The sequence below is a fragment of the Metabacillus sp. Hm71 genome (genome assembly GCF_051842955.2).
In the GTDB taxonomy this organism is placed as follows: Bacteria; Bacillota; Bacilli; order Bacillales; family Bacillaceae; genus Metabacillus.
This window is the reverse complement of sequence record NZ_CM200278.1, coordinates 4,552,352-4,610,022: the sequence shown is the minus strand read 5'-3', so window position 1 is coordinate 4,610,022 and position 57,671 is coordinate 4,552,352. Positions and strand designations below refer to the sequence as shown.

At 39.0% G+C, this 57,671-nt stretch carries 52 protein-coding genes and 1 riboswitch (1 of these 53 cut by a window edge); of the genes, 43 read left to right on the top strand and 9 right to left on the bottom strand.

All coding sequences use genetic code 11. The features are described from left to right. From iolB to ACSVDH_RS22720, 11 genes are all read left to right on the top strand, one after another. On the top strand, nt 1-372 hold the final stretch of the coding sequence (gene iolB, locus ACSVDH_RS22770; protein ID WP_439251744.1) for a 5-deoxy-glucuronate isomerase. 444 nt of this gene lie to the left of the window's left edge; 372 of the gene's 816 nt are visible here — the last part of the coding sequence; its start codon lies beyond the left edge, outside the window; its stop codon occupies nt 370-372. A gap of 179 nt (nt 373-551) precedes the next feature. Further along, entirely contained in the window at nt 552-1,547 is a 996-nt protein-coding gene (gene iolC, locus ACSVDH_RS22765) for a 5-dehydro-2-deoxygluconokinase (RefSeq protein ID WP_299090554.1), read from the top strand. A 12-nt stretch (nt 1,548-1,559) separates the two neighbouring features. Continuing rightward, a complete protein-coding gene (gene iolD, locus ACSVDH_RS22760; RefSeq protein ID WP_299090557.1) occupies nt 1,560-3,473 on the top strand; it encodes a 3D-(3,5/4)-trihydroxycyclohexane-1,2-dione acylhydrolase (decyclizing) in 1,914 nt (637 codons plus the stop codon). 16 nt (nt 3,474-3,489) lie between these two features. Further along, on the top strand, nt 3,490-4,401 hold the full coding sequence (gene iolE / locus ACSVDH_RS22755) for a myo-inosose-2 dehydratase (RefSeq protein WP_439251746.1): 912 nt from the start codon (nt 3,490-3,492) through the stop codon (nt 4,399-4,401). Nucleotides 4,402-4,449: 48 nt separating this feature from the next. Beyond that, a complete protein-coding gene (iolG, locus tag ACSVDH_RS22750; protein WP_439251747.1) occupies nt 4,450-5,493 on the top strand; it encodes a bifunctional inositol 2-dehydrogenase/D-chiro-inositol 1-dehydrogenase in 1,044 nt (347 codons plus the stop codon). Nucleotides 5,494-5,563: 70 nt separating this feature from the next. Then, on the top strand, nt 5,564-6,442 hold the full coding sequence (gene fba / locus ACSVDH_RS22745; RefSeq protein ID WP_439251748.1) for a class II fructose-1,6-bisphosphate aldolase: 879 nt from the start codon (nt 5,564-5,566) through the stop codon (nt 6,440-6,442). Between the two features lie 261 nt (nt 6,443-6,703). Continuing rightward, a complete protein-coding gene (locus ACSVDH_RS22740) occupies nt 6,704-7,708 on the top strand; it encodes a LacI family DNA-binding transcriptional regulator (protein ID WP_439251749.1) in 1,005 nt (334 codons plus the stop codon). A 184-nt stretch (nt 7,709-7,892) separates the two neighbouring features. After that, complete coding sequence (locus tag ACSVDH_RS22735) at nt 7,893-8,915, top strand: LacI family DNA-binding transcriptional regulator (protein ID WP_439251750.1); 1,023 nt, start codon at nt 7,893-7,895, stop codon at nt 8,913-8,915. Nucleotides 8,916-9,327: 412 nt separating this feature from the next. Beyond that, nucleotides 9,328-10,788, top strand: coding sequence for a CoA-acylating methylmalonate-semialdehyde dehydrogenase (locus ACSVDH_RS22730; protein ID WP_439251751.1), 1,461 nt, complete (start codon nt 9,328-9,330; stop codon nt 10,786-10,788). 392 nt (nt 10,789-11,180) lie between these two features. Next, a complete protein-coding gene (locus ACSVDH_RS22725; protein WP_439251752.1) occupies nt 11,181-12,371 on the top strand; it encodes an MFS transporter in 1,191 nt (396 codons plus the stop codon). A 69-nt stretch (nt 12,372-12,440) separates the two neighbouring features. After that, the gene (locus ACSVDH_RS22720) at nt 12,441-13,322 is read left to right on the top strand and encodes a sugar phosphate isomerase/epimerase family protein (RefSeq protein ID WP_439251753.1); all 882 of its coding nucleotides are present in this window, start codon (nt 12,441-12,443) and stop codon (nt 13,320-13,322) included. Between the two features lie 65 nt (nt 13,323-13,387). Here ACSVDH_RS22720 and ACSVDH_RS22715 read toward each other — a convergent pair whose 3' ends face one another. The 3 genes from ACSVDH_RS22715 to desA all read right to left on the bottom strand — a co-directional run bounded on the left by ACSVDH_RS22715 (nt 13,388) and on the right by desA (nt 16,201). Then, on the bottom strand, nt 13,388-13,987 hold the full coding sequence (locus ACSVDH_RS22715; protein ID WP_299090580.1) for a response regulator transcription factor: 600 nt from the start codon (nt 13,985-13,987) through the stop codon (nt 13,388-13,390). After that, nucleotides 13,984-15,117, bottom strand: coding sequence for a sensor histidine kinase (locus tag ACSVDH_RS22710; RefSeq protein WP_299090583.1), 1,134 nt, complete (start codon nt 15,115-15,117; stop codon nt 13,984-13,986). Before ACSVDH_RS22710 ends, ACSVDH_RS22715 begins: the two co-directional genes overlap by 4 nt. Nucleotides 15,118-15,202: 85 nt before the next feature. After that, entirely contained in the window at nt 15,203-16,201 is a 999-nt protein-coding gene (gene desA, locus ACSVDH_RS22705; protein WP_439251754.1) for a Delta(5) desaturase DesA, read from the bottom strand. Nucleotides 16,202-16,469: 268 nt separating this feature from the next. Here desA and ACSVDH_RS22700 point away from each other — a divergent pair, with 268 nt between their 5' ends. The 13 genes from ACSVDH_RS22700 to ACSVDH_RS22640 all read left to right on the top strand — a co-directional run bounded on the left by ACSVDH_RS22700 (nt 16,470) and on the right by ACSVDH_RS22640 (nt 33,521). Next, nucleotides 16,470-17,510: an autoinducer 2 ABC transporter substrate-binding protein gene (locus ACSVDH_RS22700; RefSeq protein ID WP_439251755.1), complete on the top strand. Its 1,041-nt coding sequence runs from the start codon at nt 16,470-16,472 to the stop codon at nt 17,508-17,510. Then, entirely contained in the window at nt 17,500-19,305 is a 1,806-nt protein-coding gene (locus tag ACSVDH_RS22695; protein ID WP_439251756.1) for a cache domain-containing sensor histidine kinase, read from the top strand. The genes ACSVDH_RS22700 and ACSVDH_RS22695 overlap by 11 nt, the downstream gene beginning before the upstream one ends. Beyond that, a complete protein-coding gene (locus ACSVDH_RS22690; protein ID WP_439251757.1) occupies nt 19,305-20,924 on the top strand; it encodes an AraC family transcriptional regulator in 1,620 nt (539 codons plus the stop codon). The genes ACSVDH_RS22695 and ACSVDH_RS22690 overlap by 1 nt, the downstream gene beginning before the upstream one ends. 460 nt (nt 20,925-21,384) lie before the next feature. Continuing rightward, nucleotides 21,385-21,699, top strand: a complete 315-nt coding sequence (gene rhaM / locus ACSVDH_RS22685) for an L-rhamnose mutarotase (RefSeq protein WP_439251758.1) — start codon at nt 21,385-21,387, stop codon at nt 21,697-21,699. Nucleotides 21,700-21,733: 34 nt separating this feature from the next. Continuing rightward, nucleotides 21,734-22,999 (top strand): MFS transporter, encoded by a 1,266-nt coding sequence (locus ACSVDH_RS22680; RefSeq protein WP_439251759.1) that lies wholly within the window; start codon nt 21,734-21,736, stop codon nt 22,997-22,999. Between the two features lie 377 nt (nt 23,000-23,376). Continuing rightward, nucleotides 23,377-24,162 (top strand): 6-carboxyhexanoate--CoA ligase, encoded by a 786-nt coding sequence (gene bioW, locus ACSVDH_RS22675; RefSeq protein ID WP_299090600.1) that lies wholly within the window; start codon nt 23,377-23,379, stop codon nt 24,160-24,162. Continuing rightward, nucleotides 24,143-25,489 carry an adenosylmethionine--8-amino-7-oxononanoate transaminase gene (bioA, locus tag ACSVDH_RS22670; protein WP_439251761.1) on the top strand — a complete coding sequence of 449 codons (1,347 nt, stop codon included), beginning with the start codon at nt 24,143-24,145 and terminating at the stop codon, nt 25,487-25,489. Before bioW ends, bioA begins: the two co-directional genes overlap by 20 nt. Further along, the gene (gene bioF, locus ACSVDH_RS22665; RefSeq protein WP_439251762.1) at nt 25,479-26,615 is read left to right on the top strand and encodes an 8-amino-7-oxononanoate synthase; all 1,137 of its coding nucleotides are present in this window, start codon (nt 25,479-25,481) and stop codon (nt 26,613-26,615) included. Before bioA ends, bioF begins: the two co-directional genes overlap by 11 nt. Beyond that, the gene (gene bioD / locus ACSVDH_RS22660; protein WP_439251763.1) at nt 26,612-27,328 is read left to right on the top strand and encodes a dethiobiotin synthase; all 717 of its coding nucleotides are present in this window, start codon (nt 26,612-26,614) and stop codon (nt 27,326-27,328) included. The genes bioF and bioD overlap by 4 nt, the downstream gene beginning before the upstream one ends. Before the next feature lie 31 nt (nt 27,329-27,359). Next, nucleotides 27,360-28,562, top strand: coding sequence for a cytochrome P450 (locus ACSVDH_RS22655; RefSeq protein ID WP_439251764.1), 1,203 nt, complete (start codon nt 27,360-27,362; stop codon nt 28,560-28,562). Between the two features lie 130 nt (nt 28,563-28,692). Beyond that, the gene (locus ACSVDH_RS22650; protein WP_439251765.1) at nt 28,693-29,457 is read left to right on the top strand and encodes an NAD-dependent epimerase/dehydratase family protein; all 765 of its coding nucleotides are present in this window, start codon (nt 28,693-28,695) and stop codon (nt 29,455-29,457) included. Nucleotides 29,458-29,596: 139 nt separating this feature from the next. Next, nucleotides 29,597-31,393, top strand: coding sequence for an ABC transporter ATP-binding protein (locus ACSVDH_RS22645; RefSeq protein ID WP_439251766.1), 1,797 nt, complete (start codon nt 29,597-29,599; stop codon nt 31,391-31,393). Further along, nucleotides 31,356-33,521, top strand: a complete 2,166-nt coding sequence (locus ACSVDH_RS22640; RefSeq protein WP_439251767.1) for an ABC transporter ATP-binding protein — start codon at nt 31,356-31,358, stop codon at nt 33,519-33,521. Before ACSVDH_RS22645 ends, ACSVDH_RS22640 begins: the two co-directional genes overlap by 38 nt. Nucleotides 33,522-33,635: 114 nt before the next feature. Here the strand turns inward: ACSVDH_RS22640 and ACSVDH_RS22635 are convergent, their stop codons facing one another. Beyond that, nucleotides 33,636-34,502, bottom strand: a complete 867-nt coding sequence (locus ACSVDH_RS22635) for an AraC family transcriptional regulator (protein ID WP_439251768.1) — start codon at nt 34,500-34,502, stop codon at nt 33,636-33,638. 277 nt (nt 34,503-34,779) lie between these two features. Between ACSVDH_RS22635 and pelA the strand changes: the two genes are divergently transcribed. Further along, nucleotides 34,780-38,130 (top strand): pectate lyase, encoded by a 3,351-nt coding sequence (gene pelA, locus ACSVDH_RS22630; protein WP_439251769.1) that lies wholly within the window; start codon nt 34,780-34,782, stop codon nt 38,128-38,130. Nucleotides 38,131-38,232: 102 nt separating this feature from the next. Here pelA and ACSVDH_RS22625 read toward each other — a convergent pair whose 3' ends face one another. Further along, a complete protein-coding gene (locus ACSVDH_RS22625; protein WP_439251770.1) occupies nt 38,233-39,024 on the bottom strand; it encodes an alpha/beta hydrolase in 792 nt (263 codons plus the stop codon). A 195-nt stretch (nt 39,025-39,219) separates the two neighbouring features. Here ACSVDH_RS22625 and ACSVDH_RS22620 point away from each other — a divergent pair, with 195 nt between their 5' ends. The 16 genes from ACSVDH_RS22620 to ACSVDH_RS22545 all read left to right on the top strand — a co-directional run bounded on the left by ACSVDH_RS22620 (nt 39,220) and on the right by ACSVDH_RS22545 (nt 53,892). Continuing rightward, a complete protein-coding gene (locus tag ACSVDH_RS22620) occupies nt 39,220-39,537 on the top strand; it encodes a cupin domain-containing protein (RefSeq protein WP_439251771.1) in 318 nt (105 codons plus the stop codon). Nucleotides 39,538-39,900: 363 nt separating this feature from the next. Further along, nucleotides 39,901-40,947 (top strand): efflux RND transporter periplasmic adaptor subunit, encoded by a 1,047-nt coding sequence (locus tag ACSVDH_RS22615; protein ID WP_439251772.1) that lies wholly within the window; start codon nt 39,901-39,903, stop codon nt 40,945-40,947. Further along, entirely contained in the window at nt 40,944-41,645 is a 702-nt protein-coding gene (locus tag ACSVDH_RS22610) for an ABC transporter ATP-binding protein (protein WP_439251773.1), read from the top strand. The genes ACSVDH_RS22615 and ACSVDH_RS22610 overlap by 4 nt, the downstream gene beginning before the upstream one ends. After that, complete coding sequence (locus ACSVDH_RS22605; RefSeq protein WP_439251774.1) at nt 41,642-42,817, top strand: ABC transporter permease; 1,176 nt, start codon at nt 41,642-41,644, stop codon at nt 42,815-42,817. Before ACSVDH_RS22610 ends, ACSVDH_RS22605 begins: the two co-directional genes overlap by 4 nt. Nucleotides 42,818-42,912: 95 nt before the next feature. Beyond that, entirely contained in the window at nt 42,913-43,593 is a 681-nt protein-coding gene (locus tag ACSVDH_RS22600; RefSeq protein WP_439251775.1) for a response regulator transcription factor, read from the top strand. Then, nucleotides 43,541-45,037: a sensor histidine kinase gene (locus tag ACSVDH_RS22595; RefSeq protein WP_439251776.1), complete on the top strand. Its 1,497-nt coding sequence runs from the start codon at nt 43,541-43,543 to the stop codon at nt 45,035-45,037. Before ACSVDH_RS22600 ends, ACSVDH_RS22595 begins: the two co-directional genes overlap by 53 nt. A 275-nt stretch (nt 45,038-45,312) precedes the next feature. After that, nucleotides 45,313-46,254: a 5-dehydro-4-deoxyglucarate dehydratase gene (gene kdgD, locus ACSVDH_RS22590; protein ID WP_439251777.1), complete on the top strand. Its 942-nt coding sequence runs from the start codon at nt 45,313-45,315 to the stop codon at nt 46,252-46,254. 198 nt (nt 46,255-46,452) lie between these two features. Beyond that, complete coding sequence (locus tag ACSVDH_RS22585; RefSeq protein WP_439251778.1) at nt 46,453-47,460, top strand: tripartite tricarboxylate transporter substrate binding protein; 1,008 nt, start codon at nt 46,453-46,455, stop codon at nt 47,458-47,460. Nucleotides 47,461-47,560: 100 nt separating this feature from the next. Further along, nucleotides 47,561-48,010 (top strand): tripartite tricarboxylate transporter TctB family protein, encoded by a 450-nt coding sequence (locus ACSVDH_RS22580; protein WP_439251779.1) that lies wholly within the window; start codon nt 47,561-47,563, stop codon nt 48,008-48,010. 12 nt (nt 48,011-48,022) lie between these two features. Next, nucleotides 48,023-49,528, top strand: a complete 1,506-nt coding sequence (locus tag ACSVDH_RS22575; RefSeq protein WP_439251780.1) for a tripartite tricarboxylate transporter permease — start codon at nt 48,023-48,025, stop codon at nt 49,526-49,528. A gap of 77 nt (nt 49,529-49,605) precedes the next feature. After that, nucleotides 49,606-49,706: riboswitch (yybP-ykoY riboswitch) on the top strand. A 271-nt stretch (nt 49,707-49,977) separates the two neighbouring features. After that, the gene (locus ACSVDH_RS22570; RefSeq protein ID WP_299090675.1) at nt 49,978-50,682 is read left to right on the top strand and encodes a TerC family protein; all 705 of its coding nucleotides are present in this window, start codon (nt 49,978-49,980) and stop codon (nt 50,680-50,682) included. Between the two features lie 246 nt (nt 50,683-50,928). Then, complete coding sequence (locus ACSVDH_RS22565; RefSeq protein ID WP_439251781.1) at nt 50,929-51,348, top strand: BlaI/MecI/CopY family transcriptional regulator; 420 nt, start codon at nt 50,929-50,931, stop codon at nt 51,346-51,348. Continuing rightward, nucleotides 51,348-52,196 carry a M56 family metallopeptidase gene (locus ACSVDH_RS22560; protein WP_439251782.1) on the top strand — a complete coding sequence of 283 codons (849 nt, stop codon included), beginning with the start codon at nt 51,348-51,350 and terminating at the stop codon, nt 52,194-52,196. Before ACSVDH_RS22565 ends, ACSVDH_RS22560 begins: the two co-directional genes overlap by 1 nt. Nucleotides 52,197-52,371: 175 nt before the next feature. Further along, nucleotides 52,372-52,758 carry a DoxX family protein gene (locus ACSVDH_RS22555; RefSeq protein WP_439251783.1) on the top strand — a complete coding sequence of 129 codons (387 nt, stop codon included), beginning with the start codon at nt 52,372-52,374 and terminating at the stop codon, nt 52,756-52,758. A 33-nt stretch (nt 52,759-52,791) separates the two neighbouring features. Beyond that, nucleotides 52,792-53,475 carry a DsbA family protein gene (locus ACSVDH_RS22550; RefSeq protein WP_439251784.1) on the top strand — a complete coding sequence of 228 codons (684 nt, stop codon included), beginning with the start codon at nt 52,792-52,794 and terminating at the stop codon, nt 53,473-53,475. A gap of 9 nt (nt 53,476-53,484) precedes the next feature. Then, nucleotides 53,485-53,892 (top strand): disulfide oxidoreductase, encoded by a 408-nt coding sequence (locus ACSVDH_RS22545; protein ID WP_299090657.1) that lies wholly within the window; start codon nt 53,485-53,487, stop codon nt 53,890-53,892. Between the two features lie 158 nt (nt 53,893-54,050). Here ACSVDH_RS22545 and ACSVDH_RS22540 read toward each other — a convergent pair whose 3' ends face one another. The 3 genes from ACSVDH_RS22540 to ACSVDH_RS22530 form a co-directional block, all read right to left on the bottom strand. Continuing rightward, a complete protein-coding gene (locus ACSVDH_RS22540) occupies nt 54,051-54,140 on the bottom strand; it encodes a YjcZ family sporulation protein (RefSeq protein WP_299090660.1) in 90 nt (29 codons plus the stop codon). 309 nt (nt 54,141-54,449) lie between these two features. Then, complete coding sequence (locus ACSVDH_RS22535) at nt 54,450-54,635, bottom strand: hypothetical protein (RefSeq protein ID WP_299090663.1); 186 nt, start codon at nt 54,633-54,635, stop codon at nt 54,450-54,452. A gap of 241 nt (nt 54,636-54,876) precedes the next feature. Further along, a complete protein-coding gene (locus ACSVDH_RS22530) occupies nt 54,877-56,046 on the bottom strand; it encodes a glucose-1-phosphate adenylyltransferase (RefSeq protein ID WP_518618352.1) in 1,170 nt (389 codons plus the stop codon). Nucleotides 56,047-56,636: 590 nt separating this feature from the next. Here ACSVDH_RS22530 and ACSVDH_RS22525 point away from each other — a divergent pair. Together ACSVDH_RS22525 and ACSVDH_RS22520 are read left to right on the top strand one after the other, a co-directional pair. Beyond that, entirely contained in the window at nt 56,637-56,840 is a 204-nt protein-coding gene (locus tag ACSVDH_RS22525) for a methionine aminopeptidase (protein ID WP_439251786.1), read from the top strand. A gap of 117 nt (nt 56,841-56,957) precedes the next feature. Beyond that, nucleotides 56,958-57,260 (top strand): hypothetical protein, encoded by a 303-nt coding sequence (locus ACSVDH_RS22520; protein ID WP_439251787.1) that lies wholly within the window; start codon nt 56,958-56,960, stop codon nt 57,258-57,260. A gap of 53 nt (nt 57,261-57,313) precedes the next feature. On the opposite strand, the gene ACSVDH_RS22515 is transcribed toward ACSVDH_RS22520, so the two are convergent. Continuing rightward, nucleotides 57,314-57,640 carry an MGMT family protein gene (locus tag ACSVDH_RS22515; RefSeq protein ID WP_439251788.1) on the bottom strand — a complete coding sequence of 109 codons (327 nt, stop codon included), beginning with the start codon at nt 57,638-57,640 and terminating at the stop codon, nt 57,314-57,316. Between the last annotated feature and the right edge of the window lie 31 nt (nt 57,641-57,671).

Genomic DNA, 57,671 nt, shown 5'->3' with positions numbered 1-57,671 from the left:
CCAGATTCCGATCCTTCGGCAAATAGTTTACTAGTTGTTGAGGTTTATACCGAAAGCGGAAATTGGTCCAGCTATCCTCCGCATAAGCATGATCAAGATAACTTACCAGAGGAGTCATTTTTAGAAGAAACGTACTACCATGAAATGAATCCTCAGCAGGGCTTTGTCTTCCAGCGTGTATACACAGATGATCGCTCACTGGATGAGACAATGGCTGTTGAGAGCGGTGACATGGTAATCGTACCTGCGGGTTATCATCCAGTAGGTGTTCCTGAAGGATACACATCCTATTATTTAAATGTAATGGCTGGACCGAAACGGATTTGGAAGTTCTACAACGATCCTGATCATGAATGGATTTTAAAACGATAAGCTGAATTAAAGCTCATTGATGATTTTGACGCTTGTAATTGATGAAGTGAAATGCGCGAGACTCCTGCGGGAACAATGGGATATTGAAGTTCCCGCAGGCGCAAAGCGCTAAGGGGACCACCAGAGAAAATCAGCAGTTTAATAGAGCAAAATAATAAAAAAAGGAGCTGTGAGTAAAGATGAATATTCATTTTCATGATGATAAAGAATTCGATATTATTGCAATTGGTCGCGCTTGCATTGATTTAAATGCAGTGGAATATAACCGCCCGATGGAAGAAACCATGACGTTTTCAAAGTATGTTGGAGGCTCACCGGCAAATATTGCAATCGGAAGCTCCAAGCTGGGCTTAAAAGCTGGGTTCATCGGTAAAATTTCCGATGATCAGCACGGACGTTTTATTGAAAAGTATATGAGGGATGCTGGAATTGATACATCTAATATGGTTGTCGATACAGAGGGCCATAAAACAGGTTTAGCTTTTACAGAGATTAAAAGTCCGGAAGAATGCAGCATTCTCATGTATCGTCAGGATGTGGCAGATCTTTATTTAACTCCTTCTGAAGTAAATGAGGATTATATTAAAAGATCAAAGGTTCTGCTCGTATCAGGTACGGCATTATCAAAAAGTCCGTCTCGTGAAGCAGTGCTAAAAGCCGTTAATCTTGCGAAGAAAAATGATGTAAAAGTTATTTTTGAACTAGATTATCGCCCATATTCCTGGGAAACTCCTGAAGAAACAGCTGTTTATTATTCATTAGTAGCAGAGCTGTCAAATGTCGTCATTGGAACACGTGAAGAATTTGATGCCTTGGAAAACAGACAGACAGAAGGGAAAAACGAGGATACAGTCAACTATCTGTTTAAGCATTCTCCAGAGCTTATCGTCATTAAGCATGGTGTTGAAGGCTCATATGCTTATGCAAAATCAGGTGAAATTTTTAGAGGTTTGGCATACAAGACAAAGGTTCTCAAAACATTTGGTGCCGGTGATTCCTATGCTTCTGCTTTCTTATTTGCTTTAATCACAGGCAAAGACATTGAATCAGCATTGAAATATGGCAGCGCATCGGCATCAATTGTTGTAAGCAAGCATAGCTCATCTGAAGCGATGCCTACAGTGGAAGAGATTGAAGAATTAATAGCGAAAAACGAAACAATTTCAATTTCATAGAGGTGAAGAGGGATGGAAACAATTCGATTAACTACAGCACAAGCTTTGTTCAAGTTTTTAAATCAACAGTATGTTCATATAGATGGTGAGGAATTTCCGTTTGTTGAGGGTATTTTTACCATCTTTGGCCATGGAAATGTATTAGCGATTGGGCAGGCGCTTGAACAAGACCCAGGACATTTGAAAATCATTTCAGGGAAAAATGAACAAGGTATGGCACACGCAGCGATTGCGTATAGCAAACAAATGCTCCGCAAAAAAATATATGCAGTTTCAACTTCAAGCGGACCAGGTTCAGCCAACCTGGTAACGGCTGCCGGTACAGCTCTTGCGAATAATATTCCGGTTTTGTTTCTGCCGGCAGATACTTATGCGACACGCCAGCCTGATCCGGTCTTGCAGCAGATTGAACAAGAATACAGCACGGCTGTCACAACCAATGATGCATTAAAGCCTGTTTCAAGATATTGGGATCGCATTACTCGTCCGGAGCAATTAATGTCAAGTTTAATTCGGGCGTTTGAAGTGATGACAGACCCGGCGAAAGCAGGTCCGGCAACCATTTGTATCTCACAGGATGTTGAAGGGGAAGCCTTTGATTATGATGTGAAGTTCTTTGAAAAACGCGTTCATTATATTGACCGCAAGCTGCCATCGCAACGTGAGCTCGCAGGAGCTGCCGAGTTAATTAAGGCTAGTAAGAAGCCTGTCATTGTTGTTGGCGGCGGAGTAAAATATTCAGAAGCGCGTGAAGCGGTAATGGAATTTTCCGGGAAGTATAATATTCCTTTAGTTGAAACCCAAGCAGGCAAATCAGCAATAGAATCATCATTCGAAAATAACCTAGGCGGGCTTGGAATTACAGGAACATTAGCGGCAAATAAAGCGGCACAGCAAGCGGATTTGATTATTGGTGTTGGTACGAGATTTACCGATTTTGCTACATCATCTAAAACACTATTTAACTTTGAAACAACGAAGTTTTTAAATATCAATGTCAGCCGTATGCAAGCCTATAAATTGGATGCATTCCCGGTTGTCGCAGATGCCAGAACAGCATTTGAGGCACTTACGCCAATGCTGGAGGGATATAAGAGCGAGTTTGGCAATACGATTACTGAATTAAAAGAAGAATGGTTGATTGAACGTGACCGCCTAAGCAAAGTTACATTTAATCGAGAGAATTTTGATCCTGAAATTAAGAATCATTTTTCACAAGAAGTGTTGAACGAGTATGCAGATGCTTTACAAACAGAACTTCCGCAAACGACTGCACTCCTGGCGATTAATGACACGATTGATCCTGACAGCATCATTATTTGTGCAGCTGGCTCTCTTCCAGGAGACTTGCAGCGTTTATGGCACTCAGAAGTTCCGAACACCTATCATCTAGAGTATGGATACTCATGTATGGGTTATGAAGTTTCCGGTACATTAGGCTTGAAGCTGGCAGATCCTTCAAAAGAGGTGTACTCAATCGTCGGTGATGGAAGCTTCCTCATGCTCCATTCTGAATTTATTACAGCTATTCAGAACAATAAAAAAATAAATGTGCTCTTATTCGATAATTCAGGTTTTGGCTGTATTAATAATCTCCAAATGGACTCCGGAAATGGAAGTTTCCATTGTGAATTCAGAACAGCAGATAACCAAATTATGAATATTGATTACGCAAAAGTGGCTGAAGGCTATGGTGCTAAAGCGTATCGGGCAAATACAGTTGAAGAATTAAAAGCAGCCTTAGAGGATGCGAAGAAACAGGATCGATCTACTCTAATTGAGATGAAAGTGCTTCCGAAAACAATGACTGATGGTTATGATGGCAGCTGGTGGAACTTAGGATTCCCTGAAGTATCTGATCAAGAACTTGCTCAAAAAACTTTTGAGCTTAAGCAGGAAAAATTACGAAATGCAAAGCAATATTAATAAAGGGTGATTGAGAATGAGTAATCAAAAGATTCGTTGGGGCATTGCCCCAATCGGCTGGCGAAATGATGATCTGCCTGAGATCGGCAAGGATAATACGTTGTCACATCTATTGAGTGATATTGTTGTCGCTGGCTTCCAAGGGACAGAGGTTGGCGGTTTCTTCCCTGAGGCAGAGGTGTTAAATAAAGAGCTTAAGCTGCGCAACTTAAAAATTGCAGGCCAGTGGTTCAGCAGTTTCCTGATCCGCGATGGACTTAAAGAAACTTCAAAGGCTTTTCATCAGCATTGTGCATATTTGCAGGAAGTGAATGCAGACGTTGCCGTTGTATCAGAACAAACATACAGCATACAAGGAACAGATAAAAATGTCTTTACTGAAAAACCTTTTTTTACTGACAAGGAATGGAACCAATTATGCCAAGGCTTAAACGAACTTGGAAAAATTGCTGAACAATATAACTTATCATTAGTTTTTCATCATCATATGGGCACAGGTGTTCAAACATTAGAAGAAATTGACCGCCTCATGGAGAATACCGATCCAAACCATGTTCACCTTCTATATGATACAGGTCATATTTATGTTTCTGATGGCGACTATATGAGGCTATTAACAAAGCATATCAATCGCATCAAACACGTCCATTTTAAAGATGTTAGAGATCAACAGCTGGCTCAATGCAGGGAAAAGGGCGAATCATTTTTACAATCCTTTTTAAATGGCATGTTTACTGTACCTGGTGACGGATGCATTGATTTTACTGATGTCTACCAAATGCTCCTTGATCATGATTATAAAGGCTGGATTGTCATTGAAGCAGAGCAGGATCCAGCAATTGCTCATCCATTGGAATATGCTTTAATAGCAAGAAAATACATTGATGAAACATTACTTACTTTAAAAAAGACAGAAATCGTAGGATAATCATCCAAAAGAAAAAGTTATAGCGATTAAATCTAGGGAGGAATGGACATGACCATTCGATTTGGGGTAATCGGTACTGGCGCCATTGGCAGAGAACATATTAAGCGCATTGAAAATAAATTATCGGGCGGAAAAATTGTTGCTGTTACAGATGTTAACAAAGAGTCCGCAATCAATGCTGTACAAAGCTTTGAACTAGATGCAGTCGTTTATCCAGATGATAAAGCACTTATTTCTGCTGACGATGTTGATGCTGTGCTTGTAACAAGCTGGGGCCCTGCACATGAAGCGAGTGTACTTGCCGCGATTGAAGCTGGAAAATATGTGTTTGTTGAAAAACCATTGGCAACAACAGCTGAAGGCTGCATGAGAATTGTCGAAGCTGAAATGAAGCATGGCAAGCGCTTAGTGCAAGTAGGCTTTATGCGCAGATATGATAGCGGTTATGTTCAATTAAAAGAAGCAATTGACAACCAATTCATTGGTGAACCGCTAATGATCCGCTGTGCCCACCGAAATCGTGAGGTTCCTGCAACATACACAACCGATATGGCGATTCATGATACGTTAATTCATGAAATTGATGTTTTACATTGGCTGGTAAATGATGATTATAAAACGGTGCAAGTGACCTATCCGAAAAAGTCAAAGCATGCCCATGAGAATCTGAGAGATCCGCAAATTGTTACCTTAGAAACTAAGGGCGGCATTGTGATAACAGCTGAAATATTTGTTAATTGCAAATACGGCTATGATATTCAATGTGAAGTAATCGGTGATGAAGGTATTGTCAGCCTTCCGGAGTTCCAAAGTATTTCGTTCCGAAAAAATGCAACCTTTGGCACTAATGTATTATTGGATTGGAAGGATCGTTTTATTGATGCATATGACAAGGAATTACAGCATTTTATGGATTCCATTCATAAAACAGGTGAACCAAATGGGCCGACTTCTTGGGACGGATATATTGCCGCAGTAACAGCAGATGCTGCGATTAAAGCACAGCATTCAGGTGAGAAAGAAGCCATTTCATTAATGGATAAACCGGATTTTTACAAGCAACCGGCAGACAAAATCAATGTTAATGCCTAAAGGTATACGAGGTTGAACTAGCTTCTAATTAAATCATTCTATAAATCGATAAAAAGAGGTGATCTAGAAAGTGTCATTAGTATCTATGAAGGAAATGCTTCTGAAAGCGAAAGAAGGCAGCTATGCTGTAGGGCAATTTAACCTAAATAGCCTGCAGTGGGCACAGGCCATCTTACAAGCAGCAGAAGAAGAACAAGCACCTGTAATAGTAGCTGCATCTGACAGGCTTGTTGATTATCTTGGCGGTTTTAATACGATCGCTGCCATGGTGAACGCACTTATGGAAGAAATGTCCATTACCGTTCCGGTGGCATTGCATCTCGACCATGGCATGAGTGTTGAAAGATGCATGCAGGCAATCGATGCCGGGTTTACTTCAGTTATGATTGATGGATCCCATCATCCAATCGAAGAAAATATCGCCATGACGAAACAGGTTGCTGACTATGCACGTTTAAATAAAGTATCAGTAGAAGCAGAGGTAGGAACAGTTGGGGGTATGGAAGATGGATTGATTGGCGGAGTAAAGTACGCTGATCCTAATGAATGCTTGCGAATCGTGAAGGAAGCAGGAATTGATGCCTTAGCTGCTGCTCTTGGCTCCGTCCATGGGCCATACCAGGGTGAACCAAAACTAGGCTTCGAAGAAATGAAACAGATTTCAGAACTAACAGGCATCCCGCTTGTCCTGCATGGTGGCTCGGGAATTCCTGAATATCAAATCAAGAAAGCCATTGAATTAGGCCATGCTAAGATTAATGTTAATACGGAATGCTTACAAGCGTGGACCAAGGCTGTTCGGGAAAAGCTAAATAGTGATCCTGATCTTTATGACCATCGGGCCATCACAACACCTGGGAAAGAAGCGATTGTTGCAACAGTAAAAGGAAAAATGAGAGAGTTTGGCTCTAGTAATATGGCCAAACAATTTAGCGCAAGTATGAATTAAGATGAAGAGGGCTGTCTCAAAAGGATCTGCTACACATATGTGTTTGGCGGAGCAATCTTTATATATGAGACAGCCCTTCTTATTGTTTAAAAATGAAAAATCCAAATCCTCACCTTTTCATGATAAAATAAGTTAATATGCTACAAGTGTATCTAGTAAATAAAAAAGGTTATGATAGAAAGAAAACGATATAGATTATTTGTATGTGAAATTTTTTAATTCCACTAAATCGTTTTCAGTGAGGGTGAGTGATAAGAAGTTATGAAAATGAGTGATGTGGCGAAATTAGCAAATGTATCGCCTGCCACCGTATCCCGGGTGCTTAGTAATCCGGACCTTGTTAGCAAAGAAACACGCGAGAAGGTAATGAAGGTCATCAATGAGGTGAATTACAAGCCTCATATTGTGGCAAGACAATTTCGTACAAAGGAAACCAAAATCATTCTCGTTGTTGTCCCAGATATTACGAGCGCTTTCTTTTCAAAGGTTTTACGCGGGATTGAACATGTAGCTATTAATCATGGATACCAAGTTATTTTAGGCGATACTGAAAATGATGTTGAAAGGGAAAAAGAATACATCAATTTATTGCTGCAAAAGCAAGCAGATGGAATGGTGCTCTTAACAGCGCGCTTAAATAAAGCTAACCTAGAAGAGATTGCCGATCATTTTCCAATGGTGCTTGCTTGTGAATACATGGATGATTTAAATGTTCCGACTGTATCGATTGATAATATAAGCAGTGCAAGAAAGGCAACCGAACATTTAATCAAGCTCGGTCATACGAAAATTGCTCATATTACGGGTCCGATTAATGTCATTCTGAGCCGTGACCGGATGAGAGGATATCAGCAGGCATTACTGAGCCATGATATAGAGGTAGACCAAGCCTACATTCAAGAAGGTGATTTTACCTATGAATCCGGCTACCATCAGACGATGAAATTACTGGCGTTTGAAACCCCGCCAACAGCGATTTTTGCCTTTAATGATGAGATGGCGATGGGAGCAATTAAAGCTGCAAAGGATAGCGGTCTAAAGCTGCCTGAGGATTTATCCATTGTAGGATTTGATAATATCAAAATGTCCTCTGTCATTGAACCTAATTTAACGACGATCGACCAGCCAAAATATGAAATTGGTAAAAAAGCGATGGAACTATTGCTGCATTTAATTAATGGGGAAGCGATCAAACAGAAAAAGTTTGTGATGAAGGATGAACTAATTGTTAGAGACTCAGCAACACCATTAAAAGAACAAACATAGGGCCATGAGGTGTTGAAGCAGGAAATGCTTCTTCTGCCTTTGGCTTTTATTTTAGGCATTTAATCAAAGTATTCGTTTACAAAAATTAGTCGGTCATATAAAATAAAAGCAGGATTTGAAATCGATTACAATGACAATATGTCTACTTTAAGAACTAAACTAAAGGTGAAAGAGGTGATTAGGGATGAAAATGAGCGATGTGGCAAAACTAGCAAAGGTATCGCCTGCCACCGTATCGCGGGTGCTTAGCAATCCTGAGCTTGTCAGCAAAGAAACACGCGAAAAGGTGATGAATGTCATTAATCAAGTAAATTACAAGCCTCATATTGTGGCAAGGCAATTCCGCACAAAGGAAACGAAAATCATTCTTGTGGTCGTTCCAGATATCACAAGCCCGTTCTTTTCAAAGGTTCTGCGTGGGATTGAACATGTTGCTGTCAGTCATGGTTATCAGGTTATTTTAGGGGATACCGAAAATGATATTGAAAGGGAGAAGGAATATATTAATCTATTGCAGCAGAAGCAGGCAGATGGGATGGTTCTATTAACTGCCCGGCTTAATAAAACAGAAATGGAAGAGATTGCTGACCATTTTCCTATCGTGCTTGCCTGTGAATACATGGATGGCTTAAATATTCCAACCGTATCGATTGATAATATTAGCAGTGCAAGAAAGGCGACCGAACATCTAATCAATCTGGGACATACGAAAATTGCCCATATTTCCGGACCTCTTCATAATATATTAAGCAGGGACCGGATAAAAGGATACAAGCAGGCGTTGTTAAGCCATGATCTAGAGGTAGAATCAGCCTATATACAAGAAGGTAATTCGACCTTTGAATCCGGCTATCATCAAATGATGAAATTACTGGCGTTTGAAGTCCCGCCAACAGCTGTTTTTGCCTTTAATGATGAAACGGCGATGGGGGCGATAAGGGCTGCAAAGGACAGCGGATTATCTGTTCCAGAGGATCTTGCAGTGGTAGGATTTGATAATATAAAAATGTCGATAATCCATGAACCAAATTTAACAACGATTAATCAGCCTAAATATAAGATTGGTATGAAAGCAATGGAGCTGTTGTTAGGTTTGATCAATGGAGAAAAGTTGACTAAGAAAAAAATTGTATTAAAGGATGAATTGATTATCAGAGAGTCCTGCAATCCTAAGCTGAAGGCTGGAAAGACTTTGGAATTAATTTAACGGTATTAATGGGGCTGTTTTTAAAAGATGTAATTGAAATCGATTTCTAATTAATTTGATTAATATATGGGGAAAAAAGAAAAATGATGTAAGTGGAAAATGAAGCGGCAATTTATTTGCCTTTCAGCTTATCTCTTGAGAAATAGGGGATTTTACAATGTTTTTTATAAAAATGAATGATAAAAAAAAGAAAAAAATCATAGAAAAAGCGTTTACAAAAAGAATAGAATCATATAAAATGAGTCTTGTAAGGTAAGAAATAATTCCTTTTCACTGAAATCGATTACATTAAAAGCTAATGATTTTTGCAAAAAAGAAAGACCTTCAGTCTTTTACATGAGGGTGTGAATGATAACGCTGCCTTAATTTTAAATAGAATGGCAGATAAAAAAAGTTAGGAGGAGTCTTTATTATGACAAATACTGTGACTGTACAAAACCTTAAAAATTTTATCGGTGGTAGCTGGGTTGAATCAAACTCAGGAAAAACAGAGATCGTTCCAAATCCGGCAACAGGTGAAACAATCGCACATGTGCCCCTTTCAAGTCGAGAAGATGTAGATCAAGCGGTTAAAGTAGCAGCTGAAGCATTTAAATCTTGGAGCAAAACAGCTGTACCGCGCAGAGCCCGCATCCTTTTTAAATATCAGCAATTACTAGTTGAGAACTGGGAGGAGTTAGCACGCCTGGTTACAATCGAAAATGGAAAAAGCTATAACGAAGCATATGGTGAGGTTCAACGAGGAATTGAATGTGTTGAATTTGCCGCAGGTGCTCCAACATTAATGATGGGAAAACAGCTTCCAGATATCGCAACAAATATTGAATCTGGCATGTACCGCTATCCAATCGGTGTCGTTGGCGGAATCACTCCATTTAACTTCCCGATGATGGTGCCATGCTGGATGTTCCCATTAGCGATTGCTTGCGGAAATACATTTGTGTTAAAGCCATCTGAGCGCACGCCATTACTGGCAAATCGCCTGGCAGAATTATTTAAAGAAGCTGGATTGCCTGACGGCGTATTGAATATCGTACACGGAGCACATGATGTTGTAAATGGATTGCTTGAGCATCCAGGAGTAAAAGCAATTTCATTTGTTGGTTCACAGCCGGTTGCTGAATATGTTTATAAAACAGCTTCCAATCATGGTAAGCGTGTTCAAGCTTTAGCAGGAGCAAAAAACCATTCAATTGTTATGCCAGATGCAGACTTAGATGGTGCAGTTAATCAAATTATTAACGCAGCGTATGGTTCTGCCGGAGAAAGATGTATGGCGGCAGCAGTCGTTGTAGCAGTTGGTGAAGTAGCCGATGAATTAATGGAAAAACTAGTTGATGCTGCGAACAATATCACCATTGGAAATGGAATGGATGAAGGTGTATTCCTAGGGCCGGTTATTCGTGATTCTCATAAAGCGAAAACGGAAAAATACATTGAAATTGGACAAGAAGAAGGGGCTGTATTAGTTCGTGATGGACGTAAAGATGCAGCAGCATCTGGAAATGGATATTTTGTCGGTCCGACTATTTTTGATCATGTAAAAACGGAGATGACGATTTGGAAGGAAGAAATCTTTGCGCCGGTCTTGTCAGTTGTTCGAGTAAACACGTTAGATGAAGCGATTGCTCTTACGAATGAATCAGATTTTGCAAATGGAGCATGTATTTATACGAAAGATGGCAGCAATGTTCGCAAGTTCCGTGAAGACATTGATGCGGGTATGCTTGGAGTGAATTTAGGAGTTCCTGCACCAATGGCCTTCTTCCCATTCTCTGGCTGGAAGAAATCCTTCTATGGTGACCTTCATGCAAACGGACCAGATGGTGTAGAGTTTTATACTCGCAAAAAAATGGTAACAGCACGCTGGTAATGTTTAAAGGAGGCTGTTTCAGCCAGCCTCCTTTCTATCAAAAAAGCACGAAAGCATTTGTACCTAGTTGCAGTGTCTAGCTCCTAGATTGAGCAAGTCGCTTGCGCTTTTGTTAACAGCTTAGGTAATTATAAAATTCTTGAACTGTGGGTAAGCACTGCGACATCCAGCTCCGAAGCACAGGATGTGCAAGTGCAGTCAGTGCGATAGGACGTCGCGTTTTTGACTGCTAGCGCCTATCGCCTATCAAACTTCAGATCATCTCCTTACGATAAGTCAACATCGGTTCGGTTCGCTTACCGTGTTTCCTTTATCTCAGTCGATGCTCCTCAAGTTTGTACGGCGATGACCAAGTCGCTTGCGCTTTTGTTCATAGACGGAGTGATAATGGAGTGATTAATTCCGTTAGAAATAAGGGTATATTTTTATTTGTTTCGTTTGCATTATGGTTCTCGCATTTTATTTATCTGCCAATCCTGACGCCTCATATCGAGTTAATGGGTGGTAAATACACATTTATCGGCATTGTGCTAGGCAGTTATGGACTCATGCAATTTCTTTTTAGGCTTCCTATTGGGATTTGCTCAGATCTTTTTAGACTAAGAAGACCATTTATTGTGATGGGAATGTTGATCAGTACCGCCAGTTGCTTTGCATATGTATTAACAGATAGCCTGGGCTGGGTCCTAATCGCACGTTCACTTGCCGGTATTGCAGCAGCAACTTGGGTTGTTTTTACTGTCTTATATTCTAGTTATTTTGTTGATCACGAAGTTCATCGCGCGATGAGCAGCATTTCCTTTGCTGTGGTCTTAGCTCAACTTTTAGGTATGGGTGTAAGCGGGATCATCGTTAATGAATGGGGCTGGCAAGCTCCGTTCTGGATAGGTGGATTTACTAGTCTTCTAGCTGCCATCCTTTCTTTTTTCATCTATGAGAGAAAAGAAGAGAAAGCGCGAGTGCCGGTTAAAGTGATCGACCTTACGTCAGTGATAAAAGAACCGTTGCTGTTAAAAGTGTCGTTTTTATCTATTTTAGCTCACGGTATTATTTTTACTACGACATTTGGCTTTATTCCTACTTATGCCTTGAAAATGGGTTTTACCGCAAGTGAGATTAGTTTGCTCGTTTTTATATTTATGATCCCGCATGCGCTTGCAACACTTTTTATAGGGAAGCTAATTGTTCCACTTTTAGGTAAATGGAAGACTTTAAATATTGCTTTTTTTGCATCAGCATTGTTTACGCTTCTAACACCTCTTATTGAAGCAAAAGGGTTGTTAATGATGATTCAAGCTTTGAATGGATTTTCGCTCGGAATCGTTTTCCCTCTGCTGTTAGGTTTGGCGATTGAAACGATATCACATGAAAAACGAGCAACAGCGATGGGTGTCTATCAAGCTTTATATGCAATTGGCATGTTTTCAGGACCTTTTGTAGCAGGTATTTTAAATGCGAAATTTGGTATTGCAGCAGGGTTTTACTTTATCGGTGTAGTCGGGTTGATTGCCAGCATTTTAATTACGACTTGGAGCAGAAAAGAAACAATTACAGTTAAAAAGCATTCTGAAATATGTACTTGAAATAAATAGTTGTTCTAGTTGCAACACATATTGGCTAACGCCAAACAGCTAATAAAGGAGATGATTACATTGCGTTTAGCATATGATCCGTCACATTATCGTGATAATACAAATTTAAAAGATACGATTGATGCAGTCGCCAGATTAGGGTATGAATATGTAGAGTTATCACCTCGTAAAGATTTTATTTGGTTTTATGAATATCCAAAGGTTGATAAGCAGCTGATAAAAGATTTAAAAAGATATTGTTTAGATGCCGGCGTTAAAATCTCTTCTGTCCTTCCTGTTCAACAATGGTCTTCACCTATAGAAGAAGAACGTCAAGCTGCAGTAAGAAATTGGAAGCGTTGTATTGAAATCACTTCTGAATTAGGTGTTGATTTAATGAACAGCGAATTTGCCGGAGATAAAAGCCGTCCGGTTGATAGTGAAGCTGCTTTTGTTAAATCAATGGAAGAGCTCATGCCGCTATTTGAAAAAGAGGGGATTAAACTTAATTTACAATCCCATCCTAACGATTTTATTGAGTTAAATACAGAAGCCATTCGAATGATTCGTGCTCTTGATAAGGATTGGATTAAGTTAGTCTATTCTGTTGCACATGCTTTCTTTTATGATGATGGTGTTGGCGATGTAGAGAAACACTTGGAAGAAGCCGGAGATTTACTTGCTCATGTTTTAATTGCAGACACTCTTAATCATAAAGCAGCATTTGGATTGCGATATATTGTGAATCCTCCTAATGCTAATGTAACGATTCACCAGCATTTGAACCCTGGAGAAGGGGAAGTTAACTTTGAGGCACTATATCGGAAATTAAGAGAAATGAAATTTGATGGAATTGTAACAAATTCAGTATTCGCTTATCCTGATAAACCAGAATGGTCAAACGAAATAACGCTGAAATCCATTAAAGAGGGTTTAAATTTTAAAGAGGGATTAAATATATAATAGGTAGGACGTGCGCTGAAACTTAAAATAGGACTGTCCCCTTGGGGGACAGTCCTATTTTGCGCTTATTTAAACCATCCTTTTTCCTTAGACTGTGTAATCGCCTCAATTCGGTTTTTCACATCAAGCTTTTCTAAGATGGTAGAGATATAGTTCCGGACCGTACCGGTTTTAATGCTAAGCTGATCGGCAATTTCCTTTGTGTTCATGCCGTCGGCCACGAGCTCTAAAACCTCTCTTTCGCGTTCGGTTAGAGGGTTTTGTTCACTGTAAATGTCATCCATTAGCTCAGGTGCATAAATGCGTCTGCCTGAGATGATGCTGCGAATGGAGCTGGCAAGCTCCTCACTCGGGCTGTCCTTTAATAAATAGCCGCTTACACCGGCTTTTAACGCTCTCTGAAAATAACCTGATCGGGAGAATGTCGTTAGGATGATTACTTTGCAGTCCTCGCCTTTAAGCTTCTCAGCGGCTTCGAGTCCGGTCATTCCAGGCATTTCAATATCCATAATACAGACATCAGGCTTGTGCTTTTTCACAAGTGCAAGGGCTTCTTCACCATTGCTTGCTTTTCCGACCACTTCCATGTCTTCTTCTAAATTTAAAAGAGAACCAAGGGCACCTAAAAGCATTTGCTGGTCCTCAGCAATGACAATTCGAATCATATGAGCTCCTCCTCTGCCTGTTTTACGACATTAGGTACTTTTATCAGCAAAGCTGTTCCTTCCTGGGAAATAATATTTAAGCTGCCATTAACAAATTCAAGGCGTTCTTTCATTCCGGCAAGTCCATTTCCCTTTGTAAACTTATCATTAGCTATAAAGCCGATTCCGTCATCCTTCACGGTGATTTCAATCTCGTTTGCGGTTTGTTTGACGGAGATAAAGCATGTAGAAGCACCGCTATGTCTTACCACATTGGTAACGGCCTCTTTCAAGCACATACTAAGAATGTTCTCAGTTAATAAAGGAACATCTTTTAACACGAGGTTATCGTTACTCACTAAATCGATTTCAGCTGCTTTAAGGATTTGTTTAACATGGAGCATTTCCTCTTTTAAACGGATCCCGCGCATTTCCGAAACAAGCTTTCTCACTTCATTCAATGCTGTTCGTGCCGTCTGCTGTACGTCCTTCATTTCATTGCGGGCTTGTTCGGGATCTTTATAAATTAATTTTCTCGCTAAATCACTTTTTAATCCGATCATGGATAGCTTTTGTCCTAATATATCATGAAGATCACGAGCAATCCTTTGCCGTTCCTCAAGCTTCACAAGCTCAGAAATTTTCTTGTTGGCATCTTCTAATTTTTCTTGCAGCTGTCCCCGCTCTTTCCGATTATATATACTAAATGGCAAAAAGATGACACTAAGACAGCTAATGATCACAAATGGTAAATGCTTTAACAGCAAATCCTCATGCAAGACGATACTGAAGTTTATGGAAGCAGCTGTGCTGACCAAATGAATGATATATAAAGTCAAAAATGAAAGCCGATTCTTTATATTCCCAATAAAATAGGCAATATAAAATGAAAAATAAAAATAGTTGAAAAGATAGGTTGACGTAAATGATATGCCGATAAGGACGCATGTCAACACAGTAACATGCCATCCTTTTGCTAAAAAAGCATATCTGAAGGTGATAAAAAATAAAATCGTAAGGATAATCCCAACAATGATCTCAATCGTAGATGAGGATTGAAAGATAAAGTAAAACGGTAATATACTTAAAAACGCCCAAATATATGGGGAAATTCCATTGCTTTTTTGAAAGATCGCAAACCTTTTTTTCATCTTGAACCCACTTTAATCATTGATAATTGTATTATTATTTTATCACACTGATTCTAAGAAATCTTCTTACCTGAAAATGACATGATCATTTGGAGATTTGCGATAAATAATTAAACCCTACGAACCTTTTGTTTTTCGCATCCCATAATCTGAATTTAAGTGATTTTAAGCTTGTCGCTAATGTAATTGTCGGGACGTTTTGTAATGGCTCTGCCGTTTTGTGTGCCTCTTCAAGCATATAATTAGGCACTCTTGGGCTTAAATGATGAACATGGTGGTAGCCGATATTACCTGTCAGCCATTGCAGCAGCTTCGGAAGCTTGTAGTATGAGCTTCCTTCAACGGCTGCTAACACGTATTCCCATTCTTCATTTTCTTCAAAATACGAATCTTCAAATGTATGCTGCACATAAAAAAGCCAGATGCCTAGAGACCCTGAAATAAGAAAGATTGGCCCTTGGATTAAAAGAAATGCCTCAACACCCAATGTCCAACAAAGAATTCCCGCTAAGGCTGCGATAGAAAGGTTGGTAATATAAGTGTTCAGCCGTTCCTTCTTTCTTGCCCCTTTTTTATTAAAGCGATTCATGATCAAAAAAACATAGATTGGACCTAACCCAAACATAACGATAGGATTTCGATATAGGCGGTAGACAATTTTACGCCATAACGGTGCAGCCAAATATTCATCAACAGTCAGCACCCAAATATCGCCTGTCCCGCGTTTATCTAAATTTCCGCTTGTTGCATGATGGATCGAGTGATCATGCTGCCATTGACTATAAGGAAACAGTGTTAATATACCTGTAATTGTCCCAACAATTTTATTGGCTGTCCGATTTTTAAAAAAAGAGTAATGACAGCAGTCATGGAAGATGATAAAAACCCTTACAAGAAACCCTGCCGCAATAACAGTTAAGCCTAATGTAAGAAAATAAGAAATGCTTAGGCTTTGATAAGCAAGAATCCACAAAATAAGAAACGGTCCCAATGTATTAATAAGCTGTATCACACTAGCTTTTGTATTTGATTTTTCAAAAGGAGCAACTTGCTTCCGCAAATTTTTTTGTAATTGTTTGGTCATTTTTTTAGTTCCCTTCAGCAATTGTTACCTTAATTATAGAGGGCATGGCATGGTTTTTGCAGACATAGTTGTCATGTGCAAAGTATGACAAATGTCATATTGGAAAAGGTGGTTATTGGAAACTTTGTTGATATATAGAAAATGAAGTGAATTGGAGCTTTAAACATTGCCTATAGTAAAGAAAAAACACTAATTGAAGACACTTACGATTTTATTGATATAATAAAAATGATTGAATGTTTACTTTTATGTATTAGGAGAGAAGCAAATGTTTTTTCGAGTATTATCTTGTATGATTCTATTGTTATTTGTAAGCGGGTGCAATTTTATACCGAAAACAACACAGTACGAGGTTATATACAACGGTGAAAAAGAACAGCAGCAAGAGCCAGCAAATCAACGCCATAAAACATACACGATTGCCGTTATTCCAAAGGTTAGCGGGATTCCTTATTTTAATGCAGTAGAAGAAGGGGTTTATGAAGCTGGAAAGGATTTAGGTGTTAACGTGTTTTATTCTGGTTCTTTAATTGCAGATTGGAAACAGCAAGAAGCCATTATCGAAGGATATATCGAGCAAAAGGTAGACCTAATCGCTGTTTCTGCAAATGATCCCGAAAAGCTTGGTCCTGTTTTAAAGCGAGCTAGGAACCAGGGGATCAGAGTAATTACATGGGATTCAGATGCGAATAACCAGTATCGCGAGCTGTTTATCAATATGGTGGATCCGGAAATATTAGGGCGCCATATTATGGATGCGTTATCATCAAGAGTCAATGAGCGGGGCAGCTATGCTATTATCACCGGGTCTAAGGAGGCCGCGAATTTAAATGAGTGGATCTATTGGATGAATGTTCAACAGCAAGAAAACTACCCGAACATGAAGCTCGTAGATATTGTTGAATCAAATGATGACCCGAAGCAAGCCTATAAGGCGGCAACAGAATTATTAAAACAACATCCGGAATTAACAGGTATTATTGGAAGCTCATCTGTTGGCCCTCCTGCAGCAGCTCAAGCTGTTAAAGACATTAACAAATCAGGTGAGATTACAGTGGTGGGCTTATCCACACCAAATTTAATGAGAGAATATATAAAGGACGGTTCTGCGCAGGTTGTCACCCTGTGGAGTCCAAAGAAGCTCGGCTATTTAACAGTTAGTATTGCCAAGGAGTTATTAGAAGGGAACGAAATTAGTGATAATCAATATATTTCGAATATAGGCAATGTCAGAGTAAAAGAGGATACCGTCATCATGGGGCAGCCGATTGATTTTACGAAGGAGAATCTTGATCAATATGATTTCTAACATGATTGAGGCAGTTCGTTTAAAAAACTTCAAGCTGAAAACGAAATTAATCATTACCTATATTCTTCTTACGGTGATTCCGATGGCTGTCTTAGGCTATATCACTTACTATCAAAATACAAAAGCAATCGAAGAAGAGGTAGGAGAATATGTTCCAAGGCTTTTAAATCAAGCAAATAGAAACATTGAAAATGAAATCAATGAGCTGGGAAATTTACCGAATCTGATTTATAACTCAAGTGATGTCATGGCTGTTTTACGTGCCAGCCCATATGAGGACCGATCCTCTTTGCTCCAGGACCAATTTACGGTTGAAAGCTTTCTGTCCCGGGCCTATCTTGGGAGCAATAACGCAAATATTTTAGGTGCTTTTTTATTATCAAATAATGGTTCCTTTATTAGCACTCGGGTAGCATATGAAGGCTTTGATTTTACGAAAAATCCTCTGCCGTATGGAGAGGCCCATGATTTAGGAGGGGATACAAAGGTACTGCTGCCAAACCAGGTCAACTTGACGTTTGAGGGAAATCCGCCATATATGCTGTTAGTAAAAGAAATTATCGACCTTGATAACAGGGAAACGCTCGGAACCATGTTTTTGGCTGTTAAGCTGACGTTTATTGAAGAAATCCTTCAAGATTTAGATGAAGAAGACAAAGCCCTGATGTGGGTAATGGATGATCAAGGGCAGATTATCTACCATCCGGATCAAACGAAAATGGGCACATATTTTGAAGAACTAAATCAATATCCTCTTTTAAACGGGAGTTTCCGTACAAACACAGCAAATGAGAGAACCTTGATTAGTATTAATCAATCATCAAAACAACAATGGATATTGGTTCATAGTATCCCGATTAACTATTTAACAGAACGAACAGATGTCGTAAGAAATGCAGCGATTATTATTTTCCTCATCCTTGTTGTGATTACGACCTTGATTTCAATTATTGTTGCATGGAGTGTGACAAAACCAATAAACGTACTTGGGAAGAAGATGAAGGATGTTGAAAAAGGAAATCTCCATATTAAGATCCCGATCCACTCAAGGGATGAGGTTGGAGTGCTGGCTTCAAGCTTTCAATCAATGATAACAAAGCTAAGAGACCAAATCAAAAAAAATGACAATATTGAAATCAGGCAAAAAGAGGCTGAATTATATGCGCTTCAATCGCAAATCAACCCTCATTTCATGTACAACACATTGGAAACGATTGGAGCATCAATAGAGGATGGCGAATCCGATTTAGTCGTTGATATGGTGGCTATTTTAGGAAGGATGCTGCGTTTTTCCCTTAGTAATAAGGATAAGATTGTGCCGATTTCTCAAGAGGTCCTTCATATTGAAGATTATTTGACCCTGCAAAAATTTCGTTTTGAAGAAAGGATTTCATTCAGCATTCACAAGGATCAGGAACAGGATTTATACTTAACTCCTAAGTTTATCCTGCAGCCAATTGTCGAGAACTCGATTAAATATGGCATGCAAAAAAGAAAGGCACTTAACTTAGAAATAGAAGTTAACAAAGATGAAACCGATCATGCAATGGTGTTCGTGATTCGTGACAATGGTCCGGGAATTAAGGAAGAAGATCTATCGAAATTAAAGGATCTTTTGAATAAAGACCCAATGATTAACCGTGATTCAGGATTTGGATTAACAAATGTTCATGCGAGAATTGTGATGATGTATGGCAGTAACTATGGATTAACAATCACTAGCAAGGAGGAGCAAGGAACAGAAGTCATAATCAAAATACCGTTGTTAGTTAAAAAGGAAAATGGTGATGGATAATGCCTTTAATTCGAACAGTTATTGTGGATGATGAAAGCCGCATTCGCCGAAGATTGGAACGCCTTGTTCAATCCTGTGGCGAGGAATGGGAAGTCATTGCGACATTCTCAGATGGCAAGGAAGCCTTAGACGAAATGACAAATGAATCAATCGATTTTGATCTCCTGATAACTGATGTGCAGATGCCTGAAATGGATGGGTTGACTCTTGTAAACCAGTTAAAAAGAACACATTCGTTTACTGCAGTTATTATTAGTGGATATGATGATTTTTCGTATTTGCAAACGGCTATGCGCGAAGGAGCTGTTAATTATATTTTAAAACCAATCGATAAAATTCAGTTTGCTGAACAAATGGAGGAAGTCAAACAAAAGATTTATCGTAAGCGAGAAGAGGAACGACAGTGGAGTGAAGTGCAGGAAAAAGCATCACAGTTGACTTATACAAAGCAAATTCAGTTTTTAAGTGAAGTAACCTGGAATGATGAGCTTGACCTATCTCTTATCGATTGGACCGAGCAATTTCCTAAAGGGACCTATAAATTAGCTCATATTAGTGTTGATCAGTATTCTTCTATCTTTAAGGCAAAGGATGAAGCGGAAAATTGGGATCGTGAATTAGAAGCGATTTTTACACAGTCCATTCAATGTTATACCCACTGGTGGTGGAGGAGCGGCAAGTTTCAGTATTGGCTTTTGCTGCTTGATAAGGAGGTAACCGATTCAGCCTTTGATAAGAAAACGAGCGATGCATTCACTGAAGCTAAAGGCAAGGTAGGACGGACAACTCCCTTTACGGTTTCGATTGCAATAAGTGATAAATTTAATGATATGACCTTATTAACAACGATAAAGGATCAGCTCTTATCGTTTTTACAATATCGGATCATTGAAGGCGGAAATAAAGTCTTTCATAATGAGTTGGTAAAACAATTGTCTGTTCAACAATCAAAAACCATAACAGCGTCTGTATATAAACATGTCCAACAAATCATTTCTGCCCTAGAAGGAAAAAGCGAAGCAGAAACCAAGAAGGCCTTACAAGGATTTTTTCAGGAAATTGGAACAATAAAATCACCAGCATTAATCGAGGATGCTGTCCATTATTTATGCTTGCAGATTGTAAACCGTTGGCTTGAGTTTGCCGGATTTGGCGAGACACCTGATCTTTTGCCAGGAGCTCTTCAGCTGACAAAGCGTGCAGCAAATTTTCATCAGCTAGGTGACAGCATCAAGCTTTGGGTGCTGCAGATAAAAAAGAAAATTGACGAAAGAAAGAACGAAGACTCAGATCCAATACAGCGCGCTAAAGACTGGATCCAGCAAAACCTTGGTGAAAACATTACGATAAAAAAGATCGCTGAGCATGTATATATGAGCCCAACTTATTTCAGCAACTTTTTTAAGGCACAAACAGGTGAAACCATTTTAGATTATGTAACAAAATGCCGCCTCGAAAAGGCAAAAGATCTTTTAGCAACGACAGAGCTGAAAGTTTATGATATTTCAGCACAGCTAGGTTATCAGGATACGAAATATTTTAGCCGCCTGTTTAAACAATGGTACGGACTGTCACCTTCCCAATATCGTGAACTGCATTTTAAAATGAGAGAGCAATAGGGAATGACTGTCATTTTAAAGGGCCTGTCCCCTAAACAAACATCAATATAGGGAGTTTCTAACTATTAGAGATCCTATATTTTGTTTTTGGGGGACTGGCCCTTTTGTTTCACTTTAAGAAAGAAAATTTGTACTTAGTTATTGCGTCTAGCTCCAGGCGCATTGGATCTAAGGTTTAGCAAATCGGAATGGAAGGTAAAGAACACCTTCTATTCCGATTCGCCGAATGCTTAGCGCCTTGCACTTTTCTTATGAACAATTGAAATCCCTTCCAAACATCTTAATATTCTCCCCCCAACCTTAGTTTTGTCTCCTACCAACTATAATGAAAGTTTTATATAGTAAGAGTAATCAAAAGAAAGCGTAATCAGCAATCGCTTTCCATTTAATGAAAGTGCTTTTCTTATTGGTAAATGGAAATGGCTGATTGGTGAGGAATAGTGGAATTGGAGGTATTAATATGATTAGAAAAGCAAGCATCATGTATGTATATAAGGATCAATATGAAGAATACAAACGGCGCCATGATGAAATTTGGCCTGAAATGGAAAAGGAATTAAAAGCACATGGTGCGCATAATTATTCAATCTTTTTAGATCATGAAACAGGACAGCTATTTGCCTATTTAGAGGTGGAAGATGAAGAGAAATGGGGCAAGATGGCTGATACGGAAATTTGCAAAAAATGGTGGGCCTACATGGACCCGTTAATGGAAACAAATCCAGATAACAGTCCCGTGTCAAAAGAGTTAAAGAATGTGTTTTATTTAGCTTAAAAAATTGATTTTTATAGTGAAAGGAGAAACTTCTATGGCTGGTAAAAAAGGAATGAAGTCTACGATAACGGTAGCGATGTCGAACTACTTAGAAGCAGGTTCTATCGTGGCAGGTGCCGGCGGACTAACGCTTTGGATGGAATATTTAAATTTGGATGATTTTAAACTAGGGTTGCTAGGTGCATTAAGTGCAAACGGATTTGGCGCCGCAATCGGGGCATTAATTGGCGGTATTTTAGTTGATAAATTCGGACGGAAATTAATTTATAAATATGATCTTCTTGTCTATATGCTTGGTGTCTTGTTGATTACGTTCTCATTCAATTTTCCGATGCTATTAATCGGTTATATTATTACAGGAATTGCTGTTGGCGCTGCCATTCCAGCTGCGTGGACGTATATTGCCGAAGAAGCACCTGACAATGAACGGGCTGCACGGGTTGGATTTGGACAATTAGCATGGTCAATCGGTCCGGCTGTTTCCTTGTTATTATCTGTAGCATTAGCGCCGTTAGGTCTTCTTGGAAGCCGGATTATCTTTGCTCAATTGTTTGTAATCGCTTTAATAACATGGATGTTACAACAGCAGATCAATGAATCAACAATTTGGGAAGAAGAGAAACAAAAAGAAGCCAAAATGAAAGCTTCTGGACAAAAAGCAGAAAATCCAATTAAAGAATTGTTTACAATTAAAGCAAATCGTCAAGCAATCACATTATTGCTCGGAATCTATGTGTTTTGGAATTTAGTTGCTGGTGTGATGGGCTATTTCATGCCATATATTTATGAGACAGTCGGCGGACTTTCAGCAGCACAAGCAAACCTGCTGCAAGCATTTTTATGGGTATTAACTGTTGCTTCCACTTATTTTGTGTTTATTAAATTAGGTGATAAGGTAAGCCGCAAGGCATTATATACGGTTGGTGCTGCCATGGGAATTATCGCTTGGGCGGTTCTTTCATTAGGCAGCATGGGATATTCGGAGCTCTTCATCTTCGTCATTTTGTGGGGAGTTGCAGCAGGCTTCGGTGCACAAGCTTTCTACGGGTTATGGGCAAGTGAATTATTCCATACGAAATACCGTGCCAAAGCACAAGGCTTTTTATTCTGTATCGCTCGTATTGCGGTAGGACTAATTTCATTAGCCGTTCCAACCATGATTTCACTGCTGGGCTTTAAGATTTCCGGATTAATTATGATTGGATTCCTCGTTATCGCTGCAGTAATAGGATTTGTCATGGCGCCGGAAACGAGAGGAAAGTCATTAAAACAAATTGAACAGGAACGTTATAGTGCATAGCATGATAAATAAAAGAGATGATCGTTCTTTAATGGGCGATCATCTTTTTTGTACGTTAAGAGGGAGTATAAATTTGCTGCGCAGGAGAAAATTCGACGTAGTGGCAAATTTTAAGAATGAAGTATAAGTGCAACTAGGCAGTCGCACTGCGCCTAAAGGCTTGGCGCCAGCCAAGTTTTCTTTAATGTTTTTTATACAAAAATAATCTTGAAGATTGATAAGTCCTTTTACCCAATGTCACGCACCATATTGACAGAATGAATCAACAATCTTACTATTTAATTGTTAACCTTTTTGTTATTTCGGTTAACATATATAAGAAATTTCTCTTTGAGCCTAGGTGAAAGAAGCAAATGATAAGAAAGAGGACAGAAGTTATGCTAGATGACAAGTTTTATAGCGTAAGAATGAGAGCTTCAAAGGACGGAGCTCATGAACATGGCGGAAAGCATATATCTGGAGGTGAACTGCTTTCACCTTATAGCGGTCTTCAACAAGCAGTGAATGCATTGTTGGAAAAGGGATTAACCCATTCAAGAGGAAAACCGGAGTTTATGCAAATTCAGTTTGAATTATTAAATGAGCAGATAAAACGATTACAGCCGTTAACCGTTCAGACAAATGAAGTTGAATCAGCAGAAATTGGTCGAGTACTAGCCTGCCGCCTCCTAGAGAAGTCTGGTGTCCCAAAGAAGATCATAGATAAAGCATTAGAGCAGATGGCCGATTGTTCCGGGATTAGAGGAGCTATTTTGATCGATAGTCATTCAGGGAAACGAATTGACAAGAGAAGTGCTAAAGGTGTGCGTGTGTCAAGGATGGACTGGGTTGATAATGATTTTAATAACTGGGCTAATCACTATCAATTGCCGCAGCATTCAAGATTAAAAGAGGCGCTTGCACTTGCAACAAAGGTAAGTGAGCATCCGGCTACTATTGCGGAATTATGCTGGTCAGATGATCCAGATTATATAACCGGCTATGTTGCAAGTAGAAAGATAGGCTATCAGCGGATCACAAAGCTAAAAGAATACGGTGATGAACATGGCTGTCGAATATTCTTTGTTGATACCTTCCATGATGTAAACTCCTACATAAACTATTTGGAAAAACAGCCAATTTTCATTGAATGGGAGGAAGAGAATGACACAAGAATTGATTGAAAAAAGCAAGAAGCATCTTTGGCTGCCCTTCACTCAAATGAAAGATTATGATGAAAATCCACTGATCATTGAGAGCGGGAATGGAATAAAAGTAAAAGACATTTATGGCAAGGAATATTTTGATGGATTTTCTTCAGTTTGGCTTAATGTACATGGTCATCGTAAGAAGGAATTAGATGATGCGATTAAAAAGCAGCTTGAAAAAATTGCTCATTCCACTTTATTAGGCATGACAAATGTTCCAGCAACAGAGCTGGCTGAAAAGCTAATTGAACTAACTCCCGAGAAGCTGACACGTGTTTTTTATTCAGATAGCGGTGCAGAAGCAATGGAAATTGCGCTGAAAATGGCTTTTCAATATTGGAAAAACATAGGCAAACCGGAGAAGCAAAAATTTATCTCAATGCAAAATGGTTATCATGGCGATACGATTGGTGCTGTGAGTGTTGGGTCAATCGAGCTTTTCCATCATGTATATGGGGCTTTAATGTTTGAGAGTTTTAAGGCGCCTATTCCTTACGTATATCGTTCCGAAAGCGGCAATCCTTCACAGTGTCGCGATGAATGCTTGCATACACTTGAACAGCTGCTGATTGAAAAGCACCAAGAAATAGCCGCTCTTTCCATTGAATCGATGGTCCAGGGAGCAGCAGGGATGATCATTATGCCAGAAGGCTTTTTAGCCGGTGTGCGTGTGCTTTGTACAAAATATGATGTCCTGATGATTGTTGATGAAGTTGCCACAGGCTTTGGCCGCACTGGGAAAATGTTTGCCTGTGAACATGAGCATGTACAGCCGGATATAATGGCAGCTGGGAAGGGAATCACAGGAGGCTATTTGCCAATTGCGGCAACATTTACAACAGAGGAAATTTACAAGGCGTTCTATGATGACTATAAAAAGTTAAAAACCTTTTTCCATGGTCATTCTTATACGGGAAATCAGCTTGGCTGTGCAGCAGCACTGGAAAATTTACGTTTGTTTGAAGCAGAAAAAATCGTTGATCAGGTATTTAGAAAATCGCAGGAACTTCATTTGTTTCTTCAAGAGCTGTATTTACACCCGCATGTTGGAGAGATCAGACAGCTTGGTTTTATGTGTGGAATTGAACTTGTTCAATCTAAGGAAACAAAAGAACCTTTTCCTGTCGAAAATCGCATGGGGCATCATGTTTCATTAAAAATGAGAGAGCTTGGCATGCTCACGAGACCATTGGGTGATGTGATCGTATTTATGCCTCCGCTTGCCAGTTCAATCAGTGAGCTGGAAGCAATGGTAACGATCATGAAACAAGCAATTATTGAGGTAACAAATATTGAAAACTGACAGCTGGTTAAATAAGCGGTTGGACAGGATGAAAGAGGCTGGTTTGTATCGGCAATTACGAACAATCAACAAACAAATTGTTTTTTCGTCAAATGATTATTTAGGGCTGGCAAAAGATAAACGGTTGATTTCTGCAGCAAGGAAGACACTGGATGAATCGGGTGGTGGAAGCAGCGGCTCAAGATTAACAACAGGTAATTCTGAGTGGCATGAAAAACTTGAACAACGTCTTGCGGACTTCAAGCAAACGGAAGCAGCACTTTTATTTTCAAGCGGCTATTTAGCTAATATTGGTGTCTTATCATCACTGCCTGAAAAAGGGGATGTCATTTTAAGTGACCAATTAAATCATGCCAGCATTATCGATGGCTGCCGCCTTTCAAAAGCTGATACCGTTATCTATAAACATATTGATATGAATGACCTTGAAGTAAAACTGAAAGAAACAGCATCTTACCAACGCCGGTTTATTGTAACAGATGGAGTATTTAGTATGGACGGCACGATTGCCCCTTTGAATAAGATCATGGCACTTGCTAAAAGCTATCAAGCCTGCGTAATTGTTGACGATGCCCATGCTACAGGTGTTTTAGGAGAATACGGCAGGGGGACAAGTGAGTATTTCGGGGTAATGCCTGATGTGGTCATTGGAACGTTAAGTAAAGCAATTGGATCAGAAGGCGGCTTTGTCGCAGGTTCTAAGGTTTTAATCGATTTTCTTGTCAATCACGCCCGCACATTTATGTTTCAAACAGCGATACCGCCCGCGAGCTGTGCTGCTTCTTACACCGCCTTGGATATTATTGAACAAAGTAAAGAAAAGCGCCAGCAGCTGCGGTCACAAATAACACAGATTAAAAAAGGACTGGAAGAAATGGGCTTTACTGTAAAGGGGACTGTAACACCGATTATTCCAGTTATTGTCGGTGATGCGCAAAAGGCTGTAGCATTTGCAGAAAAGCTTCAGGAAAAAGGAATCTTTGCACCTGCGATCCGGCCTCCAACTGTAGCCATTGGAGAATGTCGTATTCGGTTAACCGTCACCACGGAGCACTGTTCAAATGAGATCAATTACTTGCTTGAGACATTTAATTTAGTAGGAAAAGAGTTGAACATCATTAAATGAAGGGTTTTTTTGTAACTGGAACAGATACAGGAGTTGGAAAAACCGTTATAGCATGCGGACTTGCCGCTGCATTGATTGAGAAGGGAATGGATGTTGGCGTTTTTAAACCATTATTAAGCGGGATCTCCCGTTCACATCCACAAAGCGATACAAGTTTACTAAAGCAAATGGCACAATCGTCTTTATCCCATCAGGACATTACCCCGTTTGAATTTACTGAGCCGCTTGCTCCATTTGTGGCAGGGAGGCTTGAAGAAAAGACTGTAGGCCTTGAAGAGGTGGTAAACCATTGGGAAGGCATAAAGGGAAAACACGAATATTTCATTATTGAAGGTTCTGGCGGTATTGCAGTTCCGTTAGGTGATCGTTTTTTAGTTAGTCATTTAATAAAAGCTTTACAGCTGCCAATTGTGATTGTAGCACGACCTAATCTTGGGACGATCAATCATACGTTTCTTACGGTTCAATATGCAAAAAGCATGGGGATTGGGGTCGCCGGAATTGTGATAAACGGCATTGGCGATCACCCAGATCTTGCAGAAAAAACAAATCCGAATGTTATAGAAGAAGTATGCAATGTGCCTATATTAGGTATCACACCTAAGCTAAAAGAGATAACAAAAGAAAGCCTTCTAAAAATGGCACAGGATCACATAGACATGCCATTGCTTAGCAATCGGTTAGGACTGAAGCAAAATTTAATAGATACATAGAACAAGATTGGAAAGGGTGCAGATAGAGAATATGTTAAATCAAAGGCATGAAGAATTTTCCCTTACTTCTTCAGAATTTTTTTGCAATCCTTATCCATTTTACGATAAGCTGCGTTCCGAGCATCCGATATGCAGGGGGAGTTTATTAAAATATCCGGGCTGGTATGTAACCGGCTATGATGAGGTGCAGGCAATTCTTAAGGATCCCAGATTTAAAAATCGGATCCCCCTTCCTCATACTACAAGGAACTATGAGCAGTTGAAAAATATACAGAATAATATGGTGCTTTTTAAGAATCAACCTGACCACATGCGATTACGTATGTTGATTAGCAAAGGGTTTACCTCTAAAGCTGTAGAGTATTATCGACCATATATAAGAGAAGCGGTTCATGATTTATTAAATTGTATTCGAAAAAAGAAAAGAATCGACATTGTTTCAGAGTATGCTTTTCCATTAGCAAGCCTTATAATCGCAAATATACTAGGAGTACCTGCAGATGAGCGACATCGATTTAGAGATATGGCCGCATGCTTAATTCAAACAATTGATTTTACCCGATCAAAAAAAGTGTTACAAAATGGAAATGATTCAATGATTGAAGCAGCGGCCTATTTTAATGAGCTTATCGAAATGCGAGCGCTTAACCCAAAGGATGACCTAATCAGCCTATTAAGTAAGGAAGCAACAGATGGGGAGAAGTTAACAAGCGAGGAATTACTTTCAACATGTATTTTACTTGTCATTGCCGGCCATGAGACAACAGTAAACCTTATTAGCAATTCCATCCTCATCTTATTACAACATCCTGAGCAGCTAATAAAGCTAAAGGAAAAACCAGAGCTTATTAAAGTGGCTGTTGAGGAATTTTTGCGTTATGAGAGCCCAACCCAACTGACGGCACGAATCGCATCTGAAGATATTGAGCTTGGACAAACGACCATTAAGAAAGGGGAGCATGTCTATCTATTTTTAGGTGCTGCCAATCGTGATCCAAAGACATTCATTGATGCGCATATGCTTGATATTACTCGGAAACCCAACCCCCATCTTGCGTTTGGGTATGGCCCGCACTTTTGTTTAGGTGCTTCATTGGCACGTATTGAAGCACAGATTGCCATTCAGGTACTTGTTCAGCAATTGCCTAACATCCGACTAGCTGCTGATGATTTGCAATGGAGAAAATTAATTGCGTTTAGGTCACTGACAGAACTTCCAGTTGCATTTGATTAGTTAAAAGCTGCCCGATCGTTTTAAGGCTGTACGCTTATTGAGCAAGGTTTAAAACCTTTGCAGCAATCCATGTTTAGGATAGCCAGAAGCAGGCTATACATGGTACTAATCACATAAATGGAGGAAATCAATGAAGAAAAAAGTGACGATCATTGGCGGGGCTGGAACGGTTGGAAGCATAGTTCAAAATCGATTAAGTGATAAATATGAGTTTACGGTATTAGATAAAAATATTTCAAACGAAGCGGAAAACGCCATCCAGGTTGATGCAACAAATTTCGATGCGCTGCTCGAAAGCATCCCAAAGGATACGGATGCATTGATCAATCTGCTTACGATTAAAGTGGAAAATGATTTAAAGGATATTGAACAGTTTCATAAAATGGCGGAAATTCATTTTACTGCTTCATTCTATATTTTACATGCCGCAATTTTGTTAGGAATCCCTAAGGTTGTGTTCGCAAGCAGCAACCACACGACAGATTATTATGAGGAAGATGGAATTTCCACATTAGGCAGGGAAATTACCATAGATGATTATCCGTTTTCACGCGGGCTTTATGGCGTACTTAAGCTTGCATCGGAAAATATCGGTCATATTTTAGCACAGGAAAAGGAACATAATCTTTCTGTCATTAATTTGCGGATCGGAAGTGTTCAAAAGGATGAACAAAAAGCTGTAAAGGAAAAGAAACGGCTTCACCATACGTTATTGTCTCATGAAGACACCGTTCAGCTTTTTGATCTGGCGCTTCAATCAACCGTAAAATATGGCACCTATTATGGTGTTTCAAACAATCCAGGTAAACCATGGTCAACTGAAAATGCGTGGAAGGAGTTAGGCTTTGTTTCCAAAGAAAATGCAATGGATGTATTAAAAAAGGGATATTCATAAAATACATTTACCACTAAAAATGATTTGTCACCTTATTTTCAAAAGCAAAATAATCCATATAACATGATATGGAAATCCATTGTATATCAAGAGCAGGTGCTGTAATCTAACACTATTCATCTGTTAGAGGAGGGGTTTTTTGAAAACACGACCCATTTTCCATCAGCACCTTGTTCAGTATAAATGGGGATATTTGCTTGGTTCGGGATTATTATCGATCTCTCTTATCCTGCAATTAATCGTTCCGATGTTATTAGAGGATTTCACAGATGGAATCCAGCATTTATCGATTGATGTTACAGATCTTTTTCAATTAGCAGGTTGGTTTGTTCTAGTAGGTGTGGGAATGTTCTTATTTCGATCCTCTGGACGGATTTATATTTTTCGTTTATCCCGGATGTTAGAAAGAGATTTGCGTACGAAATTATTCAGCCATTGGGAGACGCTGCCTGCTCAATACTACCAACAGGAGCGAATTGGGAACCTTATGGCACATGCCATAAATGATGTAAACATTCTTCGTCAAATTGGTATGCAAGGAATGTTTCAAACCATTGAAGCAGTGGTGTTAATCTCGATTGCGATTTCAATGATGGCGGGAACGATTGATATTGCTTTAACCTTGCTTGTTATCCTGCCATTGCCTGGTTTAACCTACCTCGCGTATCGCTTCCGTAAAAAGATCCGTATGCATTCAAATAAGGTTCAAGAAGCCATAGGCACGCTTACGAGCAGAGTCCAAGAGTTTTGCACAGGAATACGGATTATTAAAACATATGTACAAGAACAGGAGGAATTAAGGAAGTTTACAAAAGAAAACGATGAAAATGTTGAAGCAAATAAACGCTTAATTCGCTCAAACTCTCTGTTTACCTCACTTAGTCAAGGAATTGTCGGCTTAAGTTATTTGTTTTCGATCGTGTTTGGTTCCATTTTAGTCATGAAAGGCACGATCTCACTTGGTGAATTTGTTGCGTTTAATACATATCTATCCTTTTTAATCGCACCGATCGAAAATTTAGGAAAAGTGATTAATCTTTTTCAACAAGGAAAGGCAGCTGACAACAGACTATGCCGAGTACTTGCAACTAAACCTGATATAAAAGATGAAGAAGGCGTTAGCCCTATAAAAATTGAAGGGAATATAAAAATTAACAATTTAACCTTTCAATATAAAAATAGTAAGGGGCCAGCCTTGGAAAATATAAATCTAGTCATTAAAAAAGGCACAAGTTTAGCGATTGTTGGAAAAATAGGAAGCGGCAAATCAACGCTCGTAAATTTGCTATTACGTGTCTACAATCCGCCGAGAAACACCATGTTCATAGATGATGTTGATATTCGAGATCTTCCATTAAAAACACTGCGAACTTCAATAGGATATGTACCACAAACAAATTTTTTATTTTCCTCAACCATACATGATAATATTGCTTTTGATCCAAAGCCGTATGAAGAAGTACAGGTTTATCAAGCGGCAAAGCAAGCCCATGTATACAAAGACATCACAGACTTTCCTAAAGGCTTTGAAACAACATTAGGTGAAAGGGGACTCTCCCTATCAGGAGGGCAGCGGCAGCGGGTAAGTATTGCCCGCGCAATGATCAAAAACTCCCCGATCATGATTTTTGATGACAGCTTAAGTGCTGTTGATGCGAAAACCGAAGAGATGATTCTTAAAACATTGAATACCGAAATGGAAGGAAAAACGTCGATCATTGTTAGTCATCGCATCTCAACTATACGTAAGGCAGATCAAATCATTGTATTGAATGAAGGGAGAATTGCTGAGCGAGGAACACATGAATCGCTTCTAAGGGAAAACGGCATCTATTATAACATGCATATGCAGCAAATAAATGAGCTTCCAATAGAGTCTTCAGAGATCCCGTCTTATTATGAAAGAACGATCCGAATTAAAAGGAGGAGGAGTTAGCATCGAAACCAAGGCAGATCGTAAACCCGTCGATTATAGTGATACACAGCTGCTAAAGAGGATGCTTTCCTTTGCGAAGCCTTATTGGAAACGAATTTTTCTTGCGATTTTGTTAACCGTATTTATTGTTATCACCAGTTTAGCACAGCCATATATCGTTAAAGTGGCAATAGATTCATATATTAATGGCATTTATTCACCTATGATAGCAATGGAAGCATCAAGTGCGGACCGTATGAAGGAAGAACTGCAGGAGCAAAAGATATCTTTTAAGGAAACCGCCTTGTTTGAAGGGAAGGTTTATTTACGAATCAAAGAACCACTACCTGAAAACGAGTTACTCAAAGATGCAGAAAAAGCGGCCATTGTTTCCGTCGCGGGCAGCCACTACCTTGTTCATGGATGGAATAATGGACTTTCTGAGTTAGAAAACCATCAGCTGAATAAACAGGCAAATGAAATAATGATCGACGGAAAGCTGTATTCAGTTAGCCAATTAAGCTCAAATGATATCGATCTTTTCCGAGGAAATGATTATCAAGGACTCATTCTGATGGGGATTCTTTATTTATCATTGATTGTTGGAGCGGCTGTGCTTATGTATTATCAACATAATACGCTTCAATATACAGGGCAATCAATTATTTATGATATAAGACAAACACTTTTTAAACATCTTACGAAAATGCCGATTTCTTTCTATGGAAAGCATCCAATTGGAAGGTTAGTAACAAGGATTACCCATGACGTAGAGGCACTAAATCAGTTATATTCTCAAGTGATCGTGAATTTACTAAAAGAAATCTTTATTCTTATTGGGATCGTTATGATTATGCTTCATATGAGTGTCAAGCTGACGCTTATTAGTTTAATGTTAATTCCTGCTGTTGCGCTTACAACTTTTTATTTTAAAACGGTGATGAGGAAGGCACAAAGATACATCCGCCTCATCCTTTCCAGGCTTAACTCGTTTCTTGCCGAGAACCTTTCCGGCATGACAGTTATCCAGCTTTTTGCCAGGGAAGAGAAGCAATTAGAACAATTTAACAAATTAAATGATGAGCATTATCGGGCAGGTATGCGGCAAACGGTCCTTAATTCGATTTTCAATCCTTCCATCGGGCTTTTCGGGAATCTGTCGCTAGCACTTCTTGTTTGGTATGGAGGCAGAAATGTACTGGAAGGAGCAATAACCTTTGGAATTGTGTATGCGTTTACCCAATACGTAAGACAATTTTTTGAACCTTTACGTGGGTTAGCTGACCACTTTAATCAAATCCAAGCAGCACTTGCTTCTGCTGAAAGAATCTTTGAAACGCTTGACACAGAACCAACGATTTTAAATCCGATACAGCCAAAATCATTCGGACAAAGAGTATCCGGTAAGATTGAGTTCCAGCATGTTTCATTTGCCTATAAAGAAGATGAATGGGTACTGAATGATATTGATTTCGTCATTCAGCCGGGGGAAACGGTCGGAATTGTTGGAGCAACCGGTGCCGGTAAAAGCTCGATTATTCAGCTGATCAATCGGTTTTATGATATTCAAAAGGGTAAAATCACACTTGATGGTGTCGATATTAAAGATGTACAGCTTTCAGAGCTAAGAAAGCATATTGGCATCATTCAACAGGATAGCTTTGTATTCTCTGGCACCGTTTTAGATAATATCAGGCTCAATAACCGAAAGATCAGTGATGAGGAAATAATCGAAGCAGCAAAATCAGTTAACATTGATTCCTTTTTCAGGTCGCTGCCACAGGAGTATAAGACCATGCTTGGTGAACAGGGCACAGTCTTATCAACGGGCCAAAATCAGCTTCTCTCCTTTTTACGAGCGATTATCGCGGATCCGGATGTGTTAATCCTTGATGAAGCAACCGCTAATATTGATTCGGAAACCGAAGCTGTTATCCATCAAACGTTAAAAACGATTTCAAAAAACCGTACGACGATTATCATTGCCCATCGCCTTTCAACGATTCAGCATGCAGATAAGATTATTGTGTTAAAGAAAGGCAAGATAATCGAAATGGGCAATCATCAGGAATTATTAAGAAACAAAAAGGATTATTACCAACTATGCAGGAGCCAAGGAAAATCGTCTCTAGCAAAAGTGAACGCATAAAGAAAAATGAAACGGAACTTTCTCTGCTAAAGAGGAGGTTCCGTTTCATTTTCTTTTATTTTCAAAGTAGATAGAGCAGTAACTTCTGTTGAAAGTCTCAACACTTTATGTATGCTATTTCGGTACGGTATCAGGTATGAGCTTATGATCATCACAAAACTGGGATGGCGATACCCCAACGATCCTTTTAAAAGTTCTGCTAAAATAAAGCTCATCTGCGTACCCGACGGTCTGGCTCACTTCTTTAATGCGGATATCAGAAAGGACAAGCAGCTCTTTTGCCCGATCAATACGCAAGTGTGTTAAGTAATCGATCGGACTTAAGCCGATGTATTTTTTGAATAATCGTGAGTAATGGCTTGTACTTAATCCAGCAATATTTGCTAAGTCGGATAAGGTGATTGGGTTTTTGTAGTGATCAACCATATATTCAATCGTTCCTTCAATCGCTTTTTTGCTGTCACCAGAGATCGTTTGTGAGCGAAAATCCTGGGCAATCGTTAATAGCAGCTCCTGAAGCAGCAGCTTTTTCTGAAAGGTGACAGCTGCCCCCCGTCTTTTTGATAACGAATTGAGCTGATCTAATAATAAGATGATAGCTGAACTATTTGTCATGGTATAGACCCCGCTAAGCGGAAATGTAACATCTTTTGCCTGTTTAAAATGCCACATGCCCTTTTCCTCAAAGGCCAACGCATAAGAAAACCGGACAAAATAAAATTCAAGGGCATGATTTCTGGAAGCTTTTTTATCGCATATCATCTCAGGTGTAAAGAAAATCAGTTTTCCTGGACCAAGCTTCGTTCGCTTACCATTTAAAACCACTTCCCCTTTTCCTTTCGTGATAAACCAAAGGGAATGATGCTGTGGCTTCGTTCCTTGTCTGCTCCAGCCAGGAGGACATGTTTTATAACCGGTTAACAGCAGTGAAAACGTGAGCTTGTTTAAAGTGGAAGTTAAACCGCACAGCTTCTTACACAAAAGGAACTCACCCTTTTCTAATAGATTCTTAACTAACTATAATCATACGCTTAGTGAAAAGAAAATAGTACAATCATGCTCACGAATTCTAGCTAAATTAACCAACATGGTCTGGGCTAAAGGTCATAATCAATCTTTTGGTTTATGCTCATGAGCTTTCACTATTTAAAAATAGCAGGCCAATCTCCCTATCTCTTAAAAATTGATTATATTTTTCATGTAAACCCCACCATTATAATCAACATGCAAGAAAAAATCGATGAAGGGAAGGATGCGTTTGAGAAAGTGGAAAGGGTTTCGAAAGGGGTTACTAATTACAATCGTACTTTTACTAACTGTTACACCAGGTTTTGGAGTTTTTCAAAATGAAAGGGCTTACGCAGAAGGAGAGACTCAAGAATTCGATGCTATTTATGAAGCAGAAGATGCAGTGATTAAGGATGCGATCATTGATTCCCAACACCCTGGATATACAGGAGCGGGGTTTGTTGATTACAAGCCGAATGCTCCAGGCGGAACCATTACATGGACTGTAGCAGATGTCCCTGTTGCAGGTGAGTACATGTTAGAATTCCGCTATGCCAATGGTGCGGCTGAAAATCGGCCGGCAGAAATTAACGTAAATAATCAAGTCGCAGAACAAGAACTTGCCTTTCCTTCAACAGGAGAATGGACCGCTTGGAAAACAGCGGCTACTAAAGCAAATCTTCAAGCTGGAGAAAATATTATTGTTGCAACAGGTGCAGGGGGAAGCGGAGGAGCCAACATTGACCACCTGCGGATACATAATAAGGTGTTGGACCAAGAGCCTGAAGGACCCCAGCCGGTAGAGGTAAAAGAAGTTAAGATGGAAGAGTTAATGGATGGAGTAACCTTAAAAAAATTAAAAACAGCAGGAATTCTATCATCAGAGAAGTTCAACAAGGAGCAAGAAATGGCGCGCTTGGAATTTTTCGCTCATATAAATAACGTCATGGGTTTCTACCCGGAACATGTCTATAAAAATATCGAGGCAAAAGGCACTGTATGGGAAGTATCTAAAGAGAAATGGTGGAGCTATGTAGTTGAGACTGCTAAACAAGAAGGCTATGTAACGGCAGATCAGGATGGTGCCATTCATCCTGATGCCCATATCACACGCAGAACCGCAGCGGAAATCATTGCAGAGGTGTTAGACTTGCAGCCGGGTAATAGCACAAATGATTCAGCTGAGAAAAGTAAAGCAGCTGTTGGAGTTGTTGTTTCAAATGGCTATATGTCAAGTGAACCCGGATTTGGTAAGAACGATTATGTAACTCTTGGAGAAGCCGAAGCCATTTTTAATAAAATAGCCGCTGAAATCAACCATCAAGCAAAACAGGTTCATGTTGTAAGTGCACAAACGGTTACCGATAAGCATGTGGCTGTGTTGCTGAACGGCTCCTTTGATGAATTTGATGTGAAAGCATTGGCATTAAAGGCAGCTGCCGGAAGCTTTAAAACCTTGAACCCTGAATTTCAAGATATGTACCCAACACGGGCGGCGGTTGGAGAAAATGCATTTGGCGATACGGTTGTGATCTATGAATTGCAAGAGGCATTAGAAGCGGGGAAAGTGGTTCGAACAGAGGAAGATACATTCTCTGGAGACTTAAATGAAATGAAAAAGCAGGCTGATCATCTTGTATCCTGGCAAATGGATCATGGCGGTTGGACAAAGAGCATGGAAAATGAGTACAGCCGTCCTTGGGATGGAAAAGAAAAACGCTCTAAACAATTAGGACCTAATGGCGAAGAAATTGGGACAATTGATAATCAAGCAACAATTAAAGAAATCCGCTTTCTATCACAAGTATATCGGGAAACAAAGGATGAAAAGCTGAAAGAAAGTATATTAAAAGGCATTGACTTTTTATTAACGATGCAAGTTGAAACAGGTGGATGGCCGCAGGTGTACCCGAAGCGTACCGAATCCCCTGAAGACTCTGTCTATTATTCTAACTATGTCACCTTTAATGATAATGCGATGATCAATGTTTTAGAGCTGTTCGATGATTTAGTAAAGGATGCATACCCGTTTGATCAAGGCTTCTTAACTACAGAGAAGAAGGAACAAATTCAAAAGGCAATGGATAAAGGGATTGAGTATATTTTAAAATCGCAAATTGAAGTGGATGGAAAGCTGACAGCATGGTGTGCCCAGCATGACCCTGTTACGTATGAACCACAGCATGCAAGGTCCTATGAGCATCCTTCGATTTCAGGCAGTGAATCAGTAGGAATTGTAAGATTCCTTATGTCACGCCCGAACCAAACACCAGAAATTCAAAAAGCGATTCTTGGGGCGCTGCAATGGTTTGATGAGGTGAAGCTGGAGGGAATTCGCTATGTAAGCGGTGATCCTAATGGGATTTATTTTGTAGAGGATCCAAACTCGGTTACCTGGTATAGATTTTATGAAATTGGGACAAATAAACCAATATTCTCTGGCAGAGATGGGGTCATCAAACATACAATTCAGGAAATTGAACAAGAGCGTCGTGATGGCTACTCATGGGGAGGCAGCTATGCAAAAAAACTGCTTGAAATAGCGAAATCTACCGGTTATTTTGAACAGCATGTTTATGTAGAGGTCTTGCCAAATGAATTGGCAGACAAATATGGCAGAGAGCTAGCAGAAGGAGAGTTAATCAGAGTGGGGGATGCTACAGAAGAATTAAAGGAACTGTCAGTGAAATTGATTGTATCACAGGATGGGAATGGTGATTACAAAACCGTTCAAGCAGCGGTTGATGCTGTGCCAGCTAATAACCCGCAGCCTGTAGAAATTTTTGTGAAAAACGGAGTGTATAAAGAAGTAATCAAAGTGCCGGCTGATAAGCCGTTTATCAGTTTAGTTGGCGAAAGTGCAAAGAAAACAATTTTGACGTACGATAACTATGCGAAAAAACAAAGACCAGAAGGCGGCACATATGGAACAAGCGGCAGTGCAAGTGTGTTCATTTATGCGAATGATTTTACCGCAAAAAATCTCACAATGGAAAACTCCTTTGATGAGAGTTTAGTTGAGGGAGGCTCTCAGGCGGTTGCTGTCTATGCACGCGGCGAAAGACTTGCCTTTCACAATGTCCGCTTTATCGGAAATCAGGATACGCTATTAGCCCATTCAGGTACACAATATTATCACCAATGCTATATTGAAGGAGATGTCGACTTTATTTTCGGCGGAGCTCGGGCGGTATTTGAAGATTGTGAGATCGTTTCAGTGGATCGTGGTTCATCAACGAATAATGGCTATATTACAGCTGCAAGCACAAACATCAGTGAACCATATGGCTTTCTCTTTCTAAATAGCAGGTTAAAAAGCGAGGCGGCAGATGGAACTGTCTACTTAGGACGTCCATGGCATCCTGGCGGTGACCCAAATGCGATTGCAAGTGTCGTCTTTAAAAACTGTGAACTTGGCGCACATATTCATGAAGAAGGATGGACAGATATGTCCGGCTTCAGTGCAAAAGATGCCAGATTTTATGAATACCAAAATACAGGGCCAGGCGTCAATCTAGATCGACCGCAGTTAACCGATGAAGAGGCTAAGGAATATACGGTTGAGAATGTGTTGAAGGGCTGGAATCCGAAGAAATTTTAAGATTAAAACATAGAGTAAAGATACGAAATTGGTCATTCGTGAAATAACCCTTAGCTCAAACTCAAAACTAGCTAAGGGTTATTTTTATATAATACAATTCCTTTATATCGCAAACCCCTGCATTCTCAACCAGCTCCCACATAACTCAGTCCACTTTCCAACAACAGCATCATCGTCAGCCAAACCTAAACCATGACGTCCATTAGGAAAGACATGCAATTCAAATGGAATCTTGCTTTTGCTTAACGATTGTGCGTATAGAAGACTATTTTCAACAGGTACTGCAGCATCATCAGCTGTATGCCACAGGAATGTAGGGGGGGTGGCTGCAGAAACGTTATTTTCACTAGATAACGAGACTCGAAGCTCATGTGTTGGATTTTCCCCTAGAAGGTTGTGGACAGAGCCTTCATGGAAGTAGTTTGTTAATGATATAACAGGATAACAAAGAATTGCTAAGTTTGGGCGACAGTTTTCATGGTCAATAGAATCACTGGCTTCCAAGCCTTCTATATCAAAAATGGTTGATGCGGTCGAAGCTAAATGCCCGCCTGCTGAAAATCCTAAAATGCCAATCTTTTGTTGATCAAGATTCCATTCCTTGGCATGATGTCGAACATATCGAATGGCACGCTGAGCATCTGCCAGCGGGGCCGGGTGTCTAAAAGGAGATACTCGATAGTGTAGAACAAAAGCCGTTATTCCAAGGGTGTTTAGCCATTTTGCAACAGGCTCACCTTCATGAAGTGCCCGATTTTGATAGCCGCCGCCTGGAAAAACGATGATTGCACCATGCTTTTCATTCCTTTCTGCAAAATAGGGTGTAAGAGTCGGTGAATAATCCTGGTTAGCTTCCTGAAAAGGTGCTCCATTAGGCCATAATAACTGAGTCATGTAATATCCCCCTTAAAGGTTCGTTTTTCATTCGGATTGATAACCTTCTATTCTATCATTTTAGTAAAACTCACTATCTTTTCAGAAAAAACGGAATTGACTTTTTCTTAAAGACATAAATGATAAATATAATTATGCTATAGTAATAGAGAAGTATGCAAGCGTTAACATGATCTTACATAGGAGGAAACGTTAATGAGTAATATAGGAAAATGGGAGTCAGCAGAACCTGGTGTGAAGCGAAAGATTTTTCAGCCTGGAGAAGGCTTAATGATGATGGAGGTACAATTTGAAAAAGGGGCAGAAGGCTATGAACATAGCCATATTCATGAACAAATGAGCTATTGTATAAAAGGAAAAATCGCCTTTCGGATTGATGGAGTGGAAACCATTCTTAACCAGGGGGAGACAATTTATATTCCAAGCCATGCAAAACACAGTGTAACAGCATTAGAAGAATCAATTTTACTAGATACATTTACACCTGTTCGCGAGGACTTACTAAAAAGATAATTGTAAGTGAAACAATGATTCCAGTTTTCAATCTGGGGTCTTTTTTTATAACACCAGAATTTATATATTTTCTTAACATAGCTTGCGTTTCTGAATCTAGCTCCAGGCGCCATCGGCTCTAGGGTCTAGTCAAACAGGAATTGAAGGTAAAGAACACCTTCTATTTCTGTTCGCCTTATGCTTAGCGCCTTGCGCTTTTTTTATTTCATCAAAATTCCTTTAAAAAATCAATTCTGACATTTGCTTGACACATTACGGACTTATGCTTGTACATGTAAACAGTTTATGTCCACTAACAAAACAATTCTGCTAGAAAAAAATTCGTAGGATACGATTAACTTGTAAAAAGAAAGGAAGAGAAAAATGAAAAAATGGATCATAAGCATTGTCATACTTGTATTGGTTATTGGCGGAGGAGCAACCGCCTATGGAATTTTCAGTAATAAAAAGGAGGAAGCAAGTACGACTACTATGGAAACACAAACAGCTGTTGCAGAAACCGGGAATGTCGAAGTGACGGTAAGCGGTACAGGGAGCATTTCAACGATAAATGAAGAGGTCATCACAGCTGAAGAAATTAATGCTGTTGTGGAAGAGGTTTTAGTTGCAGTTGGTGATACGGTTGAAGAAGGCGATGATTTAATCACCTTTGAAGACGATGATCTAGATCCAATCGAAGCACCGTTTTCAGGAGAAATTACCACATTAAATGTGGAGGCGGAAGATACGATTTCAAAGGGAACGGAATTGATTGAAATTACTGATTACAGCAATCTGCAAATGGTTGTAAACGTGGATGAATTAGATATTTCAAAGGTGAAGGTTGGACAAACCGCACAAATTGACGTAAGTGCCCTTCCTGATACAGAATTTACAGGGACAGTTACAAGTGTCTCAAAAGAAGCTAATGAATCTGAAAGCAGCAGTGTGGCACAATATGCTGTTAATGTAAAAATTAATAAACCGACAGGAATAAAAGTAGGAATGACTGCAGAGGCAGTGATTACATCGGAAAGCAAGGAAAATGTCGTTACTGTTCCAATTGAAGCTGTTCAAAAACAGGGTGACCAATATTATGTCCTTGTTCCAGCAGAAGGAGAAAGTACAACAGAAGCAGCTGGACAAACAGAAGAAGAGCAAACTTCAGATTCAAGCACGTCTAGTACAGAAAACTCATCCGCACAAACAACACAAAAAACGGTTGAAGTAGGCCTGCAAAATGAAGAAGTGGCTGAAATAGTCAGTGGCTTGAGCGCGGGTGAAGAGGTCGTTCTTCCAACTTTTCAATCAAGGAGTGATGATACAGAGGAGACGATGGATAGAATGATGCAAAAGGGCTTCCCTGGCAGCATGGATGGAGGACAAATGCCTCAAGTTGGAGGCGGTAATCGGGGAGGAATGGGTCAATGATTGAAGAACAGCGCATCGTTGAAATACGAAATATTAGTAAACACTATACACTTGGAGGAGAAACCGTTAAAGCGTTAGATGATGTCAGCTTTTCCGTCAACAAAGGAGACTTTATCGCCATTATTGGTCCATCTGGTTCAGGAAAATCAACGCTTATGAATATGATTGGCTGTCTCGATGTCCCTGATACAGGAGAATACCTTCTTGATGGGGAAAATGTCCTTTCCCTTAGGCAAAAACAATTAGCAGAGGTGCGTAATCAAAAGATTGGGTTTATTTTTCAATCATTTAATCTATTGCCTAAGCATTCTGCATTTGAAAATGTCGAACTTCCACTCATTTACCGTGGCTTAAACAGTAATCGGAGAAAAGAAATTGCCATGGAGGCTTTAGAAAAGGTTGGTTTGGCTGACCGCGCCGGCCACAGGCCAACCGAATTATCAGGGGGACAGCAGCAGCGGGTGGCAATTGCCCGAGCCCTTGCCGGAAATCCGCCGATCTTGCTTGCAGATGAACCAAGCGGCGCATTAGACAGTAAAACTGGTATTGAAGTAATGAATCTGATACTGGATTTAAATCATCAAGGCCATACCATCATCTTAATTACACATGATTTACAAATTGCGAAACAAGCTAAGCGGGTGATTCGCATTCAAGATGGAAAAATCTCTGAGAGAAGGGAGGTGCTTGTCCATTGAAGCTAGGGCAAGCAATCAAAATTGCTTTTAAAAATATTGTTACCAATAAACTTAGAGCCTTTTTAACGATGCTGGGCATTATCATTGGGGTCTCAGCTGTCATTGCACTCGTTTCACTTGGACAAGGGGCTTCACAGTCTGTTTCAGAAGATGTTTCATCATTAGGAACGACAATGGTATCTGTTTCGATACAAGGGAATACAACAAGTGAAGAAGTTGTTGATTATGATGAGGTGATGGGATTTGAGGAATATTCTGAAGTGGTGGCTGTGTCACCAACCGTTTCAGGAAGTGGAACAGTAAAAAATGGCAAAACCAGTATGGAAAGTGTCACCATTAACGGTGTTACCCCATCATATGAAGATGTCCAAGAGACTGTGGTCAGCTCAGGTCGGTTTATTTTATATATTGATGATGAAAACCGCAACAAGGTTGCCCTTTTAGGCTCAAATGTTGCAACAGAATTATTCGGATTTACAAGCCCTGTTGGAAACGAAGTAAAAATAGATGGAACCACCTTTAAAGTAATTGGCGTTCTCGAGGAACAGGGTGAGGAGCTGCAAGGCTCTGTTGATGATATGGTCCTTATCCCATTCGCTACTGCACAACGCTTTTTAGGTCAAACCGTGATTAATTCAGTTGATGTGAAAATGGCGTCAGAAGATACGGTTGATATGGGAATGGCTAAAATTGAACGATTCCTCTACAATCAATTTAGCGGGGATGAAACAAGCTATAATGTACGGAATCAATCAGATATTCAGGAGGCATTAACATCTGTAACAGATACAATGACCCTCTTGCTTGCAGGTATAGCCAGCATTTCCCTTATAGTTGGCGGAATCGGAATTATGAATATTATGCTCGTTTCTGTAACGGAAAGAACGAGAGAAATTGGGATTCGAAAAGCGATTGGTGCAAAAAAGAAGGATATATTAACACAGTTTTTAATTGAAGCAACCGTATTAAGCGCTCTTGGCGGTTTGCTTGGTGTTCTTATTGGAATAGGAAGTGCAGAGGTTCTTTCTCGACTATTAGACATGGCCGTATCCATTTCCTGGCTCGCGGTAGGTGTTGCCGTTAGCTTTTCCATTATCATCGGTGTTGCTTTCGGCATCTTCCCTGCAAACAAAGCGGCAAACTTAAGTCCTTTAGCTGCTTTACGACATTAAACGAAGTTTTTGGTGGAGTTTGACTAATCAAGATGTCAAACTCCTTTTTCCAATCAGGACAGTTTTAGTATAATCGAAGGAAAAAGGAAACAGTGATGAAAACAATTTTAGTTGTAGAAGATGAAATTGCCATTTCGATGGTGCTAGGTGCATATTTAGAAAAAGAGGGGTATGAGGTACACTATGCCTATAATGGTGTAGAAGCATTACAAAAAGCTGATGAACTAAAGACGGCGCTCATTTTATTAGATGTTATGATGCCGCAGCTAGATGGTTGGGGTGTATTAGAGAAAATTCGTGAAAAAAGCTCCTGTCCCGTCATCATGATTACGGCTTTATCAGATATGAATCAAAAATTACAAGGCTTTGACAGTGGAGCAGATGATTATATTACAAAGCCGTTTGTCGCTGAGGAGGTGCTTGCTAGAGTGAGTGCTGTTCTTAGAAGATCGCCGCAGCTTGAAGAAGCCGACAAGGTTAAACTTTATGGGTCATTGAAAATTAATTTTCTTGCTCATCAGGTATTCTTAAACGGAATCGAAATTCAGTTTACTCCTAGAGATCTATCCTTGTTTCTATTTTTAGCTGAGCATCCGAACCAAACCTTTACACGGGAGCAGCTGATCGAAAATGTCTGGGGATATGATTATGAAGGGAGCGACAGGGCAGTCGATCTTGCCATAAAACGAATTCGTAAATTATTAAGCGGATGGGATGAGGCTGATGGAGAGATTAAAACGCTTCGCGGATTGGGTTACCAATTCTATGTTAAATAAGAAGAAGTCAAAAACTCCGCTATTATATTATTGGACAAGACGATATTTAGTTACACTTGTGATTGGTTTACTGATCATCGCAGTCGTTTCAATTTTTTGGATACGGCATAATACCATCGAAAGCAAGCTTGAGCTAACAAAATTAATTGCACAAGAGCTATCAGATCGAGTAGTAGATGAAGAAGGGAAGATAATGGTAAGTCCTAAATTGCCGTTTATCCTCGAGGATCGGGAAAAAGTATTAAATAACCGGGAGCCATTGGAATTTTATCTGAAAACAAATGAAGGGACAGTGCTATCAATAGGTCCTAGAGGCCCCAATCATACTGAGCCTAATAAGCAAGATGAACTTGTTAGGTTATTAGAAATACCAGAAGCCTTATCAGTGGAAAAAATTTCATCAGACCGGTTTCGAACCGCATATGCTGTTATTTCGCCTATCGTAGTTGATGAAGAAACCATTGGTGCCATCATTATTATTCAACCGATTACAGACTTAACAAATATGAATCGTGAGGAATATCAGCTGCTAGCTTTACTTCTGGGAGGGTTAGCGATATTAGGATGGTTCGTTATCTACTCATTGTCCAGAAAATTAGCAAGACCAGTTGAACAAGTGGCAACAGCAGCAGGAGAGCTAATGCGGGGGAACTATGAAATTGAATTAAACGAAGATGTAAAAGAAAAAGAGCTGCATCAGCTTGTCATCTCCTTCAAAGAAATGACGAATCGTCTTAAACATCTTGAAGCCCTAAGAACGGAATTGCTCGCAGGTGTAACACATGAATTAAAAACACCGATTACCTCGGTAAGTGCCTTGATTCAGGCTGTAAGAGACAATGTTGTCACAGGAGATCAGAGTAAGGAATTTGTCCAAATGGCCATAAATGAGGCAAATAAACTGCAGAAGATGGTGGAGGATTTATTAGATTTTAATAGTTTTAGCGCAGGTTCGATTAAAGTAAATCCAGAAAAGATGGACTTATGCCGGGTTGTGAAAGAGATCATCTATCAGTGGGAAATTGTTCACCAGCAGCAATTAGCGAACGTAAATCTTACGTTTACAACACATGAAACACAGCTTTTTGCGATTGCAGACCATGTTAGACTGCAGCAAATCCTCGTGAATTTATTGAATAATAGCCTTCACGCCGTCAAAGAGAGAAAAAAAGGGGAAATTTCTGTTGAGCTGTACAGAGATGGCGGTTATATTTCCCTTGATGTATCAGATAATGGCTACGGCATCTCTGAGCAAGAGCACCCATTTATTTTTGAACGCTTTTATCGTGGAGAAAACAAAAAACATGTAGAACGAGGACTTGGTCTAGGCTTGCCGTTCAGCTTGCTTTTAGCAAAAGCACAGGGCGGTGATATGTTTTTAAGGAAAAGCACCGGAGAAAAAACGATCTTTTCCCTGCGCTTGTTGGCTGAAAGGAAAGAATGATTATTAAAAGCTATCTCAAAAGGGTATGCCCCTAGAGTTAGCTTTTTTTATTTTTAAGGAAATGATTAAATTCTTGTACCGGCATGTCGTTTGCACTTTTGCTCTTTCAGCGGCAAAAAAGAAAATGCTCATGAATTTTTATTTTTTGAATTGACAGTCAATTTTATTTGTCATACAATTGAATCAGAAATTAATTGTATGACAAATGGACGAAAGAGAAGATGCGGTATGGTCTTAAATGCCCAACAAAATTAGGGGAGAGGCAGGTAGTAAGGATGACACTTGTTGAAAGGAAGGCTCCAAAGGGAATTTTAGGTTTTCCAGTAGCACCATTGGGTGAGAATGGAAGGCTTGATGAGAAGGCATTGGAAAGAAATATTCAGTTTTTAATTGACGAGGGCTTGACAGCAATTTTTATTGCTTGCGGATCTGGAGAATTCCATGCATTAAGTAAGGGCGAGTACCAGTCGATGGTAGAGGTGGCTATTACGACTGCTTCAGGAAAGGTTCCAGTCTATACAGGTGTTGGCGGTAATATTGCACATGCGATTGAACAAGTAAAGCTAACGGAGGATTTAGGTGCTGATGGGTATTTAACTCTGCCGCCTTATTTAATCGAAGGAGAGCAGGAGGGGATCTATAATTACTATAAAGAGATCCTTGAGAATAGCAATTTAAACGCCATTGTTTATCAGAGGGATAATGCCATTTTAGAACTAGAAACATTGCAAAGATTGCTAGATTATCCGCAAGTTGTTGGGCTTAAAGATGGACATGGAAAAATGGAACTGGTAGTTGAACAAACACAAACAATCGGGGATCGTCTACAGTGGATTAACGGAATGCCGTTTGCAGAAATTACGATGCCAACCTATATGCCGTTAGGTTTCAACACATATTCTTCTGCGATATCAAACTATTTGCCGCATATTTCTAGAATGTACTATAAAGCACTAACTAAAGGAAACCATCACCTAGTAAGGCAATTATATGTGGATGTTCTTCTTCCGATTAATCGTATTCGTAAATCCAGAAAAGGATATGCCATATCCCTCATTAAAGCGGGAATGGAAATTGTTGGACTTCCTGTTGGGAACACAGTTAAGCCGCCTGTAATCCCAGTCGAAAAGGAGCATTACAAGATATTGGAGGAAATCATTACATCATCAATAGAAAAATATCCAGTTGAAAATAAGAATGTAAATATTGATACCTAAGCAAAAATGTAAGCGTTTGAATTTAGACGGCATATTTATAACGTTATTAGAGAATATAAAGGGTATTTCACTAAAAGTTTGTAAAAGGATTTTTTTAGTCTTCATCTAAAACGAATGTCGAATAACCGATAAATTGTAAGCGTTATCTACCATTTGATAGATAATATAAAGTCTAAGATTATTAAAGGGGGATGTAACATGAAGCGTTTATGGTCATTTGCAGTAATGCTTTTATTCATCATCGGGGTTCTTACAGCTTGTTCGGGTAATCAGGGGGCAGCTTCATCCTCATCAGGAACAAAGGACACATCAGAGACAGATTATCCAACAAAACCAATCTCAGTAATCGTTTCTTATGATGCTGGGGGCGGTACAGATACAACCGCCCGTACGTTAACACCATTTCTAGAAAAAGAATTAGGTGTTCCAGTAAATGTTATCAATCAGCCTGGCGGCAGCGGCTGGGTAGGCTGGACAGCTCTTGCGACTGCAAAGCCTGATGGATATACAATTGGTTATTTAAACTCTCCTAACATTGCTGGCGGACTTGTTAACCCCTCTGTAAAACGTGAAGTAAATTTAGACAGCTTTGAAGTGCTTGCAAATCATGTGGCTGATCCAGGAGTTATTGCAATCCGTACAGATGAGAAACGCTTTACAAATATGCAAGAGTTAATTGAATATGCGAAAAAAAATAAGGTAAAAGCAAATGGTTCTGGGGTTGCAAGTGATGAGCATCTAGTTTCATTGTTAATGAATCAAAAGCTTGGCACTAAGATTGAAGCAGTTCAGTTTGAAGGGACCGCAAATAGCTCAACAGCTTTCTTAGGCGGTCATATTGATATTTTAGTAACAAGCGCAGGTGAAGCCTATAATCTTCATAATAGCGGCCAATTAAAGGTAATCGGTGTCGCGGCAAAAGAACGATCTGCCTTCCTGCCTGACGTCCCTACTTTTGAGGAAGCAGGATATGAAGGTGTTTATTCTCAAGCAACAAGAGGCTTGGCAGCTCCAAAAGGTGTTGATCCAGAAAAAATCAAAATCCTTCAAGCTGCACTCGAAAAAGCAATTAACAATGCTGATCATATTGAAAAAATGGAAAAGTTAGGCACACAGGTCAGCTATGCAGGTAGTGAAGAGTACAGAAATATGTTGGAACAAGATATTCAGGATATTACAGACCTCAAGGATCTATTGGGCTGGTAATCAAAAGCCATTTAGAGGCTGACTAAATGTGTGATAAGTCAGTCTCTGTATACGATAAGGATTCATCAGTGAACAGGGTTTTTGAAAGGAGATGTTTACTTTGAAGAATATCGGTGTTTGGGTAGGACTTTTACTCTTGCTATTTGCCGGCATTATTTTTTGGCAGTCACTTTCTTTAGAATACTATGGACAGTATGGTCCGGGGCCAGGGCTGCTCCCAATTTGGTTAAGCGGTTTGTTGGGAGTCTTATCTATTATCTATATATTTAGTAGTTTAAAAGAGAAAAATAACAGTGTATTCGATTTGCTTCCAAAAGGAAAGGTATTGATGAAGCTATTATCTATTTTGGGGTCTATTTTTCTTTTTATTATCATTTCACCTTATTCAGGCTTTGTGATCGCCAGCATGATTGTGTTACTAATTCTGCTTTCTCCAGAGTACAAATGGTATTCATCATTAGGTATTTCAGCAGCGATCACAATGATATTATTTCTCGGATTTAAGACCGTTTTAAATATTCCATTACCAGTAAATATGTGGGGATGGTAAGGAGGGAGAACAATGGAGACCATAGGGTATTTATTAGCAGGGTTCGAAACAGCCCTTACATGGCAAAATCTTTTATATTGTTTAATCGGTGTAACAGTCGGAATGCTGGTTGGAATTTTACCTGGTTTAGGTCCCAGTGCAGGAACAGCGCTTCTAATTCCAATGACCTTTGCAATGGATCCAATCCCTGCCATTATCATGCTTGCTGGCATTTTTTACGGTTCTATGTATGGTGGTACCATTACAACTGTCTTAGTAAATGTACCAGGTGAAGCGGCATCTGTTATTACAAGTCTTGATGGATATCCAATGGCAAAGAAAGGACGTGCTGGTGTTGCTCTTGGACTTTCTGCAATCGGCTCTTTTATTGGCGGCACATTATCAATTGTTGGATTAGTCATTGTCGCCCCTTTATTAGTCGATTTTGCGTTAGCATTCGGTCCTCCTGAATTTTTTGCCTTAATCATTTTTGGCATGACAATGGTGATTGGCTTGGCAGGTAAATCCATTATAAAGGGAGCTATTGCTGTTACAATTGGACTTATATTAGCTCTGGTGGGGATTGCCCCAGGGTCAGGTATTGTACGTTTTTCCTTTGGATCTGCACATTTATTAGATGGCTTCGATTTTGTTACGATAGCAATGGGTCTGTTTGGCTTATCGGAAATTTTACTAAGTGCAGAACAGCAATTTAAAAAGCCGGATCAGCCCCCAAAAATGGGTGGACTTTTTCCGCAACGAAACGAATGGAAGCCCTCACTAATGTCAATGGGAAGAGGGACTCTTTTAGGGTTTTTCATCGGTTTAATTCCAGGTACCAGTTCAGTTGTTCCCGCCCTCATGTCATATTCATTAGAAAAGAAGCTGGCGAAGGATCCCTCTCGCTTTGGGAAGGGAGCGGTTGAAGGTGTTGCAGGACCTGAAACGGCAAATAACTCCTTTTGTGGCGGCGCATTAATCCCCTTATTTTTATTAGGAATTCCTAGTTCTGCAACAATGGCGGTTTTATTAGGTGCCTTTATCCTTCACGGTCTCACACCTGGACCGACTATGTTTGTTCAAAACGCAGATTTTGTCTGGGCTGTTATTGCAAGTATGTTTATTGGGAACGCTCTTTTATTATTTTTGAATTTACCAATGGCTAAAATGTGGGCAAAGGTGGCAAATATCCCGTTTAAATTGCTTTTTCCCATCATTATTAGCGTTTCGATTGTAGGTACCTATTCAATCAGCAACAGCCTTTGGGAGGTAGGAGGGTTTCTAGCTTTTGGAATCATCGGCTATTTATTTAAAAAGGCAGACATTCCAGTCGCACCAATTGCTTTAGTCTTTATTTTGGGCGGTTTAATGGAAGAGTCATTATTACAATCGTTAAATCTTTTTAATGGGAATCTTTTAACGATCTTTACAAGACCGATTTCAGGAACGTTAATGGTTCTTTCCATCATTGCCATTACGTTCAGCCTGATTGCCGGCATTAAGCAAAAGAAAGAGCATTTTATTGATGTTGAAGCATAAAATAAATCAAAAATATAGACATATTTTCAAGACTAAAGTATAATGACAATAACAAGTAGTTTGAATACGTAATAACCTTCCACCGTAAAGGGGAGTAGCGTCAGGATTATCCTGAAACAAAGTCGTCATTCCATGAACCTCGATTGTTCATCGGCTTTGTTGGCATAAAATTGTGCTTAGCGAGACCTTTGCCACTTTGGCAAAGGTCTCTTTATTTTTGCCTAGGAAATTATTGAAGTCCTATATTGTGGATAGCGCTTTGACATCCAGCTCCAGTGCCTAGCCACTTAAGAATTGAAGGTAAAGTACACCTTCTTTTCTTAAGCGTCTTATGCTTGTCGGGGCTGAACAAGGCACTTGCGCTTTTGATTTTGTTTAAAACTATTTTTGATTCTGAAAGAATTTGAAAGTAGTAAAATATAATTTTTTAGGAGGTTGAAAAAATGGAAATGGAATTTCTCACTGCACTTTTGTCTATTATAGTGATTGATTTAGTTTTAGCTGGAGATAATGCCATTCTAATTGGACTTGCGGCAAGAAACCTGCCTAAGGACCAACAAAAGAAAGTAATTATTTGGGGATCATTTGGCGCAATTGCGATTCGTATCGTGGCAACACTTGCGGTCGTTTGGTTATTAGAAATCCCTGGCCTTCATTTAGTCGGCGGACTTTTACTAGTGATTATTGCTTATAAATTGCTTGTTGATGACAATGATCATGGAGATGTAAAGGCTGGAGATAACTTTTGGGCAGCGATTCGTACCGTTATTATCGCTGACGCATTAATGGGTCTTGATAATGTATTGGCTGTTGCAGGAGCTTCTCATGGAAATATGCTTCTTGTCATCATTGGATTATTAATCTCTGTTCCAGTGGTTATGTGGGGAAGTACAATTATTCTTAAATGGATTGATCGTTACCCGATCATTGTTACGATTGGGGCTGGTGTATTAGCATGGACTTCTGCAAAGATGATCGTTGGAGAACATTTCTTAAGCGGATTGTTTGCTAACGGCTTTGTAAAATATGGCTTCGAAATTTTAGTCATTGCTGCTGTTATTGGGTTAGGGAAATATAAACAAGCCAAAATGGCAAAAGAAAAAGCTGAAAATAGCGATGAACAAAAAGAATTATTAAAGGCTGGTTCTAATTAAGTTTGTTAGAAGCTTGAAGACGCTCACCCACTATCAGTTGGTTGAGCGTCTTTTTGTATATAAAAATTATCATTTTTAATCAAAAAGAAAAGCTTTCATTGGTATAAACATGTTATTGAAACAAATGGAGAAGAATTGTAAAGCAAACATTCATGAAAGAAGATAAGAATAATCCTTACCTTCTCTCTTTTGTTTATTGATGAATTCCTTCTTTTACACTACAATATATAATGGTAGGTGAAAAACATGAATATAAACAATTTTCGGTTTGATAAAGTAGGATTGAATCGATTTTTTGGTCCTTTAGAGTCTAAGATTATGGAAATTCTTTGGGAAGGCTCAGAAATGAGTATTAAAGAAGTTCAGCAGCAGCTTGAAAAAGAAAAAGCAACAAATTTTAATACGGTTATGACTGTAATGAATCGGCTGGTTGATAAAAAAGTGATCGATAAAAGGGTGGTCGGAAGAACATCATTCTTCAAGCCGGTAAAAACAAAGCAAGAATTCATTGAAGAGCAATCGAAAAAGCTTACGGATAATCTATTAGATGAGTTTGGAGGCCTGGTTGTGAACCATATGCTTGATTCTCTAACAGAGGTAGATCAACAATTACTTCATCGCCTAGAAGAAAAAATTAACCAATTAAAAAAAGGAAAAAATAAATAATGTGGAGATATAAATCACAAGTTGTTTTCGGATTAGGCCTCTTTCTTGGGATCCTCCTGTGTGCTCAAATGGGAATGTATGTGGTTAATCATGTATTTGGTACAATCATTAATCTGAATATCTTTCAGTTTTGTATTAGTTTATTTAAGGGAAATACCTTCTTGTACCATTCTGTTTTATTAACAATCAATTCTTTTATTGTCATCACGATTTTTAGTATTTGCAAAAAAATGATTAAACAGCTAATGGAAATAAATAAAATAAAGAATAAGATCACCTTGTTAAAAAACGAACAACTGACTTTATCTGTAAATCATCATTTCCAGCGTAAAAAAATGGATATTCAAGTGATTACCTGTAATGAACCTGTTGCCTTCACCTTTGGATTTGTCAGACCAAAGATTGTTCTATCGACACAATTAATCAAGATGCTGGATCAAGAGGAACTGGCAGCCGTAGTCTATCATGAAACGGCCCATCAAAAATATTTTGATCCTTTTAAAATCTTTATCTTACAACTGATCTCTGAAGTCATGTGGTATATTCCGCTTACAAAATGGGCTTATCAAAATTATAAAATTTTGGTTGAACTTGTAGCTGATGAATATGCAGTTAAGCGGATGGGATCTGAATTAGGGCTAGGCAGTGCACTTCTTAAACTTATTAAAACACGCTTGGGAGGAGGTTCCACTCCGGTTCTTGTCCATTTTACTGGAGGAACGGTTGATTACCGAATAAAGCAGTTGGTTGAGCCAGAGAACTCCATTCCTGTCAAATTACAAACAAGATCGATTATTATTTCCATTAACATGATTATGATTTTGATGACATTAATGATTATTGTCTAATTAGTCTTGTTTCTGATCAGTTTTTATTCTTGACCAATAAGTATATATACACTACAATGTGTAGTGTATATATACAATGATGCAATTCGTAAAAAGGAATGTAATTTTTTACCCACCAACACTACACTATGTAGTGTTGGTGGCATAAAACATTAACTGAAGGGAGCTAGTTTAAATGAAGTCTTTTGAAATCGGATCTCTCATTTTGCGTGTTTATTTAGGATTAGCATTTTTTATTCATGGTTTTGCAAAATTTCAAGGTGGAGTTGAAAACACAGCTGGCTGGTTTGAAAGCATGGGCATCCCAGGATTCATGGCGTATATGGTTACGGCGATCGAAATCGTTGGAGGTCTGCTGCTCATAGCAGGCTTAGGTACACGGTACATTACTCCTTTGTTTTTTATCATTATGATTGTCGTGATCTTAAAGGTAAAATTATCTGAAGGTTTTTCGGCGTATGAATTAGATATTACATATGCAGCCATTGCACTATTCCTATTTCTTAACTCGAAATCATCATTTTCACTTGATGCGAAACTAACAAATAAAAAAGCAGCCTAGTTATTACTGACAAAAAATCAAGTAGGTGCAATCATGTCAAAAGGAAAAAGAAAACAATCAAAAACGCAATCTCCAAAGCTTATCTTTTGGATCGTCGGTCTGTTGGCAATATGTATGGGCGGTTTGTTCTTTCTGGCAAATACAACAACAAAAGTTGAAGCATTTGATTACAATGGCCAACCGTTTCTTGGGGAAGAAACAGCACCTGTTCAAATTGTTGAATTTGGTGACTATAAATGTCCTGTCTGTAAAAATTTTAATGAGTCGTTTCTCCCCCAGATCAAGCAGGATTTTATTGACACAGGGAAAGCAAGATTTTATTTTATGAATTATTCGTTCATTAACATTGATTCGATCCGGTCGGCAAAGTTTGGCGAGGCTGTTTACCAGGAGCTTGGGAATGATACATTTTGGGAGTTCCATGAACTTCTTTTTACAAAACAGCCAGCTGACTTAAAATATGAAAGAATCGATGTTTTTACAGAAACATTTCTTGAAGATACCTTAAAGGAAATTGTTTCAGAAGAGGAAGTTCAAAAAGTGGTGCAAGCATTTAAAAGTAATGAATCAGAGCATGCTTGGGATACTGATATGGAGAAAGCCAACAATCTCGGAATAACTGGTACTCCAACTCTCTATGTAAATGGGAAAAAATTCGAAGGCAATAGCTATGAAGACTTTAAAGCAATGGTTGAAGAGGCTTCACAAGAGGAGTAGTGAATAGAATTGAATAAGTCATTACTGTTTTCATGGGTTACTTCTCTCATTGCGACGTTAGGAAGTCTATTTTTTAGTGAGGTATTGCATTTTATACCCTGTACACTATGTTGGTATCAGCGTATTCTTATGTATCCATTAACTTTCGTGATCGGCATCGCATTTTATCATAATGATCGCAAAGTTTATAAATATGTTTTACCGTTCTCGATTATAGGAATGATTATTTCAGCCTATCATTACTCCTTGCAGAAAATTCCATTCTTGCAAAAGTTCGAAATGTGTACAAGTGGTATCCCATGCTCAGGCGAGTATATCAATTTGCTGGGATTTATCACAATTCCATTTTTAGCCTTTATTGCCTTTAGTATCATTACAGTGATGATGGTTATGCTTAGAAAGAAAACAACTGATTAATTTGACAGGGGCTGTCTCAAAAGGGTCAAACTCTACCAATTATCACCTATATATGGTGTTGGTGGTGACCCTTTAGTTTTGAGGCAGCCCTTTTTTTTGAAGGTTTAAATAAGATGATGTGAATTAAATCTGGAGTTTAAAGAGGAGAAAAGTTGTTATTAGCGAACATACGCTGAACCTACAATAATTAAGAGGATAAATAATACAACGATTAATGCGAAACCGAATCCGCCGCCATCTTTGCCCATCCGATTCACCACCTAACGTAAAAGATAATACATCTTATGAAAAAAGGATTATTTTTGTAAGGTACAGGCATGGAGTAAAGAAAAACGGGCGGTTTCATAGGCTTTATAAAGCAGGATCTATTTAGATGAAAGCAAAAGGATTTTTGCTGACTTTTTTAATGAATGTTTTTGTTACCCATTTGGTAGGTCCTTGACTATAACCCTTTTTTGAAAAGGAGCTATATTCAAAGACCTACATGTGGGGTCATCAGGCGGTAGAAAAAAATAGTCTTAGCAATAAATGCATGTCGAAAAAATCGCTTCAATTGTTTAAGTTCGCTGAATTCCAGAAGTAGAAAAATTTTTAATCATTTTTTGTAAATTTCTATGACCTTCTCGAAGTTTAATTGTTTCTTCTATGATTTTTTGGAATCCTTCCAAGTCTTTGTCAGATGCATTTAATACGGATTTAGGAAGACCTTCAGCAATTTGTTGTAAGGTCATATCGTCTCTCACCAACAACGACCACCTTTCCTTCTTTTTTGATAGACTTTTGTCCTCCTTAATATTTTTCGAAAACAATCATGTTTTCCTGCATGTAGACGTGAAAATTTATCTACATTTATCAGCAGATTATATAATAAACGGAAAAAATTAGAGGTTTTTAAACAAATAACGACTTTATGTTACAGCTTACTTAATAACAAAATGAGCAATGCCTGTTTCCTTGTGAAGAGAACAGGCATTGCTTATCTTGTTAAATGACACTTGATAATACACGCTCATTGTTTTGTGATACGAGATTTTCTCCAACTAAGCTAATCCCGTTTGCAGCATTATTAGCTGCTACGGTAACTTCATCTCCTATATGTATACCTGTACAAATGACAGCTTTTTCAATATGTGCATTTTTTCCGATAACTGCATTTGGCAAAATAACAGAATTCTTGATGATAGCTCCTTTCGCTACCTTTACACCACTAAATAGAACAGAGTTTTCAACTGTTCCATAGATTTCGCAGCCTTCACTAATAAGCGATTGTGATACTTTAGCAGCAGCATCAAGATATTGAGGGGGATGAGTTTGTTCAACCGTGTAAATTTTCCAATCCTTGTCATGCAGGAGTATATTTGTTTCTTTTTTTAGCAAATCCATATTTGCTTCCCAGAAACTATCAATGGTTCCGACATCTTTCCAATACCCGTTAAATGTATAGGCTACAAGCTTTAGATTTTTTCGAAGCATTGCCGGGATGATATCTTTCCCAAAATCCTTAGAGGAAAATGGATTTCTTTCTTCTTGCTCTAAATAATATTTTAATGTCTTCCATTTAAAAATATAGACTCCCATTGAAGCTAAATTTGATGATGGATTTTTAGGTTTTTCTTCAAAATCGAGAATTCTCCCTGTCTTTGCTTCCGTTTTCATCACACCAAATCTGCTTGCTTCGTTCCATGGGACTTCAATGACTGATATTGTGGCATCTGCTGAAGAGGTGATATGTTCCCTTAGCATTTTGCTGTAATCCATTTTATAGATATGATCACCTGATATAACAAGGATATGCTCTGGGTCATATTGTTCAATGATGTGTCGATTTTGATAAATGGCATGTGCTGTTCCTTCATACCATCTTTCGCCTTTTTCACACTGATATGGAGGGAGAATGCTTAAACCACCGTCTCTTCGGCTTAAGTCCCATTCCTTGCCATCGCCAATATAGCTTTGTAGAACATGAGGGTGATACTGCGTTAAAACACCGACTGTATCAATACCTGAATTTCTGCAATTGCTTAAGGTAAAATCAATGATTCGATATTTACCACCAAAGTGAACTGCAGGCTTTGCTAAATTTTCTGTAAGGTTTTTTAATCTAGTTCCTCTTCCACCAGCTAAAAGCATGGCAATACATTGTTTCTTCAAAATTGTTCCTCCTGATATCATTTTCTTTTTTAAAATAAATGATTCCTTTTCTACTTATGCTTTGTAACCCAGGAATAGAAGGAGTTATTTTTCTTCTCTTCCTGAGATCATGGTAATAAAAGGCTATTCTATTGATTTTAAGCTTTTATAAGCGGTCTTCCTCCCATAACTTATAAAAGTATTCAAGCTCTTCGTCATCGATGGAAACTTGATTATGTTCCTCATCATGTTTTATTAAATTAACAATGTTTTCCATTGGAATCCTCCTCTTAGTTGTCCTGATTAATAGGAATTAACAGGTTTTATGTTAACAAAATTCAAGTGTGAAAATAATCAAAATATTACGCCTATTTTAGATGAGTCTCGACAAAACAGAGGTAATCATTGGAAAATAGCATGTAATTTAATGGCGATCTTGTAGAATTTCACTTAAATTTTAATGAATTTGTCGAACTTTTTTTATGTTTTTTTAAAAATTTCATGTGTATAACCAATGAAGGACTGATTTACATCTGAAGTAATATCCAAAAAATTACATTCACCTTGTCCCCAGTTGCTGAATATACTGAAGAAAACAACTTAAGGTGATGCAAGTGAAGATCGTTAAACTTATCAAAGGCTGGTATCATGCTTATAAGGAAAAACATGAAGCACAGATGAAAGAACTTGGGAAATGTCCTGTTTGTCACGGAAGCGGATTTACGACAATACCAAGTCCATACACGGCGAATACATTTGATTGTCACACATGCAATGGAACAGGCTTATATTCCGAATGGGAGAAAAATAACGAATAAATTGATTATAAAAACTTCTGACATTAGTTAGAAGTTTTTAGTTTTTTTATGCATATTACTAGTTCTTCAGGGGAAGATAACAATGATTTACATAAACAATATGAAAGGGGCTTGATCATGAATAAAAAGTGGTTACTCATGCTTACAAGTATTTTATTAGCTGCAATCGTTTCAGTTGGCTGTAATGTCGACCCGGACCCAGCGCCTCCGGAAGATAACAATGGTGTTAATGAAAATGGGACAGACAATAATGACAACAACAATAACCTTGATGATGCGATCGAGGGTGAAGAAAATATTCCTGGTGTCGATCAAAATGATACGATGAATAAAGATGATGAAAATGATGCAGCTCCAGATCCTGAAGATCCAGTAGAAGACGCTGAAGATCTTGGGGATCAAAATAACAAGGACGAATAATCAATTGTATGAGGCCGTCTCAAAAGGGTTTAACTTTTTCGAGACAGCCTGTTTTATTTTATTTCATCATCTAGTAAAGGATGAAATTGATATTTCTTTAAATCAACAATATGATTATGTTTAAACATAACTCCTTCATCCTCAAGAAATTCCTTTTGCGATAAAAACATTTCCTCGTCATGGAAGGCAATTTCCCCTTTAGCATTGATGACTCTATGCCATGGAAGCTGATATTTGGCACTCATGGAATGAAGGATTCTCACCACTTGTCTTGCACCTCTTGGACTGCCGGCTAAACTGGCAATTTGTCCATATGTCATCACTTTTCCTGGAGGAATCTTTTGAATAATCTTAATGACTCTTTCTGTAAAGGAAAGCATGGCGATAACCTCTTTCTATCAATCACATTTT

Coding starts and splice junctions, on each gene's coding strand:
- iolC (WP_299090554.1), top strand. CDS start 552: ATGAATATTCATTTTCATGATGATAAAGAATTCGATATTATTGCAATT.
- iolD (WP_299090557.1), top strand. CDS start 1,560: ATGGAAACAATTCGATTAACTACAGCACAAGCTTTGTTCAAGTTTTTA.
- iolE (WP_439251746.1), top strand. CDS start 3,490: ATGAGTAATCAAAAGATTCGTTGGGGCATTGCCCCAATCGGCTGGCGA.
- iolG (WP_439251747.1), top strand. CDS start 4,450: ATGACCATTCGATTTGGGGTAATCGGTACTGGCGCCATTGGCAGAGAA.
- ACSVDH_RS22740 (WP_439251749.1), top strand. CDS start 6,704: ATGAAAATGAGTGATGTGGCGAAATTAGCAAATGTATCGCCTGCCACC.
- ACSVDH_RS22735 (WP_439251750.1), top strand. CDS start 7,893: ATGAAAATGAGCGATGTGGCAAAACTAGCAAAGGTATCGCCTGCCACC.
- ACSVDH_RS22730 (WP_439251751.1), top strand. CDS start 9,328: ATGACAAATACTGTGACTGTACAAAACCTTAAAAATTTTATCGGTGGT.
- ACSVDH_RS22715 (WP_299090580.1), bottom strand. CDS start 13,987: ATGATTCGAATTGTCATTGCTGAGGACCAGCAAATGCTTTTAGGTGCC.
- ACSVDH_RS22710 (WP_299090583.1), bottom strand. CDS start 15,117: ATGAAAAAAAGGTTTGCGATCTTTCAAAAAAGCAATGGAATTTCCCCA.
- desA (WP_439251754.1), bottom strand. CDS start 16,201: ATGACCAAACAATTACAAAAAAATTTGCGGAAGCAAGTTGCTCCTTTT.
- ACSVDH_RS22700 (WP_439251755.1), top strand. CDS start 16,470: ATGTTTTTTCGAGTATTATCTTGTATGATTCTATTGTTATTTGTAAGC.
- ACSVDH_RS22695 (WP_439251756.1), top strand. CDS start 17,500: ATGATTTCTAACATGATTGAGGCAGTTCGTTTAAAAAACTTCAAGCTG.
- ACSVDH_RS22690 (WP_439251757.1), top strand. CDS start 19,305: ATGCCTTTAATTCGAACAGTTATTGTGGATGATGAAAGCCGCATTCGC.
- rhaM (WP_439251758.1), top strand. CDS start 21,385: ATGATTAGAAAAGCAAGCATCATGTATGTATATAAGGATCAATATGAA.
- ACSVDH_RS22680 (WP_439251759.1), top strand. CDS start 21,734: ATGGCTGGTAAAAAAGGAATGAAGTCTACGATAACGGTAGCGATGTCG.
- bioW (WP_299090600.1), top strand. CDS start 23,377: ATGCTAGATGACAAGTTTTATAGCGTAAGAATGAGAGCTTCAAAGGAC.
- bioA (WP_439251761.1), top strand. CDS start 24,143: ATGACACAAGAATTGATTGAAAAAAGCAAGAAGCATCTTTGGCTGCCC.
- bioD (WP_439251763.1), top strand. CDS start 26,612: ATGAAGGGTTTTTTTGTAACTGGAACAGATACAGGAGTTGGAAAAACC.
- ACSVDH_RS22655 (WP_439251764.1), top strand. CDS start 27,360: ATGTTAAATCAAAGGCATGAAGAATTTTCCCTTACTTCTTCAGAATTT.
- ACSVDH_RS22650 (WP_439251765.1), top strand. CDS start 28,693: ATGAAGAAAAAAGTGACGATCATTGGCGGGGCTGGAACGGTTGGAAGC.
- ACSVDH_RS22640 (WP_439251767.1), top strand. CDS start 31,356: ATGAAAGAACGATCCGAATTAAAAGGAGGAGGAGTTAGCATCGAAACC.
- ACSVDH_RS22625 (WP_439251770.1), bottom strand. CDS start 39,024: ATGACTCAGTTATTATGGCCTAATGGAGCACCTTTTCAGGAAGCTAAC.
- ACSVDH_RS22620 (WP_439251771.1), top strand. CDS start 39,220: ATGAGTAATATAGGAAAATGGGAGTCAGCAGAACCTGGTGTGAAGCGA.
- ACSVDH_RS22615 (WP_439251772.1), top strand. CDS start 39,901: ATGAAAAAATGGATCATAAGCATTGTCATACTTGTATTGGTTATTGGC.
- ACSVDH_RS22610 (WP_439251773.1), top strand. CDS start 40,944: ATGATTGAAGAACAGCGCATCGTTGAAATACGAAATATTAGTAAACAC.
- ACSVDH_RS22600 (WP_439251775.1), top strand. CDS start 42,913: ATGAAAACAATTTTAGTTGTAGAAGATGAAATTGCCATTTCGATGGTG.
- ACSVDH_RS22595 (WP_439251776.1), top strand. CDS start 43,541: ATGGAGAGATTAAAACGCTTCGCGGATTGGGTTACCAATTCTATGTTA.
- kdgD (WP_439251777.1), top strand. CDS start 45,313: ATGACACTTGTTGAAAGGAAGGCTCCAAAGGGAATTTTAGGTTTTCCA.
- ACSVDH_RS22585 (WP_439251778.1), top strand. CDS start 46,453: ATGAAGCGTTTATGGTCATTTGCAGTAATGCTTTTATTCATCATCGGG.
- ACSVDH_RS22575 (WP_439251780.1), top strand. CDS start 48,023: ATGGAGACCATAGGGTATTTATTAGCAGGGTTCGAAACAGCCCTTACA.
- ACSVDH_RS22570 (WP_299090675.1), top strand. CDS start 49,978: ATGGAATTTCTCACTGCACTTTTGTCTATTATAGTGATTGATTTAGTT.
- ACSVDH_RS22565 (WP_439251781.1), top strand. CDS start 50,929: ATGAATATAAACAATTTTCGGTTTGATAAAGTAGGATTGAATCGATTT.
- ACSVDH_RS22560 (WP_439251782.1), top strand. CDS start 51,348: ATGTGGAGATATAAATCACAAGTTGTTTTCGGATTAGGCCTCTTTCTT.
- ACSVDH_RS22555 (WP_439251783.1), top strand. CDS start 52,372: ATGAAGTCTTTTGAAATCGGATCTCTCATTTTGCGTGTTTATTTAGGA.
- ACSVDH_RS22550 (WP_439251784.1), top strand. CDS start 52,792: ATGTCAAAAGGAAAAAGAAAACAATCAAAAACGCAATCTCCAAAGCTT.
- ACSVDH_RS22540 (WP_299090660.1), bottom strand. CDS start 54,140: ATGGGCAAAGATGGCGGCGGATTCGGTTTCGCATTAATCGTTGTATTA.
- ACSVDH_RS22520 (WP_439251787.1), top strand. CDS start 56,958: ATGAATAAAAAGTGGTTACTCATGCTTACAAGTATTTTATTAGCTGCA.
- ACSVDH_RS22515 (WP_439251788.1), bottom strand. CDS start 57,640: ATGCTTTCCTTTACAGAAAGAGTCATTAAGATTATTCAAAAGATTCCT.